Below are 57,496 nucleotides of genomic sequence, written 5' to 3' on the forward strand. Positions count from 1 at the left end.
GACTTCCTGTCCAACCGTGTGATGGAGGCGAATGTCTTCTTCACCGGGAGGCTTCTTGCGCCCGCCATGCCGCGCATCGAAGACAAATCCGTGCGCTTCGCCCTCATTCGCGACGAGAAGGGCGCCAGAAGCCGTATGCGCTTTCTGATGCCCTTTACCGTGGAAAAGCCGGGTTTTTCCATCGGTCCGTCCATCATTCGCGGCTGGGCCAATCCCTTCGGGCCGCTCGGCACGCCGCTGGTCGATACCGAAGGGGCGGCCGAGACCCTCGACAATCTTTTCGACGCCCTTTCCGACCCGAACATGCGTCTGCCCAATGTTCTTGTCCTGCCGGATGTGCGGCTGGAAGGGCCGTTTGCGCGCATGTTCAGGGCCATCGCGCTCAGCCGCAACCTGCCGGTGACGACCACGGGCAATTATCACCGGCCGATGCTGGAAAGCCTGCTTGATGGCAAGGCCTATCTGCGCAACGCCCTTGCTCCACACCATCTGCGCGAAATGCGCAGGCAGTGGCGCCAGCTCGAAAAACTCGGGGCCCTCTCCTACACCGTTACCCGGCAGCCAAAGGATGTGCGCTACCGCATGGAGGAATTTCTGGCGCTGGAGGCGAGTGGCTGGAAGGGTCGCAAACGCACCGCCCTGGTCAACGACCGCTATCGCGCCGCCTTCGCCCGTGAGGCGATCACCAACCTGGCCGAAGCGGATGCCGTTCGTATCCACACCATCGATCTCAATGGCAGCGCCATCGCATCCATGGTGGTCTTCATTACGGCCGGCGAAGCCTATACGTGGAAAACCGCCTTTGACGAGAACTATTCGCAATATTCACCCGGCAAACTGCTGGTACAGAAACTGACGGACTGGCATCTGGACGACGCCAATATTCTGCGCAGCGACAGCTGCGCCGTGCCCGATCATCCGATCATGAGCCGCTTCTGGCAGGAACGGCAGGAAATGGGCACGCTGGTCGTCGGCCTGACCCAGAACAGCGACCGCGACGTGCGGCAGGTTTCCACGCAAGTGGACATGTACCGTAATACCCGCAACCTCGCCCGCAGCCTGCGACAGAAGATCCTGTCCTTCGGACGCAAGGGAAACTGATCCGAAGGACGCCGGGGCGCCCTTCGGATATGTTCGGCAAATGAGACCCGCTTCAGCGCGAGGCTGTCCGGATCATCTTGCACAATTGCGTCAAGGCCGCATCGTATCCGCCACCCAGAATATCGACACAGCGGCGGGCGAGCTTGATCTGTTCGGTCCGCGACATGTCGTTATAGGCCTGTATGGCATTGCGCATGGCACCGGGCGTTACGTTACCGGGATTTTGCGGATTTCCTGGAGTGCCGGGATTACCGGGATTGCCAGGATTGCCCGGCGAACGTGAACCGCCAATGCCAAGTCCGACATCCACGCCCAGGCCGCGTGATCCGCCGACATTGGCTCCGACATTTGCGTTGACGCCGTTGGAGCCGCCCACGGAGGCATTCACGCCCGCATTGACCCCGCTGGAACCGCCGACGGATGCGTTGACATCCGCATTGACCCCATTGCTGCCACCAACCGAAGCGTTGACATCCGCGCCTAATCCGCCGCCGCTCCTGCCGCCAACATCCGCACTGGCGTTGACACCGCCGCTGCCGCCAACGGAAGCATCGACCCCGAGACCACCGCTACCATTGCTACCCACGCTAGCATTAACCCCGTTCTCTCCGCCGATCCCGATATCCAGCGCATGGGCGTTGACCGGCAAGATCAGGCAGGCAGACAGTAACAAATTGCGAGAAAGAGCCCTCATAATTTCCTCCCTATGAGTTGGCTACTCCCGCCCCGCGTGGAAATTCCACCGTGTCATCATATATTCAATTAGTAATTGCGTACATACCAATCTATTAGGGATATCTAAAATTATCAAAATAGTTCAATCATAGGTGTATCGTTTTGAAACAGGCGCGGCCGATTGAACCACCCGCGCCGTGGCAAGGCTGCCAAATGTTTTAGGTAACGGCCTCTGATTTTGCCCCGTTCCCCAGCACGCGGACATGCCGTTCCGCAAGGCAAATTTCCCGCTTTTGGGGTTGCACGCACGGTCTCGCCCGTGATAGACGCCGTGGCATTGCCTCAGTGACCTGAAACACAATCGGCAGCGAATGCGGGTGTGGTGGAATTGGTAGACGCGCCGGACTCAAAATCCGGTTCCGAAAGGAGTGTCGGTTCGAGCCCGACCACCCGCACCACCTCTTATGATTTGCACGACATCATCGGCATGAACGAGACCCTGTCCGGTCAAGGATCGTGCTATCTCGCCAGATAAAATCGTCTGGCATTGGCATGGCCGATCGATGCCCGCTCATCCGGGGAAAGCGTCGACAGAAACTCCCTCGTCATGGCGATCCATTCCGGTAGGCCAGAGCCGAGATCGACCACCGGCCAGTCGCCGCCCCAGACCATTCTTTGGGGGCCGAACAGGTTCAATACGGTTTCCACATAAGGCCTCACGCTTTCCTGCGTCGCTTGCCCCGGCGCACAATAGGCGGTGACACCGGAAAGCTTGACGGAGAGATTGGGCAAGCTGGCCAGATCGGCCATGCGCTCGCTCCAGACGGGGAAATCGTTTCCGGCAATGTCAGGCGTGCCGCAATGGTCGAGCATGAAGCGAACGTCGGGGCAGGCCCGGACAAGTTCGGCGGCAATGGCGAGCTGGCGGGAATGAAAGCAGAGATCGACCGGCCACCCGGCCTTGCCGATCTTGCGTACGTTCCGCCGGTAGTTCTCCGCACGGCTGGTATCGTCGGGCATGACCTGGAGGATACGCCGGAACCCGACCACGTTGAGACGTCGGCACTCCTCTAGCCAGGCGTCGAAACCCCGGTCCGTTTCCGGCCGGCAGCTGGCGATCTGGCCGAACATCGGCAAGGCGCCTTCCCCAACCATGCCGGCGATGAGCCGAGCCTCCGCCCGATAATCACCGTCATCGACCCCAGTTTCCATGAAGATCGTGCCGATAACACCGCTGCCCTCGACAAGAGCTGCATAATCTGCCCGGGTGAAGCTTCCCGCAAGGCTCGGCTCCCCGCGCGTCCAGGCATAACCCAGTTTGCCCCGCAAGATCAGATGCTGGTGGGTATCAATCAGGTCCATGACGTCCTCCTCCCTCTGGTGTCGGTCAATCTTCAAGCGCGAGCGTGTCGAAACCCGCCCAGGCGGCGTCCGGCACGGTCGTTTCGAAAATGGATAGATTGCGCCGGAGACTGTCCGGTTTCGCGGTGCCGATCAGCACGCTGGCGACATCGGCGTTTTGCAGCGGAAAATGCAAGGCGGCCGCCGCGAACGCGACGCCGTGGTCGGCGGCGTGGGCCTCCATGGCGCGCACCCGCTCCACGACTTGAGGTGCTGCCTCAGCGTAATTGAAGGTGGCGCCCGGTCTTGCCCCGGTCGCAAGAATGCCCGAGTTGAAGACACCGCCGATGATGAGCGAGGTGCCGGTTTCCGCACAACGCCCCAGCAGCCGTGCTGCAGCCGAACGATCGAGCAGCGTATAACGGCCCGCCAGCAGGATGCAGTCGATTTCGTCGATCTCCATCAGGTTCAGGCAGGCAGGAACCTCGTTCACGCCGAGGCCGAACGCGCCGATCTTGCCCTTCGCCTTCAATTCATGCAGCGCCTCGATGCCGCTTTCGGTGAATATCCCGAAATGATGGCGATAGGCTTCCTCTCCCAGAGTGTTCGCCTCCAGATCGTGGACATAGAGAATATCCACCGAACCGAGGCCAAGCCGGGCAAGGCTCTGCTCATGCGAGCGCATGATGCCATCATAGCTGTAATCGTATTCCACCACGAATGGCAGCGCATCGACAAAACCGTAGTCCGGTATGACACCCTCTTCAGCCGGTTTCAGGATTCGCCCGACCTTGGTGGACAGCACGAATGCACCGCGTGGTTTCATCTGGAGAAAATCCCCGATGCGGCGTTCGGAAAGGCCCTGCCCGTAATAGGGCGCGGTATCGAAATAGCGGATACCGGCATCCCATGCGGTTTGCAGCGTCGCCATAGCATCTTCGCGGCTGACACTGCGGTAGAGATTACCGATGCCGGCGGCACCGAAGGAAAGCTCGCTCAGCGACAGTGCCGTGCGTCCGAGTTTGCGGGTCCTCATGCGGCAGCCTCCTCGCGCCGGAGCTGGCGCTCGACGGTTCGGATGACACCACGGAGTTCGCCGAGACCCTTCATGCGGCCGATATAGGAATAGCCGGGGTTGGTCTTTTTGGTGATGTCGTCACCCAAGAGATGGCCGTGGTCCGGCCGCATCGGAATATCGGTCCTTCGACCGGCCCGGGCGGCGGTCCGCTCCTCGCGCAACAGCGCCTCGATGACGCCGATCATGTCGGTTCCGCCATCCAGATGATCGTCCTCGAAGAAAGAACCATCCGCCTCGACGGTGACATTGCGCAGATGGGCGAAATTGATGCGGGATGCGAATTCCTGCGCCATTGCCACGAGATCATTATCGCTGCGGGCACCGTAGGAGCCGGTGCAGAGGGTGATGCCGTTGTTCGGGCTTTCGATGGCCGAGAGGATGGCGCGAATATCTGAAGGCGTCGAAACCACGCGCGGCAGGCCAAACAGGGAGAATGGCGGATCATCCGGGTGGATGCCGAGATGCACGCCCACCTCTTCCGCCACCGGCACGACCTCCCGCAGAAATGCCAGCAAATTGCTCTGCATGGTCGCGCTGTCGATGCCATCGAACGAAGCAATCAGCGCGGCGATGGACTGGCGCGTCTGCACCAGCGCGCCGCCCGGCAGACCGGCGATGATGTTGCGCTCCAGAAGCGACTGCTCCTCTTCGCTCATCTTCGCGAAACGCGCTTCAGCCCGCGCCACCAGCGCGGGCTCATAATTTTCCGCCGCACGGGCACGCTTCAGGATGAAGACGTCATAGGCGACGAAATCCGCCATTTCGAAGCGCAGCGCCAATCCGGTGTTGCGCGCCTGCCAGCGCAGATTGGTGCGCGTCCAGTCCACGACAGGCATGAAATTGTAGCAGACGACGGGAACGCCAGCGCGGCCGAGACGGACGAGCGTATCCTTCCAGCGCGCAATCGCTTTTGGCGCATCGGCGTCGCCGCGCTTGACGGACTGTTCCATGGGAATGGATTCGCAGACACTCCATTCCAGGCCAGCCGCCTCGATCATTGCCTTGCGTTTGGCGATCTCTTCCGCCGGCCACGCGGTGCCGTCGGGAATCTGGTGCAGCGCCGTCACAACGCCGCTCGCACCCGTCTGCCGCACATGCTCAAGGGTGATCGGGTCCTGCTCTCCGAACCAGCGCCAGGTTTCCTTCATAGTCTACTCCTCCGAAAAATGCCGTTCGATGGCGCCGAGCGCGCCGTATTGGACGATGTCGCGGTGGGCGGCCTTCAGCGCCGTGACGAATGCTTCGTCAGCCTGCCATTCAGGGCCAAAGACGCGACGGAATGTTAAAAACCGGTCCACGACCGCATCCGGGTCCTCACCGGTGCTGGTTGGTGCACTCCATTCGGCAAAAGCCGGATCGGCCATGAGGATGGGCTCGCCGCGCTCGTTCAGTGCTGCGCAGGAGCGTATCCACATCGCGACGGCAAAAAGAGCCGCCGCATTCGTCGCGCCTGCGGCACGCAGTTCCGCCAGTGGCGCGAGAATGCGTTGCGGCACTTTCTGGGAAGCGTCCGAAGCTATCTGGGCGGCGCGGTGGCGAAGTGCGGGATTGGCAAAACGCTGGCGCAGACCGGCAACATAGTCTGGTCCACTGACAGAGGGGCTCAATGTCGAACCCACCTCCCGCCAGTAACGATCGATGTACCCGCGCACACGCGGATCGGCATAGATATCGGCGATCGTCTCAAGCCCGCTACACTGACCGATGGCCGCCATGGCAGTGTGAGCGCCATTCAGCATTCTGAGCTTCATATGCTCATAAGGCTCGACATCATCGACGAGCTCGGCGCCCGAAAGCTCGATACCGGGGCGACCGTGCGGAAAGCGATCCTCGATCACCCAACGGAAATAGGGTTCCGCAATCACCGGCCAGGCATCCTCGCAGCCGAGACGCGCCGTCACGCGCTCGCGGTCGGTGGCCGTGGTGGCGGGCACGATGCGGTCAACCATGACGCAGGGGCAGGAAAGGTTTTCCGTGATGAAGGCAGCGAGATCCTTATCGGTGAGACCAGCCATCTCCACCAGAAGCCGGTGCAGGATGCGGCCATTGGACGGGAGATTGTCGCAGGAGAGCAACGTCAGCGGCACGGCCCCGGCGGCACGCCTGCGCCTTGTCGCCTCCAGCAGAAAACCGAGCGCCGAACGGGGCCTTTGTGGATGTTCCAGATCATGGACGATATCGGGATGATCGCGGAGAAGCGTGCCCGCCGACAAATCCGCAAGGTAACCCTTTTCCGTCACCGTCAGTGTGACGACCCTGACCCGCGGATCGGCCATCGCCTGCAACAGCCGCTCCGGCTCTTCCGGGGCAACGATGGTTTCGAGGATGGAACCGACGATCCGCAGCGTCTCGTTTTCGCCGTCGCGCAGGCAGAAAGTGTAGAGATTGTCCTGCGGCGCGATGGCATCACGCGTATCGGGGCTGCGCAGCGAGGCCGCGATAATGCCCCAGCCGGTTTCGCCGCGCGCCAGGCAATCATCGATGAACACGGCCTGATGGGCGCGGTGAAAAGCACCGACGCCGAGATGCACGATGCCCGGTGTGACCGCTTCGCGGTCATAGGCCGGCACAGCCACGTCTTGCGGCAGATGCGAGAGCGCAAGGGAAGAAAGTCGATTGGTCACGTTTGTATCTCCGTATCTCAGCCGAATTGCAGGCCGCCATTCATGTCGACGACTGTGCCGGTCATGAAACCGGACAGCGGCGAGGCGAGGAAACGCACGGCATGCGCCACTTCTTCCGGCTGGCAGAAGCGCCCAACGGGAATGGCGGCAAGCTGGCGCTGACGGTCTTCCTCCGACAATTGCTCCATGATCATCGGCGAAACCACATAGGCCGGTGCCACCGCATTGGCGGTAACGCCGAAGGGGGCGAGTTCACGCGCCGAAGAATAGGTGAGGCCGACCATCGCCGATTTCGAAACCGAATAGGCCGTGCCCGCCGTCAGACCACCGGATTTCCAGGCATAAGAGGAGATGTTGATCAGTCGCCCCCAGCGGTTTTCCTTCATGGCGGGAACGACAGCCTGCGTCAGCAGCAGGGCGGCATCGAGATTGACGGCCATAAGCTTGTGCCACTCGTCAAGCGTGGTCGCGGCCAGTTTGTGCGGAGACAGCACACCGGCATTGTTGACGAGAATGTCGATGACCTCGAAACGACCGGCTATATCCTTCATGACGGCCTGCAGCGCCGCCGCATCACCGAGATCAACGGCGATGGGATCGCAGGCATCGCCAAAACCCTCCGCGAGCGCCTTTACAGCCTCAATATCGCGATCGAAGGCAAGCACCCTCGCCCCCTGCGCCACCAGCGCCGCAACCACGGCACGGCCGATGCCGCCGCACGCGCCCGTCACGAGCGCGGTCTTGTGTTTCAATTCCATTCTGTCTCCTCCACGTCCATTATCAAATGGACAAATGCTTGCGCTCTTCTTCGGGCAGCTGTTCGTAGATCACGAAAACCATATCCAGATGTGTCACCAGCGCCTGTTCCGCGCCGTCGGCATCGCCCCGGTCGAGGGCGTCGACGACCGCCAGGTGCTCTTCGATCACGGCGGGCAGGCGCTCCGGTTTCGCCCAGTAACGGTGGAACCGCGAAAGCGTCACCTTGGCAGCAAGGATTGCCTGCCAGACGCCTTCGCGGCCGGAAAACGTGCCGAGCAACCGGTGAAACGCCTCGTCGGCATGGAAAAAGCCGTTGGCGTCATTGGCGGCGATCACCCTTTCCTGCTCGGCGATGACATCCCGCATCGTCCGGCTCATCTCTTTCGTCCATCGCGGCGCGACCTCTCGCAGCAGGGCGACTTCGAGCGAACGACGGATAAAATGGCTGTCCTGAATTTCGCCGAGCCTGATCGGCGCGACGAAGCTGCCAAGCTGCGGATAGACATCCACAAGCCCCTCTTCCGACAGGCGCTGGATGGCGGCGCGCACCGGCGTGCGTGACACGGAAAACTGACGGCAGATGGAGTTCTCGCTGATCGGCGCTCCCGGCGCCAGCCGCACTTCGACAATGGCCTGGCGCAGGGCCGCGTGAACCTGATCGGCCACGGAGCCATAGCGATTGACCACAAGCTCCACGCTTTCGATTCCCGGGCCTGAGGCCTCCTGATGGCCGCCACGTCCGGCAAAGCCGGCACTGGTGTTTTTCGTCATGAACGTTTCCCTTTTGAAAGGCCGTCGTGAAAATCCGATTGCTACTTGGATACAAGTATACTAGGGTCCACAGTGCTTACGCAAGCCGGCTGTTGGGAGAAAGAGCGATTAACGGAGGTTTCCAGTCGCTTTTTGCAGAGGGCAGTCCGTTTCATGGAGGAGAAAAACATGACGCATTTCATGCGCAGCCTCGTCGCTGCCGCAATCATCGGCGCTGGAGCCTGCGGTGTTGCGCAGGCCGCCGATCCAAGCAAGGTCGCCCTCGTTCCGGGCGGTCCGCATCCCTATTTCGCCGCCTGGGAACAGGCCGGAAAGGACGCCGCCAAGGATTTCGGTCTGGCAGGCGCGGATTATAAAGTACCGCAGAAATGGGAACTGGCGCAGCAGAACCAGCTTCTCGAAAGCCTTCTGAGCCAGGGTTATAACGGCTTCCTGATTTTCCCCGGCGATCCCGTCGGCGCGGTCTCCACGGCCGAGGAACTGACCGGCAATGGCGCCAACGTGATTGCCGGCGCCGGCTGCTTCAAAGACCCTTCACCCGCCGCCTTCTGCCTCGGCACCGACACCGGCAATTCGGCCTATCTCGGCACCAAGGAGCTCATCAAGGCGATGGGAACAGGCAAAAAACGCATCGCCCATTTCACCGGCTTCCTTGTCGATCCCAACACCCAGCTCCGCATCGATGCCGTGAAGAAGGCGGCTGACGAAGCCGGCGCCGAGGTCGTCCAGGTCATCGCTGATATCGACGCGCCGGAACCGGCCGAAGAAAAGATCAACGCCTACCTCGCCGCTCATGCCTCGGAAGTGGATGGCATCGTCACCACGGCCTGGGTTCCGGCAGTTGTCGCCTCCAACGCGCTGCGCAAGATCGGCGACAAGCGCATCCACATGGTCGGCATCGACCACGACGAAGTGGTGCTGAAGGCGATCAAGGACGGTTTCGTTGACGGCACGATGCTGCAGAACCCCTATGGTCAGGGTTATGTCGGCTCCTTCGCTTTGAGCAAATTGCAGTCCGGCTGCAAGGTGAAGGCAGATGCGCCGTTCAAGTCCAACGCGCTGACGACCAAGTTCATCGATTCCGGCACCGCCTATGTCGATGCCACAAAGGTCGATAACTACGTTGACGCCATGCGCGCCGAGACCAAAAAGCTGCTCGCAAACTTCGATACGACGTATCTGAGCTGCAAATAAGCAAGCCTTTTGCGGTTGCCGGGCGGCTGACGACCACGCCCGGCAACCAGTTCCGTCGGAAAAACGTCTTCCGGCGGGAGTATAACGTCGAGGCCACCCGCGAAGGTGCCTCGGGCCGAACCAATACCGGGACAATTTCATGACCGTGAACGATAGTTTGCTCACAAAAGGCGCGCAGGAGGCAGACGAACGAATGGGTTCCGGCCTTTCGCACGGCCGCTTTTTTCTTACCAATGAATTCGGCCTCATTCTGCTGATTGTCGTCTTCGCCGTTATTTTCGGCGTGGCGGCCAGCGGCTTCCTTTCGCCTTTCAATCTGTTCACGCTCGGCCGCAGTGCAGCGATTAACATCATGATCGGCCTGTCGATGATGGCGGTGATCGTGACCGGCGGTCTCAATCTCGCCGTTGGAGCAATTGGCGTTTCGGCGGCCATGGCCTGCGGTTATCTGATCGAGGTTCTGGGCGTTCCTTGGCCGCTCGCCCTCGTCGGCGGCCTCGCCACAGGCGCAGCACTCGGTTTCATCAATGGCTGGACCGTCATCCGCACGGGATTGCACAGCTTCATCATCACACTCGCGACCATGAGCATCTTTTTCGGGGTGATGATCTTTCTGACGCGGGCCGAGGCCTATCGTGGCCTGCCCCCGATCTTCGCCGCCTTCGGAAAAATGAAGCTCGCGACCTATTTCTCGCCGCTGCTTCTCGTCACGCTCGCAACAGCCCTAGCGCTTTCCTTTCTCTACCGGCGCACCGTGCTCGGCCGTGAAATGCTGGCGGCAGGCGCACGCCCGGAGGCGGCCGAACTATCCGGTATCCGCGTCGACCGCATCTTCATTGCCTGTCACATGCTGTCGGGCCTGCTTGCCGCGCTCGCCGCTTTGATGCTGGTGACGCGCACGGGTGCCGCCATTCCATCCATGGCCGGCCAACTTGGGCAGGACTGGCTGTTGCCCGCGTTTCTGGGGCCCGTCCTCGGTGGCACGCTCTTGCAGGGTGGCAAGGTTTCGGTGCTCGGCACCTGCCTTGGCGCGCTGCTGGTCACCATGCTGACCAGCGGCCTGCTGCTGCTCCAGCTCGGCGAATTCTGGGTCCAGACATTTCTCGGCCTGCTGCTGTTACTGGCGGTTTTGATGGACAAGGCGCGGCGAAGCTATCTCGCCCGGCGCAATCTCGCTTGAGGACTGGACGATGACAACCGACAACACCCTTCTTCGCCTTGCCAGAACCGACTGGTTCGGGCCCCTGCTGGTTACGGTGCTGGCAATCGTGCTGATCCGTGGCTTCAGCCCCAACTTCCTGTCTTCCTTCAACATCCAGATCCTGCTTCTGGCCATTTCGGTCAATGCACTCATCGCCTTTTCGCAGATGATCATTATCGCCATCGGCCAGATGAACCTTTCCGTCGGCGCGATCGGCGGCCTTGCGGCAATCTCCTTTGCGGGGCTGATGCAGGTCTGGGGGCTTCCGGCGCCGGTGGCTGCCGTCGCAGCAGTGCTGATCGGCATTGTCTGCGGCATGCTCAACGGCCTGCTGATTGCCATCACCGGCATTTCCGCTTTCGTCATCACGCTCGCGACACTGTCGATCTACAAGGGCATCAACCTCGGCATCACGCGAGCGGAGCCTTTCTACGGCATACCCGAATCGGTGAAAGACTTCGGTTCGGCCCTCATTGCCGGGCCCATTCCATGGCTTGCTGTCCCGACGATCATCATCGCATTCGCCCTGTGGTTCATGCTGCGCCGCCAGCCGATAGGCCGCTTCATCCTTGCCATCGGCGGCAACAGCCACGCGGCGGAGCTTTCCGGCATTTCGGTGCGCACCACGGTGATCGTCGCGCACGGCATTTCCGGCTTTCTGGCATCTGTCGCGGGTATCCTGCTCGTCTCCCGCCTGCAGATCGGCCAGCCTTCCATTGGCGACGACTGGCTCATCCTGTCCTTTGCCGCCCCCGTCATCGGCGGCGCGGTACTGGCGGGCGGGCATGTCAGCGTCGGGGCAACCCTGCTCGGCGTCGTCATCGTCGCCATCATCACCCAAGCGCTGGTGTTGTTTTCCATCGATCCGTTCCTCGTGCAGGTGGTGCTGGGCGCGATGATCCTCGCCGCCGTCGGCATCAACCGCCTGCGCGAAACGCATCTCGGCAAAAAGACAGGGAAGGCCTGACATGGACAAACAACCCGTTTTTCAGGCGCGAAACGTCGAAAAACTGTTCCCCGGCGTTCGTGCGCTCAAGGGCGTCAATCTTTCGCTGCAACCCGGCTCGATCCACGCCCTGCTCGGGGAAAATGGCGCCGGCAAATCGACCCTGATCAAGGTCATCACCGGTGTCCATCATCAAAGCAGCGGCCAGATTCTCGTCGACGGGCAGGAAGTGCGCTTCGGCAATCCACGCGAAGCGATTGCGCGCGGCATCGGTGTCGTGCACCAGGAGCGCAATCTCATTCCGCGTTTCTCGATTGCCGAGAATATCCACATGGAAAAGCTCGGCGCCCATTATCTCAAACCCATCGACTACGCCGCACTGAATCGCGACGCGCGCCGCTGGCTTGAGGCACTCAATCTGGAAATCGATCCGGCAACGCCGGTATCGGAGCTTTCCGTCGCGCAGATGCAGCTTGTCGAAATCGCCAAGGCGCTTTCCCTGCAGAGCCGTGTGCTCCTGCTTGATGAGCCGACGACATCGCTGACGCCGAGCGAAACGGACAACCTCTTCCGCATTCTGCGCCGCCTGCGCGATGATGGCGCGAGCCTCGTCTTCGTCAGCCACAAGCTGGAGGAAGTTCTCGACATCTGCGACCGGGTGACGGTTCTGCGGGATGGCGAAAACGCCTGCGAAAGCCGCTCCATGGAAGGTCTCGGACGTCAGGATCTCGTGCGCCTGATGATCGGCCGCGCCGAAAGCGGCGGCGGCTGGCGCAAACGCGCGGTCGAACACAATCCGATGGTGCTGGAACTTGAGGACGTATCGACCGCGATCGGTCACCGCGATGTCAGCCTGTCCGTGCGTAAGGGCGAGATAGTCGGCCTTTACGGGCTGGTCGGCGCCGGTCGCACCGAACTTGCAAAATCGATCATGGGTAAGTTCGCAGTCACCTCCGGTAACGTGCGTATTTCGGGCCGGCCGGCGCGCATCCGCTCCGTAGCCGAAGCCATCCACGAATACGGCGTCGGTTATGTCAGCGAAGACCGCAAGGGCGATGGCCTCATTCTTCAGCACTCGGTTCTTGCCAATGCGAGCGTTCCCATCTGGCGCAAGCTCTCGAATACGTTCGGCGTGCTTTCGGATGGACGCATCCGGGCGGCGGTAACGCCTTTCCTGAAAAAGCTGGAGGTGAAGACGCCAAGCCTCAGCCAGACCGTCGGCAATCTATCCGGCGGCAATCAGCAGAAAATCAGTGTCGCCAAATGGCTGGCTGCCGATGTCAAACTGCTGATCGTCGACGAACCCTCCGTCGGCATCGACATCAAGACAAAGGCCTATCTGCATGACCTGCTGCGCGAGTTGGCGGATAACGGCACCGCCATTCTCGTCATTACCAGCGACATGCCGGAAATGGTGGCACTGGCCGATCGCATCGTCGTGATGGACCAATACAGGGTGAAAGGCATCGTGGAAAACAATGGCGTCTATGCCGATATGAGCCACGATATCATGACTTTCATCCATCACTCTGAAGAGAGCGGAGCCCGCCTCCACCCGGCATAGGTCTCACCACTCCGAGCTTGCGCCTACCCGAATGCTGATGGCATGTCTCATCATTGCAAGGTGAGACTGCCTTCCAGCGGCGACTGCGGTGCCGTAAAGGCGCATGTCTGGCCTGCAGTGCCATTTTGCCGTCGACGCACTCACGAAACTTTGCTTGCACATCCCGCCAACATTGCCGGGCTTTCATTTGCCAGACGCAGCGGACTGGATTAGACGAATCCCGTACCATCGTGGAAAACGGCGACTTAATTTCGCCATCACGCCCCGCCTTTTTGAAAGCCCGTCCGGGATATCTGCTTCTTTGCGAAGTTTGAGGAAAACAACATGGCCAATGCGACCACCGCCGACAACAGCCGCACGCTCGCCGCTCTCGGCGTCACGGCGGGAATGATCTTCACCGTCGGCTCCGCCCTCGGTTTCCAGCATATTGGCGGTTACACGCCCTGCGCGCTCTGCCTGTTGCAGCGCGATCCCTATTATTACGCCATTCCGCTGGGCATATTGGCCATTGTGACCAGCATCTTCAAACTGCCGACCCAGATCACACGGCTGCTTCTCGCGCTAATTGGCGTGGCGATGCTGATCGGCGCCGGGCTTGGCGTCTATCATGCCGGCGTGGAATGGGGTTTCTGGGCAGGCCCGATCACCTGCGCGACCGGCGCTCCTTCCATCACCACCAATGCCGGCGATCTCCTGGGCAATCTAAACGCCATCAAGGCACCCTCCTGCAACGACGCCGCATTGCGGGTGCTCGGCCTTTCCTTTGCAGGCTGGAACGTTATCGCAAGCGTTGCACTTGCGGCAGTCGCCTTTTTTGGCGCGAGCCGTAAAAGCCGGTAAGCGGAAAAACCGCGTTGCAGTCCTGAAGGATCAGGGCTGCAGTTCGGTATCCCAGTAAAGATAGTCCATCCAGCTTTCGTGCAGATAGTTGGGCGGGAACAACCGTCCGTTATTGTGCAGGTCCTGAACCGTCGGCTGGAAGGGCTTCTGCGCCGGGAACATGCCCGCCTGCTTGGGAAGCTTGCTGCCTTTTCTAAGGTTGCAGGGAGAGCACGCCGCCACGACATTGTGCCACGTCGTTTCACCGCCATGCGCGCGGGGAATGACGTGGTCGAAGGTCAATTCGTCCCGCGTGCCGCAATATTGGCATTCGAACTTGTCCCGAAGGAAAACGTTGAAGCGTGTGAAGGCGGGGTTGCGGGTGGGCTGCACGTAGGTCTTGAGGCTGACGACACTCGGCAGCCGCATGGAAAAGCTGGGGGACGACACCGCGTGATCATATTCTGCAATGATGTTCACACGGTCTAGAAAGACAGCCTTGATCGCGTCCTGCCAGGACCATAACGACAAGGGGTAATAACTCAGTGGCCTGTAGTCTGCGTTCAGAACGAGCGCCGGCAGGGCCTGTGGTGAAACTGCAATCGTCAAGGGCTTCTCCTGATCGATTCGGCATCTGCACCTGTATATTAGGTCCGTTGTTACAGGATTGTGAAGCCTATAAATGCAGCGGCAAAGAGCTTAATTTTTAAGCCCCGGAAAGGCCGTTTTCGCATTCCTGAAGACCGGCAATGCCATCGCCATGAGGCATCTTTGGCCGATGCGGCAGGACGGCGATTCGGCCAGACACAAATCCTTCTCACGGCGGACGCAATATCGGTGGTATAATGACCTTCAACGGAAAATCAATGCGCGCCTGCCATGGCAAATGTGCGGCGGTGGCGGCATCCATCATTCCTTCTTTGGAGGAAACGCTCATGATGTTACGCATGCAGCAAGCGGCGATATTACGGGGCAGCATGGCAGCGGGCGCGCTCGCCGTCATGATCGGCCTGGCAGCGGGTGCCCATGCCCAGCAATACCAGAATTTCGAAGTGACGCCGGATGGGCGCGGCGGCGCACAGGGAACCATCGGCGGGCGCAATTTCGAGGTTGAGCGAAATTACGACCGGCCGCCGGCGGGCGGCGCCTCATCCGAGACACGGCGCGAACTGAGGCGGGCCGTTCCGCAACAGACCTGTGTCGTCGATAGCGAGGGCCGAACGCGCTGCAAGTGAGCGCCGGCCCCTCCTTTCCGACCGATTTCAGCCAGCGTTGAGAAAATCGGATTTCGTTAAAATGCAATCCATCGACTTAAACGGCCTGCAAGAATGGGCCGCTATGGTGCCAGGCACAAGAGAAGGCAATTGTGCAGGGACAAGGACATGGCGAAGAAAAAAATCCGTCTGGCAAAGATTTTTGCCGTCGCTGCCGGCGTGGCGGCAAGCATTGCGACAACGGCATCGGCCGTGCCTCTCGGCCTCGCCCAGAAGCCGGGTGCCGCGCGTCCCGGCCAGTTCATGCCAACAAGCCGCCCGACCATCGCGCCGATTGCCTTTGCTAAATTCTGCGACAGCGCCGCCGACCAATGTGTCCGGATCGGCGATGGCGACATGGTGGAACTGACAAAACAGAAACGCATGGAACTCCAGCGCGTCAACGCCGAGATCAACACATCAATCATTTACGCCAGCGAGCAGGACGGCGAAGACGACTGGAAGCTGAACCCGGCAAGCGGCGACTGCGATGATTTCGCAGTGACCAAGCGGCAGCGCCTGCTGCGCGCCGGCTGGCCCTCGGGTGCGCTGCGCATCGCAACGGCGCGCACGACGGATGGTATCGGCCATGCCGTTCTAGTCGTCAGCACCAGCCAGGGCGATCTGGTTCTAGATAACCGCACCAATGTCGTCAAACCTTGGAAAGCGGTCGATCTGAAGTGGATCAAGATCCAGTCGCATGAGAACCCGCGCATCTGGCTAAAACTCTAGACTGCCGGATCCGTGCTTGCGGGCTTCATTCGAGGAGGCTCCAAGGGATAAGCGATTGCCGCGTCAACACGGCTTTGGCGCATGATGCGGCGGCCGTTTTCAACACTCTTGACCTTGTGCGGGAGAGACAGTATCGGCAGCTATGCCCAAGGTATTCAACTGGATTCGCGGTCGTAAGCAATCAGCCCCCCGCGACGACCGGAGGCGGCGCAGAATAGACCTTGGCGACAAGCCGGCCACCTTCCCCATCTACGCCATTGGCGACGTGCACGGCAGCCTCGACCTGCTCTTGCAGGCGGAGCGGAAAATCCTCGCCGATCTGGAGCCAGAACCCTCCCCCGCGCTGGTCGTCCTGCTGGGTGACTATGTCGATCGCGGGCGCGATTCCCGCGGCGTTCTCGAACATCTGCTGCAAGCGCCGCCCGCACCGCTTCGCCGTATCGCGCTTTGTGGCAACCATGAGCAGCTCTTCCACGACTTTCTCGAAAATCCGCAGGAGAATATGCACTGGCTCGACTTCGGCGGTCGCCAGACGCTTCTGTCTTACGGGGTCGATATCGACTATTTCGTGCACAAGGGCCGTCTCAGGCAGCAGCCATTCAGGGATGCGCTGCTCGGCGCGATCCCACAGCCCCATCGCCAGCTTTTGTCCAGCCTGCCCGTCTATGCCCGGATTGGCTCCTATATCTTCGTGCATGCGGGCTTCAGACCGGGATTGCCGCTGGAGGCGCAGACCGATGAGGACATGCTCTGGATCCGTGAGCCTTTCCTTTCACAGGGAGCCGGACTGGACCTCCTCGTCGTCCACGGGCACACGCCGGTGGAGCAACCGGAGACCGGCCCGCAACGCATCGGCATCGACACCGGCGCTTATACCACGGGCAGGCTCACCATTCTCAGGCTCTCGGATGCAGGCCTGCACCTGATCGTCTAAGCCTCGGTCAGATTTTCACCAGCGGCTCGCGCTCGTAGGCCTGGTGGAGCATTTTCACGAAAGAAGGCGCCAAGGGCACGCGATGCGGCCCCAGAGCTTCGACCGGAATACCGGGAGTCAGGGAATTCATCACGACCGCGCCTTTGATATCGCTGAGATCGGCGGGACGGATCAGTTGCTCGCGCTGAGCGATGCCGAGCGCGTCGAGCTGGCGGCGAATGATGCTCATCGTGATACCGGCAAGAATATCAGCCCTTGGCCAGACCACCGCTTCGCCATCCCAAAAGGCGAGATTCCAGATGGTTGCTTCGCTTAGATATCCGCGCGCGTCGACAAAGGCTGCATCGTCATATCCATCCTCGACGGCCTTGCGAAGGAAATAGGTTTTCGATGCTTCGCCGACATGTTTGATCGTTGCGAAGGGGCGTTCATGGTTTACGAGCGCCAGATGCAGGGATTGCTTTGGATCATCAAAGGCAGGCGCTGTGCGAACGAGAATGGCGGGGTCGTTCTCTGCTCCCGTCCGGGTGAATTCACCATTGCGCGAAAACAGGGTGGCCGTCAGGGACAGGGCCGGCGGGCCTGCATGGATCGCTGTCCGCAGCCGGTCGCGCACCAGATCATCCGGCAAGGTCTTGCCGAAAAATTCTTTCGATGCCGACCTCAGCCTTGCGAGGTGAAGATCGAGGCCGCGCACCGCGCCGTCCCGCACCTGCATGGCGGTGAAATGCGCGAAACCTGCGAAAGCCAGCGGTGATAAGTCTTCTGCGGTCGCTGCCCGGCCATCAAGTTCGGTGCGAAAGCGGGGTTTGTCAGTCATTTTCAAGCTCCTGAAGCGCGTTTACATCGTGGAGCACCTTCCCTACAGTCTGACAGCGCTGTCAGAGTCAAGGGCTGGAAATGAAGATCGGCGAACTCTCCCTGAAAACCGGCGTGAGCATCAGAATGCTCCGCTATTACGAGGCCGAAGGCCTTCTCGCCCCCGCCCGCACGGAGGCCGGATATCGGGACTACGATGTCGCCGACGTTGACACGGTCGAGCGCATCCTTCTGCTCGGCAATGCCGGCATGACCCTCGCCAATGTCAGGGAGTTCCTGCCCTGCTCCCTCGATCAGCGGCAAGCCTTCCAGCCATGCGACGAATTGAAATCGAAGTTGCGGATGCAGATCGGCAGGGTCGAAGAGCAGATGAAGAGCCTTTCCAAAAGCCAAAATCTGCTGACGGACCTTCTGGAAACCTTCGAGCGATCCACCCCGGCTTCAAGCCGCTCGTAAATCAACGTGGCATCCGCTGCATGGGACGGATGGCGGACGGGCATCTCCACCGCCACATCAGGGAACCGGGAGCAAGCCTATCCTCTGGCACCCTCGATAGCTTCTAGCCAGATGCCGACGGCGACCGCGCCGCCATCGGGATGCCCGACCGCCCGCTCACCGAGGTAACTCGCGCGCCCGAGCCGAGGCTTCATCGCGGCTGTCGCCTCGGCGCCCGCCAAGCCCGCCGCCACGGCGGATTGCCAGGCCTCTTCTGCCGAAGCGCCTTCCGCAAGCTTGTCCCTGAAAGTTTCCGCTGCCGGATGAAGCGCATCGATCATCGTCCGATCACCCGGCTTCGCCCCACCCAGTTCCGAGACCGCCGCAACGGCCGCCGTGAATGCTTCCGCCATCTGCTGTGCCGTTGGCTCATAAATCCCTGCCAGCTGGCGCGAAGCACGCATGAGACCCGTGGCATAGAACGGGCCCGAGCTTCCACCGATGGCCTTGCGCATCGCATTGGCCATCGCCATCAATCCATCGGAAACGTCGCCGAAGCTCTCTTTCGTCAGCGCAAGGATTGCCTCGCCGCCACGCACCATGCTGGCACCGAGGTCGCCGTCACCCGCGACGCTATCGAGCTGCGTCAGCCTGGGCTCTGCGGCGATCAGGGCTTTCGCGGCCCGTTCTGCCAGGGAATGCAGCCTTTCGCCGGCCGCCGTCACCCTGTTTGCCGCAACCGCGGCCTTTTCAGCGTTTGCCGAGGGCAAAACCCGCTTGCGGTTCACCGCACCGCCGCGCGGCCATGCGCCGGCCTCGGTTGGCGCATCGATGAGGCCGAGCGCGGCGTCGTCCACCTGCAGGACCGACAACGAAAACCCCGGCATATCGAGGGCCGAAAGGAAAGTGCCGGCCCAGGCTCGTTCCACGACGACGCCTTTCGCCTCCAGCAACGCGACCGCCGACCGTGCGACGATGGCGAGTTCCATCGGCGGCGTTGACCCCAGGCCGTTGACCAGCAGCGCGACGCGATCGCCGCCGGCGAGCTTGCCGTCGGCTTCGATCGTTTCGATCACCAGCTTCACGAGCGCGTCAGCCGAGGCGATGGGCATCCGCTGCACGCCCTGTTCACCGTGGATGCCGAGCCCGACTTCGATCTCGGCATCGCCCAGCACGAAGCCCGGCTTGCCCACGGCCGGCAGCGTGCAGGAGCCCAGCGAGACACCCATGGAAGACAAATTTGCGGCCGCCTCTCGGGCGATGCGGGCGACCTCATGGAGAGGAAGCCCCTTTTCCGCTGCGGCCCCGGCCAGTTTGTGCACAAGCACCGTACCCGCAATCCCGCGGCGGCGATCGGCGGGAACCGTATCCTTCAAGGCAACGTCGTCGGCGACGACAACGATCTCGACAGGGGTACCTTCGGCCCTCGCCAGTTCCGCCGCCAGTCCGAAATTCAGCCGGTCGCCCGTATAGTTCTTGACGATGACGAGCGCACCGGCAGGACCGGCCGCAGCCCTGATGCCGGCGAGAACCGCATCGGTGCTGGGCGAAGTGAAGACATCACCCGCCACCGCCACCGTCAGCATCCCCGCGCCGACATAACCGGCATGGGCCGGCTCATGTCCGCTGCCGCCCCCCGAAAGCACCGCCACCTTGCGCTTGTCCGCCTCAGGCAGGCCGGAGCGTATGACCACATTCTCATCCTGAAGCAGGATGGTTTCGGAGCTGAGTGCCACGACGCCCTCCAGCATATCCCGGACAACGGTGGATGGGTCATTGATGAGCTTCTTCATGCCTTACTCCTCGATGCAGTGCGTCAGCCGGCGGGCGGTACTGGCACCTGATCACGCTGGAGACGCGCAGGTGCCATTTGAACAGTGAACAAGCACGATCTCCCCGCCGATTGCAACCGCCGAACATGCACGCAGAAGCTTCGAGCGCGGAACAGTACAAGCCTTCCCGGCTGTGTAATTGTCGGCAGACTTCTGGCCAGCCCGCTTGCAACATTGTATAGGACGCCGGTGATCTCTCTTCTTCTCGACAGGCCGCCCCGTCGCGAAGAACAATACTGAAGTAACAAGACGCAACCCACCACCTGACCAACCTCAACAACCAGCATCAAGGAAACACATGAGCGCTGCTTATTATACGGCGGCCATTGCGGTCGCGACTGCGGCAGGCGTGGTGATCAGGCCTTTCCGATTGCCCGAGGCCATTTGGGCGGTCGCCGGAGCGCTGCTGATCCTCGCTCTCGGAATTTTGACGCCTGCGGAAGTCTGGTCGGGGGTGATCAAGGGTCTCGACGTCTACCTGTTCCTGACCGGCATGATGCTGCTGTCCGAGCTTGCCCGGCGCGAAGGCCTGTTCGACTGGGTCGCCGCCGTTGCTATCTCTTACGCCAGAGGCTCGGCGCGGCGCCTCTTCGTGCTGATCTACCTGATCGGCGTCATCGTCACCGCGCTTCTTTCCAACGACGCAACCGCCGTTGTCCTAACGCCTGCCGTTTATGCGGCCTGCCGCGCTGCCAGGGTCAAGGATCCGCTTCCTTACCTTTATATCTGCGCCTTCATTGCCAATGCGGCGAGTTTCGTGCTGCCGATCTCCAACCCGGCCAACCTCGTCATTTTTGCCGGCGGCGAAATGCCGCCGCTGTCCCGCTGGCTGGATACCTTCCTGCTTCCGTCGATTGCGGCAATCCTTGTCACTTTTCTCGCGCTCTACTGGTCGCAGCGCCGTGTTCTCGCCGAAGACACCGTCGCTAATCGGGTGGAACGCCCAACCCTCAGCCTGCCCGCGAAACTGGCGGGCGTCGGCCTTTTGGCAACCGCCGCCGTGCTGCTGTCGGCCTCGGCATTCCACATGGATCTCGGCCTTCCGACCTTCCTTGCCGGCGTGATCACGACTATCCTCGTACTTGCCATCGTGCGGCAGAACCCGGTGGAGATCATCAAGGATGTGAGCTGGGGGGTGCTGCCGCTCGTTGCGGGCCTGTTCGTCATCGTCGAAGCCGTCAGCCACACGGGCATCACCGCCGTCGTTGCCGAGCAGTTGAAGGCGCTGAGCCTGCACTCCGAGGCACAGGCCATCGGGATTGGCGGCGTGGCCGTCGCCCTTTTCTCCAACCTCGTCAACAACCTGCCGGCTGGTCTCTTCGCCGCTAGCGCCGTTCAGGCTGCACAGGTGCCCGACAATGTCACCGCCGCGGTGCTGATCGGCGTCGACCTGGGACCGAACCTGTCGGTCACGGGGTCGCTTGCAACCATCCTGTGGCTGTCAGCACTCCGGCGTGAAGGTCTGCATGTGAGCGCGCTGGATTTTCTCAAACTGGGCGTCGTCGTCATGACCCCGGCCCTGCTGGCGTCGCTTGCAACATTGCTTCTCTGATGCTCGCAGAGGACCTAGTCAGGGTGGCGTGAAGCGGCGCTGTTGCGCCGCTTCCGGTCGCGTCGATTATTCGTTGATCTTGTCGATCAGCTGCAGGACGATATCGGCGCATGCCTTCATCGGCTCGTCATCGGCACATTTGACATCGATCTTGATGTCGCCCTGCTGAAGGCGGAAATGCGCGCCTTTCGACGGCGGAGGCGGAGGCGGCATATGGCCGCGTGGTCCATCTTCACCGGGGCCGGCATCCTTCGGACCGGGATAGGGCGGTGATGGAGGCGGTGGCGGCGCATCTGGGCGGGCCATGCCATCCGCAGGACCGGGCGGCGGCGGTGGCGGCTGTTGCGCAAAGGCGGTTCCCGCTGCGAGAAGTATCGCAGCACCTGCAATGATCAGCTTTTTCATGAGGATGGGCCTCTTGGGTTGGACAACGCAGAGAAAACGGCCTCACGCCCCCTCAGTTGCCGACCACAAAAAATAATTCTTGATTATTGGGGGGCTGTGTCATCGGGCGCGACGGTCGGTTAGGATTTACGCGAAATACGCGCTGGTTTTCCCTTAACAGCGGCTTGCGAAGCAACTTTTGCGTGCTTAAAAGGCGCATAGTCTCATTGGCGTCACAGAGGACGAATTCTTGGAACAGACAACTACCCAGACCGGCAAGGGCCGGCGCAAGGCACTATGGGCGGCGGTTGCGATCATTGCGGTGGCCGCAGCAGGTGTCGTGGGAGGCAAGAGCTTCTACCAGACGAAGGTCAACGAACTCGTTGCCCGCAGCGGTGCGACGGCCGGTTCCGTGGAAGTCGATTTTCTCGGAAAAATCCATATTCGCGATCTGACATTGCCGCTTGAAGACGGCAAAAACATCAAGATTGCGGCCATCGACGGACGTCCGAAATTGCCGTTCCTCGACGGTGCGCTGGACATGAATGACATCAATATCGATATGCCCGCCGGGAAAGTCTCGATGGCGCAGGCGCGCGTCGAAAATGCCGCCTTTGAAAGGCCCGCGACAGCAGCCGATGGCAATGCCAATTCTCTTGTAAAGCGCATCGAGCGCTTCGGGGCATCGCGCATTTCCACGCCGGAACTGACCCTTACACAGTCCATCACGACCAGCGAGCAGAAGACCGTTTACAAGAACGTGGCTTTCTCTGATATCGCCGGCGGCCGGATCGCCCGTTATTCCATCGACAATGCCAATTTCGACATCCAGATGGATCTGCCGGACAATAGCGGCGCGATGGAAAAGAAGCATATGGTCGTCTCGACGGGCGCCATCGCCGGTCAGGATATCGACGTCGCTTATCTCGCCCGGCTCTATACGGAAAAAGCCGGTCCGGAAGACAAGGACGCAAAACCTGTCTACGGTCCGATGTCCGTCAGCGCGATTTCGTTCTCGGAAGGTGATGGCCGTTTCAGCTATAACGAAATCCGCAGCGACGGTTTTACCGCCCGCATGCCGGCTGAGCCGATTCTCGAAACCATGAAAGCCCTGGCGGCGGACAAGAAGCCCGAGGAGCTGTCCCCGGAGGAGCGCAAGGCCTATTTCAAGAAGGTCATCTCTATTCTCGATATCATCGGCAAGAGCAACATGCAGATGATCGGGTTCAAGATGGACGCGCCTGACGAAAGCGAGGCAGCAGCCGGCAAGAGGGTCAAGGCCACGATCGATCGTATCGATATGCAGATGGACGGCCGCAAGCTCGATTTCGGTCTGAATGGCATGTCGGTCGGAAATGGAGACGACACGATCAAATTCGATGAGGCAAGCCTCAAGGGTTTTGACTGGACTTCGACGATCGAGGCAATTTCTGAGCTCGCCGGGCTCGATGATACGGAGATCGAGACCTTCCCGTTCAACCGTCTGATACCGGAACTGGGGACGGTCCGCGTCGGCGGCATCAATGTTGATGTGGCTGCGCCCGAAAAGTCGGACGAAGAGACCGAAGAGGAAACGAAAGGTACGCCGGAGCGCATCAAGTTCACGCTCAAGAACTTCGAGATGGGACTGACGAAGCCCTTCAATGGCATCCCGACGGATATCAAAATCCGGCAGGACGATCTTTCCCTTCCCATCCCGGCGGATTCGTCGGAGGAGGTTTTCGTCGAGGCGCGCAAGCTGGGCATCGAATCGCTCGCCCTGTCATATGGCCTCTCCGCAGGCTGGGATCAGCCGAACAACAACCTGATGATCCGGGAAATCTCGTTCAGCGGCAAGGATATTGGCAGCGTCAATTTCTCCGGTCTGGCAAGCGGGTTTACGGAAGAGTTCTTCTCCTTCGACATTGGTCGGGCCCAGGCCGCGCTCTTCGGGCTGGCCGGTCGCGAGGTTAAACTCACAATCAAGGACGAAGGTTTGATGGCCAAGGCGGTCAAGCTCTATGCCCTGCAGAACGACATGACCGAGGCAGAGGTTCGCGCCACCCTGACATTGGTGGCAAGTGCCCTGCTGCAGCAGGTCGCGGCTGAACAGCCGAAGCTTCAAAATGCGGTGGAGGCGCTCGGCCGCTTCATCAGCACCCCGGGAACGCTGACGGTTACGGTCAAGTCAACAGGTGCAAACGGCCTCGGCCTTCTGGATCTCGTCGCCGCCTCCGACAATCCGATGCTTCTGCTCGACAAGGTCGACATTCAGGCAACGGCTGAATAAGCCGCTGCCGTTTGACAAGCCCCGGAAGGCCGCGAAGGCCTTCCGGTTTATGGAACGCAGGCTTTCGTGTCAGGCTGCCGGTTGCGGCCATCTCTGCAGGGCTTCCTGCCCCGCCGCCGTCAGGCCATAGATTCCCCGATCGAGCCGTTCGAACCAGCCATAGACATTCGCGAGCAGGATTTTGCCCGCGTCCGGTACGCTGGAGCTGATCTGACGCACGCGCAGGGGGCCGGACGCCAGCGCCACCGCGCAGCCGAGTGCCTGCTGGCGATAGGCGGTCATGATTGGTGCGCGTGTGCTGCCACCCACCGCCGGATCGCCGCGCCGCCTCTGGTGTTCACGCATGAGCCGGGAGCGCCTTTTCGGATTGGTGCGCGGCATGGGGGTCACGGAGCCGACGAGAACGCTGACATCGCCGATATCGGAAATACCGAGCATGCCGATACCGAGCCTGCGGCAGAGATCCCGATAGCGTTTGTCGGCCTCGCGGCCCCTGCCCCTGGCCGAAACCCGCGCCGCGATCCAGACCTCGTCTGCGATGGCCGCACGATCGACAGCCTGCAGGATAAGTTCCAGATTGAAGCTGAGTTTCAGCTCGCAGATCACGACAACAGCCGGGTCGTCGTCGCTGAGGCCAACGAGGTCACAACCACCAACTTCACCCTTGACGGTGTAACCGGCCTTTTCAAGAAACCCTTTGACGGGCAGATAAAGCGACGTTTCCATATACCAGCGGGTTCAAGTGACGATCCGGCCCCTGAATACATCGATCCGCCCACCGAGAACAACCCTCGGTGCGCCCGGCATTGAATTACCGATATCGGTCTGCTCGGCGAGGGACGACGTCCGACGGGAAAACTCGTACCTTATCCGGGCTTCCTGCCGGTCAGAATATCATCAAGGGCCGCCATCTGCCGACGATTCCACTCAATGGCATCCTCGAAGGCCTTGTTTCCCAGTTCCTGCCGCTGATCCCGGCTCGCGGCCAGCTGCAGGATTGCGTCGGCAAAAACCTGATGGTCGTTATCGTCAACAATGACCACGCCGCGCCGGTATCGGTCCGAAAGCCCCCTCGCGCCTGTCCGGGTGCTGATCGTCGGAACCCCCGCGGCGAGAGCATCGAGCAATTTTATGTTAATGCCCGTTCCAAGCGTGATGGGATTGATCGAAAGTGGCGCACGGGCGAAGGCCTCCTTCAGATTATCGACACGTCCAAGCTTGAGAATGCCCTCCCCATCCTCGATCTTGCCGCATATGCCGCCTGCAAGAACCAGACGAATGTCCGGTCTGGCCGCTCTCACCAGCGGCATGATGTTCTGGAGGAACGACTTCAGGGAAATGATGTTGGCGTCATTCCCCGAGCCCAGAAACAGAAAGTCGCTCGGGGTGAAATCCTCCACCCTTCCACCAAGATCGAGAATATGGCTGACGGTCGCGACGACCGGTGGCTCAGCCCCCAGCCGCTGCCGGAACGACTGCTCTTCCTCCTCCTGAATGGCGACAACCACGTCCGCACGGCGCAGAGCCTTGCGCTCCACGGCCGGCGGCACCGAGAACCAGTATCCATATTTGTTCGCGGTGTTGATGAAGGCCTTATGTCGGTCGGCGAAGGAATCATGGGTGTCAAGAATACGCAGTACATCATCCGGCAAGCCCAGAAATGCCCGCGAATGAAAGGCATATTCGACAATGACGGCATCGATGCCAAGCCGGCGCTGAATATCCCGAACCTGCCGGCCGATTTCCGGGTAATAGAACTCATCGAGATGATTATAAAAGCCACTCTCGCGGCCAAGCAGCCGGTGGACCTTTCGGACGGCGCGAAACGCCGTCAAGCCAAGGTCTAAACCGACATCACCGGCAAGCCTGCTCTTCAAGCCGCCTGCCTGCCGGGCAACAAGGTGCAGGTGATCCGGCCCGAATTCCGCCTCGTGCCCCGCCCGATCGAAATCGGCAGCAATCGTGCCATCGACATGGACAAAATGCACCTCGTGGCCGAGGCTGCGCACGGCACGCGTCAGCTGGAGAATCCTGCTCCGCGCACCCTCATTGGCAGGAACGACCGGAAATGCCGAGACAAAAGCGACCTTCATAAACGAACTCAGGCCCGTGCCGAGAAGGTCTCGAACACCTGAAAATTGCTCTTGGACATCGCAAGAATATCCGGCAGCTTTTTCCCGACACGTTCACGAATCTCGTCGGATTGATCGATAAACTCCACCAGCGCCTTCTTTATCCCATCCTGGGTCAGGAATGCGGCAGGTGAAAGCAGATTGGCTGCAGACAGGCCAAAATGCCGATACAGCCCTTCGAACTTGCCCTGATAGGCGACGCAGATTGCAGGAACACCCTTGCCGAGCGCAGCGATGGCAAGATGCATGCGACCGCTGACGAGGCCATCAAGCTGGCCTGCGATCCCCTTCAAAACGGGTGCCGACCGTTTGCCATCGAGATATCGGACCCTGTCTGCTCGCGCTCCCGGGACCAGTTCGGTTATGGCTTTCAGATAGGCCTGATCGCCAACATTGTCGCGGTAGTCATGCGGGATAAGCAGCCAGCACACGGGCCGCGCATCGGCTGCATATTGCAATGCCTCCGCCGCATGCCTGATGATGGCCTCGGTCTGCGCGCGATCCGCGTTCTTGAACAGCATGGGATGCAGGTTGAAACCCATGACCCTGTATCCCTCGGCCTTTTTTCGCGCGATCCAGGACCGCGTGTCCTCATCGGGCTCGGAAGGCACAAGGCTGAAGGCGGAATCGGCAACAAGCGCGGCATTGGTCTTTGCGAAGGATTGCAGGCGCTCGAGCGAGATAACGTCACGCACCTTCAGCGAGCATTCCGGGTGAAGCGACCGATAGAACATGGCCAGATCAGGATGCGGCGTTTCGTTGAAGCTGAAGCCGAGGATGACGTTCTTGATTCCGGCAGCCGCGGCCAGATCCGCACTTGCGAGAAGTTTCGCGCTGACCAGCGGGTGGTAATATCCATCCATGACATCCGCACCGACGACGACCACGCAATCATATTGCCGGGTCTGGAACTGCTGGGCCAGGGCCTTTATGAAATCGGGCTTGCTGAAGATATCGACGGGGACGAAGCCCCTTTGATAGGCGGCATCGGCATAAGCCATGCCATCGACAAGGATATCGATCTCGACATCGGGATTGCTGGCACGGGCATGTTGCAGCGTCGCGGTGATCATCGCATCATCGCCCAGCGACCCGAAAAGGGTGATGGGATCACCGGCCACGATCAAAAGCCGGCGCAATGGACCGCCGGCAGCGATGGGCTTGATGCCGGCCTTCAATGTCTGCAGATCGTCAAAGAGTTGCCGGAAGGCGATATCCCGGTTGCGCCGCTCGATATAGCTCACCACTCTCTGGCGCAGCGGGGCCGGCAGCATTTTCTTGATCAGCTTGCGCATTTGCTTTCCTTTCGGGACATGATTTTGCCCGTGACGAGCGCGATGGCGGACCGGGCCTCGCTCCTTGCCGTCAGGGCCAGAAGGAGGAGATATGCCACGCCGAAAATGGACCCGAGCAGGATGCCGGATATGAAATCACCGGCACCCAGCAGCTTGACCTCCGGACGTATCCACTGAACGAGCAGGAAGCAGAAGCCGCTGGAGGCAAAGCTCGGCAGAAGCAGCAGGAATATCCTCCACAGCGAGATGCCCAGTTCGCGCGCGACGAAGAAGAATGTGAAGGGTGTCGAGGTCAGCTGTCCGAAAGCATAAACGATGACGATCTGCCGGATGCTGTCTGTCGGCACCAGCAGGATCAGCAGGATCGTGCAAATCGCCTTGACGCTTCCGGCAATCAGCACCTTGTCAGGCTTGCCGCGCGCCGACAGAAACGGCGCGTTTTGAAACTGGACGCATTGCAGCGCGCCAAGCAGCAGCAGCGGTTGCGCCACCCCGTCGGCACCCTGCCACCTTGCACCGAACAATACGTTGCAGATTTCCGGCGCAAGCGCTGCCGAAAGCATGAAGATCGGTGTCGAGAAGATTGCCGACATGGTGATCGATTGTTTGTAGAGTGCCGCCATCCGCTCCCGCTCGTGCGATATGCGCGAAAGCACGGTCAGCGAAACATCGTAAAGCGCCGCCTGGAGCAATTGCATGAGAAGCTGATAGAGCCTGCTGCCGACGGTATAGAGACCGAACAGCGCGACCCCGTAGCGCCCGAGGATCATGAAATCGATCAGCCGGGTGGCCCCGAAATCCACGATGCGAAGGCCGAGGGCAGACGTGCCGAAGCGCAGCAGTTCGACGAAGCTGCGGAGATTGAGCGTGGTGCCCGGCAGCCAATGCGGTTTTCGCCAGAGCCAGATCAGCGTGACGATGGTTGCGACATATGTCTGGACCACCAGGCTCCAGACTCCGAGCCCCATGATTGCGAAAGCAATCGCCACGCCGCCACCGACGATGTTTGAAATGAAGGTTCGGATCGCCAGCGGCTTGAAGGCGAGTGCGCGGCGATAATTCACCTCCTGAAACAGCGAAGCCGTGTTTAGCGGCAGCAATATGCAGATCGCCACGATGATCGGCGCCAGCCCCTCGACCTCGAACCAGCGTTCCAGTTCCGATGAAAACACGCACACGGTTACGGCCAGCAGTGTTGCGACAGTGACGGAGGCGTAAAATGGCAGGTTGACGTCGCTTGGCTGCAGATCGCGCTTCTGCACGATTGCATCTCCGAAGCCGAATTCAGACACCATCTGAATCAGCATCAGCACCAGCCCGGCGGTCGCCACCATGCCGTAATCGGTGGGGCTGAGGAAACGGGCCAGCACGATGAAGAGGATGGAGGTGAAAAGCTTGCCGCCCCAGTTCTGAACGATGGACCAGAAAACGCCAGTTAGGGCAGCGCTGCCTATCGACTGTTGCTCCGCCATCAACCCACCGCCTGAAAGGCCGGTCGCGGCAGGACGACGACTTCAGCGGCAGGAACACGACCGAAGTCCGGCATGGGAAAACGGACGGCGCCGATATTGCCTTCTACCATGTGCTTTCTCCTTGGAAGAAACGCTTGCAACGGACCGGGTCCGTTGCCGGTCTAGGATGCGCGTAAGGTTCGGCTTTCCCTGCTTTTCGCCAGCACGTCCTCATAAAGTTTCACGTAATTTTCGCCGACGCGGCGCGAGGTGGATTCCTCGACGATGTTTCCGAAATCGGCCTCCGTCGGCAGCTCTTCGCGCGACAGCGTCAAAACCCGGCGGATGCGGTCCGCAAGCTCGGCAACATTGCCCGGCTCGAACAGCCAGTCATGGTTCGTCTCGCCGATCAGCTCCGGAATACCACCCGAGGCCGCGCCGATGACCGGGACGCCCATGGCATAGGCCTCGTAGATGGTGCGTGGCGAAGGCTCGGCCCAGAAGGAAGGGACGATGAGCACATCGATCTCTTCGAAGAACTCCTTCGGCTTTGCCCAGCCGACGAATTCGATCGGCAGATCGCCGGCCTGCGCCGTGAAACGCTCGATGGAATCATCCATGGCATGGCCGGCGACCAGACAGCGCCAGTTGCCGTGGCCGATTTCCTTGAAGGCATCGACCATGTTGCCGACGCCCTTTTCGGTATTGATGCGGCCGATATAACCGAAGGTCAGCGGCCGGCCCGTCCGGTCGATCTGCCGGCGTGCGACAGGGTCGCCGCCCGGCACCGTGCAGGAATAAAAGATGACGCGGCGCAGGCTTTCCGGAATGTGGTGGAAAAGCCCGTGATTGACATGTGTCTTGAGGATTTCAGTGCCGACACTTGCCACCGCGCTGATGTAACGTTGCGTGAATTTCTTGGAGAAATTCACCACCTGACAGCCGAGATGGATATGTTCGCAGGGCTTGCCGCCCTTGAACATGGCGGCGTTGCCGCAGAGAAGATCATATTCGCAGATCGTATGGACGATCGGAATGCCGCGCTTTTGCGCCGCCCGCCACACCAGCGTCGTCACATCCAGCAGCGAATGGGTATTGAGAACATCAGGCTTGAAATCGTCGAGAACGGCCTCGAACTGCTTTTCGACGTCGAAATTCCACTGCTGCTTGAGCTTTTGCATACGCCGCTGCTGCGGCGAATATTGCGGCCAGTCCTCAAGCCAGAAGTCGTTGTTATGGAACATGCGGTAAACGGTGACACCGTTGCGCACCGTTTTCGGTTCGGCCTGCCGCTCGATACAGGCAGCGCCGACCGTGTGGCCCATGGAAACGAGTTCCTCGGCGAGATGTTCGACCGAGCGTTCGCATCCACCAACGATATGCGGCGGATAAAGGCTGCTAAGATGGAGAATTCTCATGCGGATACGCTCTATTTTCCTTCATCGAAAATGTATGGCGTCCATCCCGGCTCGTTTGTCTCCCCGTAGTGCTGGAGACCAGTGAGATATCTGTAAAAAATACAGGAACCGGAGCGGATCTAATGTTTGAAAATATGAATTACCAAAATCTACTTTTCAAAAAGCACGGGAACCGGCGGCATTTCAAGTGATTTTTTTCGCGGCGCGGTAAAAGTCATGCGGTGTTGCGAAAAGAACCTTTCCCGTGTTACCGTTTTAAACAGTTTTAAATGACGGCGAAGGGAAGCAATAGGCTTCATTCTCGCCGATAATGCTATTCTGATCGATAATATTTATTTTATTTCAAAGACATGGATTTTGGAGCGTCTGCAGATGCCAGAAACATCAAGCACATTCTGACCTCGACATGTTGGGTGGCGTCATTGCCATTGAGACGGCGACGTCGATCGGATGATGCCTGCCCCGTATTTTTCTCCGCACCAGCCGGGAGACGCCTATGAATGGAAAACAGCCGATCGCCCTGGGCAGCCTGACACGGCGCAGCCTGCTTTCAGCAGCCCCCCTTGCATTGGTCGCCGCCTCGGGTCTGCGGCCCGTTTCCGTAAGGGCCCAAACGATTGCCTCCACCACGACCGACGCCTTTCTGGACAGCATTGGCGTGTGTGGTCATTTCACCCGCCCCAACGGCATCTATACGGAACAATTCGACCGGATCATGCCGGAATTCGAAGCACTCGGCGTGCGACATCTGCGGGATGACGGCCTCATCACGCCGAAAGACAGTCGCGACAGCCCCGTTTTCCAGAGGCTGCGCCGGATCGTGGCATCGGATATTCGCCTCACCATCATCTGTTACGACAATCTCAACCCCTATGTATCCACACCGCTCGACAGGCTCGCGGATTTTTACGCGTGGTGTGACGGGGGGATCGATATTTTCGAAGGCAGCAATGAACCGAACCTGACGAAGGATCCGCAAAATGCCCCACGCATTTCGGCGGAGCATCAGGCGGCCCTTTACAACGCCGTCCATTCGAATCCGCAACTGAGCGCGGTGCCCGTCGCGGCGCCAAGCTATGTCCTGACGCACAGGGCACTGGCATTGGACCTGAAGGATGTGTGCGACTATGGCAATATTCATCCCTATGCGGGGATGGAACATCCCGAAACCACCGGTCCGGGTGCGCTCTCGAAATCCGTCGCGGCTTCAGCGCATATAGCGGCCGGCAGGGCGGTGCTCGCCACGGAAATGGGCTACCATACCTCGCTGCAGACGAAGACTTTCCATTTTCCCGTCACCGAAGGCATCAAGGCGCGATACATGCCGCGCATGCTGCTCTGGAGTTTCATCAGCGGCATCCGCCGGTCTTATATTTATGAACTGGTTTCAAGCTTCGCCGCCGATGCGACGAACCCAGAATCCTCCTTCGGCCTCCTGCGTCACGATCTGAGCCGTACACCCGCTTATGAGGCCGTCCGTGGCCTTCTTTCGCTCTGCAAGGCAGGCCGCCAGACGACATCTGTGGAACGAGAGGTCACCTTCCTCGATAGCGACGCCCAAAGGTTGGCCATGCCTCTAAGAAGGCAGGATGGCGCTTTGCTCGTGCCGGTCTGGCTTGCCCTTTCGGGCTGGCAATGGCCCGCCCGGATCGAAAATCCGCCCGTGGAACGGGTCGCGGCATTTTCGGTGGCCGGCCAGCATAACCGCGTCGTGGCGCATCGTTTCCTCGATGACGGTGCGGTGAGCCAGCAGACGATCGCACAGGAAGGCGGACAATACCGGCTTTCGGTCAGCGACCAGCTCACGGTTCTGGAAATTTTCTGAATGGTGCGGAGGAAATGCCGCATCGCAAAATTGTGTGTATCGCGCCCGCCTGCGGCGTGTTAGCTTGACTGCATAATGAACTTCGGCTCCGCGAAAGCGGATGCAATATATTACCAAATATTTCTTTATTTTATAGATTGACGATGATGAAAAACTTTACGAAAGCGCCCGCAACCGGGGCGCAACGTCTCGATATTCTTCAGGTGATGCGCGCCGTGGCGGCGGTGATGATTGTCGCGTTGCACGCCGATGTGAACTGGGAATTTACGCTTTTCCCGCTCCGCGCGTTGCGGTTGGGTGGCGGCGTCGATCTGTTTTTCGTCATTTCCGGCTTCGTCATCGTTTATGCCTCCCGGCCTTATTTCGCGACTGCGGGAGGCCGCTCCGCCTTTCTGCTGCGCCGCTTTCTCCGCATCGTTCCGCTTTACTGGTTTGTGTTGACCGTGCGGCTTGCCATGGCCGCCATCGCGATGGTTATCGGCGCGAAGGCCTTTCCGCCGCTGCAGTCGATCGTGACCTCCTATCTTTTCATTCCTTATGACAGCATGGGTTATGGCGACGCCTATCCGTTTCCACTGATCGATCTGGGCTGGACCCTGAATTACGAGATGTTTTTTTATCTCGTTTTCGCCGTGTTCATATTCCTGCCGCTGGAGCGCGCCGTCCTCACGACGGCCGGCGTGCTGCTGGTCGCCGTGCTGATCGGCGCGAGCGTCGATCTCGCCCTGCCCTTCAGCTTCTGGTTTCAGCCGATCATTCTCGAATTCGTCGGGGGAATGTTGATCGCCACGCTTTTCCTGCGGGGCGTGCGCCTGCCGCCCCTGCTCGGCATTGCCACGGCCCTGATCGGCCTCGCGATCTGGATGCTGACGGATCTGAGCAGTATCGGCTTCCAGTGCAATCCGGGATGTTACTCCTTTTCGCGGCTGCTCGTCTTCGGCGGCGGCGCCATCCTGCTGATGGCGGCAGCGACCCTGACGCGAAACATCTCCCTGCCCCGTTTCGCACAGCCACTGGCAAAGCTCGGCGATTCGTCCTACGCGCTTTATCTGCTGCACCCGTTTATTTTCCGGGGCTTCAAGACCATGCTCGGCGGCGTCACGTTTCCACCGGAATGGAGCAACCTCGTTTATCTCGTCATCGTCATCAGCACTGTCGCCATCGCGCATGCATTCCACGTCTTCGTCGAAACACCGGCCAATCTCTGGCTTCGTGACAGACTGATAACATCACCACGAAAAGTCGCCGTGTCCTGAAGAACGCGCGACAGGCGCGGGGCGGGCCGTTAACAATAGCTGAGGGTTTCCGCCACGGTCTTATTTTAGCGCTTGATCCTTTGCTTGCGCTGTGCGATTTAAAAAGAAATTTTAGATGTTGGATAACCATATCCAGCATTGGATGTATTTAAAGTCGTATTTTAAAAATTTGGAGAGTTGGATGCCCCGCATTCATAACGGCTCGATGCTCGTTGGTGCGATGTTCGTCGCCAGCCTTGGTGTTTTTTCCTCAGTCGCCAACGCACAGACCGTGGAAACCCTTCCGCCCGCCGCCCCGCAGCAGACACCCGCAGTGGAGAGCGCTGCTACAGGCGCACCCGTCAAGGCCGCGGATGAATCAACCGCTGCATTTCTGGCCCGCGTCAACGCCACCAATCCGGACAGCGTTTCCATCACCGCTGCGGAACTGTTCAAACAGTCTCCGACGCCGGCAATCATCAAGGATCTCGTCACGATCGCGTCCAGCACGGATGCGGCCACGGCAGACGTCACCGGAAAAGTGACGAGCGGTTTTCCGATCATCGCCGTCTCCACCAGCGCGGCACAATTCTCCGAACAGCTCTCCGCCCTGATCCTCAGCGATTCTGGCCAGTTGCCCACTGTCGTCGCACTGGCCCAGAAGGTCGGCAACAAGGACTTCTCCGAAGTTGTCGGCGAAGGCCTGGCGCTCGCCCATGCCACCGCGATGCGCAACGGCAACACGATCCTTGCAGCCGCCATCCAGATGCAGACAAAAGGCCCTGGCGTGCCCTCCGATCTCCTGATTGCCTTCAGCGAGAATATCCAGGGAACGGCAGCCGGCCCGGCGGCAGCGGCGGCAGCGCCTGCCGCGGCATCGCCGATCGGCGGCGCCGGTTCCTCACCGGCCAGCGCCAACAGCATCGGCGGTTCGGGAACCGCGGGCACCACAGGCGGCACGGCCCAGGCGGGTGGTGGCAGCGCCCCCACCGGCGGCGGCGGTAGCGTTGGCGGAACGACCGGTGGTGGCGGCACGTCGTTCACCACGATCAATAACTTCTTCTCGACCGGCAACACCACCACGCCGGTCAGCACAAGTCCCGTTTGAGTTTGGCTTAGTTGCCTTTCCGAAAAGGAAAGGCTGCCACCGTTCTGTGATGCAACCGTGACTTGGTGGGCCCTGCGCCCGCCGAAATGAGCGAGGCTGACAGTTGTTGCAAAGGCACGATCCCCTGACAATGTCCGATTACGATAAAAGCGGACTGACGGCCGAGTTTATCGACATCGATGCCGCGCTTGCGATTATCCGCCGGCAATGGCGCGTTGTGCTCGCCGCAATCGCCGTTGCCGGGGCAATCGGCCTCGCCTTTGCCGCGACGGCCGTTCCGATCTATTCGGCCACGGCCACTCTGTTGATCGACCGCAACAACAGCCAGATTGTCGAACAGCTTTCGACGATCGGCGGCGTTGTGGAGGACGAGGCCTCCATTCTCAGCCAGGTCGAGGTGCTGCAATCGGAAACCATCGGGCTTGCCGTCGTCGATAGTCTCAAACTCACGGAAAACCAGGAATTCAGGGCAACACGCGCATCGCTTCTGAGCTCGATTTTCGGCACGATCCGCTCGCTCGTCAACGTATCGCAATGGTTCTCGCCGACGAAAAAAGAAGCTGTCATCGACGATGGAACCCTGAAGCGATCCCTGTCGGATCGCCTGCTCAACGACCTCAGTGTCAAGCGCATCGGCCGCACCTACGCACTGGAACTCACCTACAACTCGACATCGCCGGTTCTTGCCGCGCAGATCGTCAATGCCGTGGCCTCGGCCTATCTGCTGGACAAGCTGAACTCCAAATATGAAGCGACGCGGCGGGCCAGCGACTGGCTGTCCGATCGGATTGCGGAATTGCGCCAGCGGGCGCTCGATACCGACCTTGCCGTGCAGAAATTCCGGGCCGAACATAACCTGATCACCACCGGCAATAACGGCCTGCTTTCCGATCAGCAGCTGGCCGAATCCAACAGCGCCCTTATTCTGGCCCAGTCGGAAACGGCAAAGGCGCGGGCGCGGGTGCAGCGTATCGAGCACATTCTCGCCACCGACGATGTCGACGCTGTCGTCACCGATATTCTCGACAGCTCCGTCGCAAACGACCTGCGCAAGAAATATCTTGAGTCCTCGAAGATCGAGGCAGAAATTACCAGACGACTCGGCAGCAACCACATACAAGCCGTGCGTCTGCGCAATGAAATGCAGGAATACCGGCGGTTGATGTTCCAGGAAATCAGCCGCATCGCACAGAGTTACAAAAGTGATCTCGAGGTTTCGGAGGCGAAGGAAAAATCGCTTGCCGAGAGCGTTGCCAAAGCAACCGATATCAGCAATTCCGCCAGCGAAACACAGGTTCAGATGCGCGAATTGCAGCGCGAAGCTGAAACCTACAAGAACATGTATCAGACCTTCCTGCAGCGTTATCAGGAAGCGATGCAGCAGCAATCCTTCCCCGTGACGGAAGCGCGTGTTATTTCCAAGGCGATGCCGCCCTACATGCCAAGCAAACCGAACAAGCCCATCATTTTGGTGCTGTTCATGATCATGGGCGCGGCAGCCGGCGGCGGTATCGCCATGTTCCGCGAATTCCGCGACCGGTTTTTCCGCACCGGCGACCAGGTTCGCGATGTGCTGGGGCTGGAATTCCTCGGCAACACCCCGCTCATCCCGAACCAGCCGACGACAGAGGCACAGGAAAACGGCCATCCCGGCCTGACGCGCCCCACCAGCGTCGCCCGATATGCGGTCGATCATCCGCTCTCCTCCTTTGCCGAAACGCTGCGCAGCACCAGACTGGCCATTGATCTCGGCATTCCCGCCAAGAGCGGTGCACGGATTGTCGGCGTTGTCTCGTCCCTGCCGAGCGAGGGAAAATCGACGATCTCGATCAATCTCGCGCAGTTGCTTGCCGGACAGGGCGCGCGGGTCCTGTTGCTGGATGCGGATATCCGCAATCCTGGCGCGACGCGCGCCATGGCGCGTCACGCCGGCGAAGGCCTGCTCGAAGTCTTGCTGGAAGGTCGCAGCCTACAGGATGTGCTGCTTCGCGACGAAAAGACCCGCCTTGCTTTCCTGCCCACGGTAGTCAAACAGCGGGTGCCCCATTCCTCCGAACTCTTGACCTCGGCGCAGATGCACAAGCTGCTGGCCGAAGCCAGCAGCGCTTTCGACTACATCATCGTCGACCTGCCGCCGCTCGGGCCGGTGGTGGATGCTCGTGCGATGGCGGGACGGATAGACGGCTTCATCTTCGTCACGGAATGGGGCAAAACCGCACGCAGGGCGGTGCGCAACACCGTGGAGAACGAAGTCCACATCCGCAAGAAATGTCTCGGCGTCATCCTCAACAAGGTGGATACCGAAAAGCTGAAGCTCTATCGCGCCTATGGTTCCAGCGAATATTATCATTCGCGCTACACGCGATATTACCATGACTAGGCGTGACGGCGTGACGCGCCTGCGGAAAGTCCTCGCGGTCGTGCCAGTCCTCGTCATTTCCGTTTTTGTGCTGTCCGTCGCGGCTGAGGCATTTTCGCAAAGCCGACGCTTTTCCGACATTGTCGCAATGGCGAAAATCGCCGACGACAATAACGGTCTGGCGCCGGCTCTCCTTGCCGCAACGGTCCCTGAACTCAGCCCCATCGTCACAGAAAAAATCTGCCGGTCGGATATCGTCAAGGCCGGGCTGCGGCTCGTCCTGGCCGATCTCGATGCCAATGGCGCCGATCCAGCATCTGCTTCCGGCATGGCGCGGCTCGATTTTGCCGAGACCTTTATTCGCCATTCGCTCTTTTGCCTGCCCGCAAATGGCGATGTCTGGCTGCGTCTTGCCATGGTCCGTTCCCTTCGTGACGCCTCCCCCATGGAAATCGCCGTGCTGATGAATTTTTCACAGCTCTATGGACCCGCCGATGCCAATCTGATCCGCGGACGTTTCGTGATGTGGCAGAAATTTCAAAGGGATGCATTGCCTCAGGCCATAGCGGCGCGCGACGCGGACACGGCCGTCGTCTGCGGCATGGAAGGGGAAATCCTTCGGTGGACCCTGGCGGCAGTCTGCCCGAAACCACCGCTGGTCGGCACAAAACACCCGACGACGCTGCCATGATTGAGAATGACAAAAGGGCAAAACCTCGCCCTTCATTGAGATTCAGCCACCACCAAACCTACCGATAAAGCCGCCAGAATGTCGCTTACCGAAGCCCGATCAGAACAAGTCTCCTCGCAGCCTCAACCGATGGCATTTCAAAACTATGCCCGGCCGGTGGCGATCGTCGTGTTCTGGGCCGTTTTTCTGCTGGCACTGCTCAATCAAGGTGCCACGGATATCGAAAGCCGCATCGTTGTCACGGCTGCCATCTATCTGCTGCTGGTGCCGGCGATCCTTCTGTTCGGACCACCCAGGGCCGGTGCGGGCAAGGTGCTTCTTGCCGCCTGCTTTCTATTGGGCGCGCTCATCGTGCAGATGCTGCTGCAAACATCGGCCATGCCGGCAATGGCGCGCCCCAACCCGGCCTGGTCCACCGCCGCCATGTTCACGCAGATTGCGCCGACCGCAACCGTCTCGCTCACACCCGCGGATGACTGGCTCGGCCTCATGAGCGCCGCCCTGCCCTTCGGCGCCTTCATGACCGGACTCGTGATTTTCGACACCGATGAACGCGCGGCAAGAACCCTGCGATGGTTCGCAATCGCCGGCGGCTGGCTGGCGCTGTTTTCAATCGTGCAATTCGCGCTTTTTCCCGACGCACTCGGCTTCATCCAGAAACGCTTCTATCTCGGCAGCCTGACCGGTCTTTTCGTCAACCGCAATACCGCCGCGACCTTCTTCGGCCTCATCCTTCTTACCCTCGCCATGCTGCTGCACAAAAGCCTTCTGGCACCTGACTGGGCAATGGTGAAAGCACTCGTCGCCAATCGCCTGACCGTGCCGGCCGATCAGAAAAAACTGATACGCAAGTCTGTCTTTATCGGCGTACTCGCCGGCTTCTCCTTCATCGCTTTGATGCTGACGGGATCGCGTGCGGGAATAGCCTCCAGCCTTGCAGCATTGATTTTCCTGATCCTTCTGACAGTTTTCAATTCTGCTACGAAAGGCGGTCGCAACGGCGCCTCCAGCCGGCGCAAGCAGCGCGGGTCGAGACGTCGCGCCGCGCTCGTGATCGCTGTCGCCATCGCCCTGTTTGCGCTTTTCGCCAATCGAGTAGCAATACGCATGGAAACGCGTTTGGAAGACGACATGCGCTTCTGCTACATGCCCGGCATCGCACGCGCCATTACCGACAATTGGCCGCTGGGATCAGGTCTTTCGAGCTTCGCCGAAATCTATGCCCCCTATCACGCAGCGCGATGTGGCGTGGACGCCGTCGTCACCCATGCCCACAATGTCTATGCCGAGGGCTTTTTGACACTTGGCGTGGTTTTCCCATTCTACGTGGCTTTTTTCGTGCTGATCCAACTGACAATTTTCATTCGCGGGGCCCGCAAGCGCAGGAATTATCGTTATGCATCTCATCTCGGCCTTGCGGCGCTGCTACTTGTCCTGCTGCATTCAATCCTTGATTTTTCGCTGCAAATCCCCGGCTTCGCCATGGCTTATGCGGTTTTTCTCGCCCCCGTCGTCACACTTTGCCTGAACCCGCCCGGGGTGGAGCGCGACGCGCGCAAAAGGCAGAGGCAATCTTCAGCCGTCGTGATTTCAGAACCATAAGGGCAGGAATTTGAGCATGCGGATATTGCAGATAACCTCGCTGTTTTCCCCGGACCGAGTGGGCGGTGCGGAAATATTCGTAGAAGACCTTGCGCGTGGACTCACCGATAAAGGTCACACCGTCGGGGTGGCCGCCATCTCCCGTGAACGACAGGTGCCGGAACAACGCGACGGTTTCGCCATTCATCGCCTTGGGCATACCACGCCGTTCTTCATAGGCGATTGGGGGCAACAGCCGGAATGGAAGCGGAAATATTACAAAATCGCTGTGCAACTTGATCCACGCCTCGTTCGTCGGCTCGCGCACGTCATCGATGAGTTCAAGCCGGACGTGGTCAATACCCATTCGCTGTCGGAACTGACACCGTTGATCTGGCCGATGATCCGAAAACGCGGCATTCCCCTCGTTCATTCACTGCATGATTTTACCAGCATGTGTACCAATGGCTCCCTGTTTCATGACGGGCACATCTGTGATGGCAGCAGCAAAAAATGCCGTGCCTTTTCCTATCTCCACCGGCGTTGCCAATGTGCGGTCGATGCCGTCGCCGGTGTCGGTCGCGATATCGTTGAGCGCCACGTGCGGGCCGGGTTTTTCACCCACGTGCCTGAGAGCCGTCGCACCGTGATCTGGAATGCCATTTCACCGCCGGATTCACCAAAACCGCGCATTGCCCGGCCTCCCGGAGCGCCGCTGGTCTTCGGGTATCTGGGACGTATCGAAGCCGCGAAAGGCGCGGATTTGCTGATCGACGCCTTGCGATTCCTTCCTTCACAAGGCTGGCGACTGGTCATGGCGGGTCGTGCACCCGATGGTATCGAAGCCTATCAGCAAAAAGCAGCGGGCCTTCCGGTCGAATTTCCGGGTTATGTCGAGGCCGATCAATTTTTCGCCGGCATCGACTGCCTCATTGTCCCGCCTCTGTGGCCGGAGGCCTTCGGGCGCACCGTCGCCGAAGCCATTCTGCGCGGCGTGCCCGTCATCGGCGCCAACCTCGCCGGTGTTGCCGAACAGATCGGCCCGGAAAGGCAGGAGCGTCTTTTTGCGCCGGGCAATGCCGCCGAACTCGCGGCACGCATGGCGGAAGCAATGCGCGATCCCGCCATGCTCACGGAAACGCCTGAAACGCAGGAACGGATTCGTCAGGGTGTCGCCCCCGAAGGGGTCGTCGCGGCTTATGAAAAGCTCTATTCGGACGTGCGCGGTGGCGCTAAAGCATAGGTCGGGTGCTGGGCTAAAAAACCGCCTCTTCCTCAGAGTGTATCACCCCGATCGTCAGGCCTTAGCGTGAAAAAGCCGCGCATAACTCTCAGCGGCTTTCTGCCACGAATATAATTTGCGGTTTTCATAACCCGCCTGACGAAGCTTCCCTGCTAGTTCGGGATTTCCCAAAAGTCGCTCGAGGGCCGCAACAAGGCTTTGGGCATCGGCTGGATCAAACGTCAGCGCCCCCTCGCCCGCGATTTCCGGCGTGGCGGAGCGATTGGAGCACACGACCGGGCATCCAAGCTGCTGCGCCTCCAGCACGGGCAGGCAGAACCCTTCATAGGTGGAAGGGACACAAAGGCAGGCGGCGTGGCGGTAAAGTTCGGCCAGTTGGCGGTCATCTATGCCCGAAAGCCGGATCAGCCGGGCCTTCAGCTCCGGATCATCCAGCGCGCCGGTAATTTCCTCCGCCTCGTCACGACCCACATGCACAATCCGCAGGTCGGGCCATTTTCTACCGATTATCGCGAAGGCTTTGCCGAGGAGCGCAAAATTCTTGTTCGACGTCGCGTTTCCGACCGCCAGGATGTAACGGCCGGCGACAGGAGAGGTCGCATTGACAGCATCGGGATCGACACTCAGAGTGCTGTCGGAATAAATGGTCAGGCTTTTGCCGGCGGCGGCGGGATAAAAGTGCGCCAGGTCCTTCCGGGTCGCCTCGGATACACAGATGACCTTGTCCGAGCCGGCCACCATCAGCCTGAAGATGAAATCCGTCGTCAGGGTCGCCCGCCGACCGATCTGCTCGGGAATGGTCTTGAAATAAAGATCATGAACGAGGGTGAGGCGCCGTTTGCCGCCAAGAGGGCTTCCAAATGGATCGACATTAAACAGCACATCGATACCGTGCCGGCGGCACAGCACAGGCAGCATGGCGGCCTGACGCACCACGTCAAAAACCATGATACGCGGCCGCGGCGTCTCTAAGAGCTCCAGCCGGCTGTCACGCAAGCTTTCCGGCAGCTGCTCCCTCGTCCATGGCGAGCGCAGAATATAGTCGTCACCCGTCTGCTCCAGCAGCCGCTCCAGCAGGCTGAAGGTCACACGCGCCACACCGGAGGCCTTGCCGCCATATTGACTGGGCATGTTTACAAGAATGCGCATTCGGGCCCTTCCGCCTGCCGGCATTGGCTATTTCTGTCAATCACGGGGCGAGACTACGCGGCCTCTGTCAGCAATGCGGAGACGGATCGGCATGTCTTTTCCAGCGAAAAACGGTCGCTCACATCCTCCCGCCCGCTCTGTCCCAGCCTTTGCGCCAGAGCCGGATCAGACAGGATCGCACCAAGCGCCGCCGCCAGCGCCGACGCATCCCCCGGCGGCACGAGAAGGCCCGTTTCTCCATCACGAATGATTTCAGTAACCCCGCCACCACGCGTGGCGACGACCGGCCGCCCGCACATCATCGCCTCCACAACCACCCGGCCAAAGGGTTCGGCAACGATCGAGGTATGGGCAACCACATCCATCGACGCCATCAGTTCCGGCACATCCGAACGGAAACCAAGGAAGCGGACGCGGCCATCCAGCCCCAGACGCGACGCCTGTTCGCGAATGCGCGCCTCATAGGCTTCCTGTCCGAAAAGGGCGCCCCCGACGATGACGGCCTGCACGCCTTCCATGGTGGCAAGAGCATCAAGAAACACATGCTGCCCTTTCCATTCGCTCAAGCGGCCAAACAGGCCGACAAGCGCTTGCGGGCCAAGACCAAGCTCCGCCCGCAGCCGCGCAGCCATGCCAGCGTCATGAAGTTTTGCTTTTGCGGGATCGAAGCCGTTGTAAACGATGCGAACCTTATCCGCTTCGCCGCCGGCCTCGACGAACGCCCGGCCCGTTTCCTCAGAATTGACCGCCACCAGCCTGGCGAAAAGGCGTGCAAAAGCCAGCGAAGCACGGCGGTTGGTGGCGCTGAAAGCCGGATCGGTGACGATGTCATGTAATATCCAGACGAGCGGCCGCCGGCTGAGCTTTGCTGCAAGTGCACAGACAAAAAGCGCCTTCTGCGAATTGGCGCAGATCACATCAAAATGTCTCGCCTCGCGGCTCAACTGCCAGGCAACCGCCATCACGTCGGCCGCTCCGCGCGCCAGCGCGCCGAATGACGAATTACGACGGATCGACAGCATTTTCTCTCCAGCCGATAACATCACCGGCGGTCGCCCGGCCTCGGCCAGATCTTCTGCGTTAGCACCGCCACTGAGAAAACAGGCGCGCCAGGAATGCGGCCCAGCCTTGACGAGGTCCGCCAGGAAAAGCTCGGCGCCACCCTTCTCTCCGGTATGGCTGACAAACAGAGCTGAGGTCATCGCATCCCCCCTTTCGGATGAAGCGAAGAGTGGCGACTCTGGCCGTGATTGCGGGAATGAGCGGCAGCTCCGCGACAAGAAATCACCTGTCGGAGCGCGAAGAAATTATTTTCAACGGAAATCGCACATAATGGCGCGTCGCTAGATAAAAATACCAGCATTCAGACCTTTATTCATAAAAAAAATCAACAGCAGAAAATATAAAGTCAAATATTCTATTTCTATATTCAGGCCAAAACCCAAAAACACTTTGTTGCGATCAGTTTTTTCACTGCTCGCGGTCTTGCTGCCCGTATCTTTTTCCCCGCCCTTCGAGACCGGATTATCCTGAGGCCAGACCAGGAGAACGAACGATGACACCGTGCAAAGACAACTTATGCATATATATGGCGAGAACGGAAGAGGTGGCGGCATGATCGGTGTAACGCTCGGTATCCGCCCGCAGAAACTCGGCGTCACCAGCCTCTCGGTATCCGTACTTTCCCCCTTGCGCGCCCTGCTGACGGCCGGCCGGAATGCCACGATCTTTGTGAACGGCGACAGCACCGCCCACGCCGAAGCTGGACCGTTTCAGCAATTTGCCATGATGCTCGGCGATCTGCACGATGCGAAGGTGATACTATACCGCTGGGCGGAATGGGAGACGAGCGCCGCCACCGGGCCGAAGGCCTATGCGGATCCCGTGACCCTGCGCACCGGCAAGGGAGCAACGCTCACACTCTATCTCGCAACGCTGCCGGGTGGCATGGCGGGGTATATGCTGGCAGAGCAGCGCGCCGCGGCGCTGAAAATTCCCCGGCCCGATCTGTGTATCATGCATCATGGCCATAATATGCAGACCTTCGAAATGCCGGGTGGCATCCTTAGTTCAGGGCGGGCCAGTCTGCTCGGTCCTCTGGGCATGACCGAATGGCAATGGCCAGCCACGCCACAGCTCATCACCACGCAGAACCCCTGGCGGGACGGGACGGGTTACGACAAGGTCTATCAGGCAACCCTCGAGCTGGCCCGAGCACACCCGAACCTCACGCTGGTGGATACGCACGCCACATTTCTGGCGAAGGGAAAGGACACCGCTCTTTACAAGGACAATATCCATCCAAACGATACAGGATCCCGGCTTGTTGCCCGAACCCTCTTCGAGGCCTATCTGGCTTCGGCACTCGACAGCAATTTTCAGACGCCTTCTTGGCCAAAACTTGCTGCCGCCAATCTCATCGGCAATGGCGATTTCACCGACTGGTCGGGCTCCATTCCCACGGGTTGGGGCCTGACCGCGCCGGGCTCCGCCATCAAAACCACAGAGGTCATCTTTTCCTCATCGTTCGCCAGCAGCCTTGCCCTCTACGCAAATGGCAACCAAACGGCCGGAATCACGCGCTACTTCCGCAATTCGGAGGCTGCAGCGATGATCGGCAGGACGATTTCTTTTGCCGTGCTTTACAAAAACAACGAAAAACAACGTCTCCCCTACATGACTTTGGTCGTCAAAAGTGGCGGCGCAACCAGAACGATCTCATGCTCCGCCCTGCAATTCGGGGGCGCAAACATGTTCGGCAACAGCGGCTGGATGTGGGCCACCGCCAACGGAATAGCCGTCGACGCCGATATCAGCCCGTCCGGATATAATTTCTACATGAGGATCCTTCCGGCGTTCGGCACCAGTGTTCCCGCCTCAAATGAACCCGTTCACATTCAACGGGTCATTGCCGTGGAAGGAGACTTGCCGAGAGGCGGTCTGAGATAAAATATCTTGCGTGACGACGTCATCAAGCCCACTAATGGTCGCCATATTATATTTATTGCCGCGCGGTAGCGCTCTCCTTACGAGACCGATTACAACCGCCCATAAGAGATGAAGGCAGCGAATGAAACGACAAGCCAATCTTGCGGCGTCAAACCGTCCTGCTCTACCAGGTTTCGTTTTGGCAATGCCGCTTTATCCCTCAAAGACATTCAATATTCCCGCTATCTTTCTCGCAGTATTCGTTTTCTCCATCGGCTTCTTCATTCAATGTAATGTGCTGACCAGCAATATTGGCCTGCGTTTCCTCAACATTACTGACATGCTGGTGCTGATGACCCTGCCTGTCATTGCGCTGCCCTACATTCGCTGCCTGACGCCTTCCATCGTCCTGTTCTATCTGCTGCCGCTTACTGTTTTTTTCGTCCTCACTGCCCTCTTCGCCGACGCGCGTGGTGACGGCGAATTTTATACGACGGCGATGACCTATTTTTATGCGGTCTATTTTCTGTTCTTTGCCTATATGCTGTTCAAGGAAAACCTCCTTGAACTGTTCTGCTGGGGCATATTTGCCGGCTTCATAGCGGTGACGGCTCTGCTTTTCCTCGACACAGTCATCCATGATCAGCTCGCATCAGTCGGATTATCCTTCATGTTCGATGAGGCAGGCGTCTTGGAGCTGGCGGCAAAAGGTGAAATAACCCCGCTGCTTTTACGCGTCGAAAAGGCAGGCGGCATCTGGCCCGTGGGCAACACGGCGGGACCAGTCTTCGCGCTGGCCGGAGCCGCGGCCGCATATGTCGCCGAACGGCAAAGGCGACCTACGCTGTTTGCCGTGTTTCTGCTCATATATCTGGCGAGCTTCACGCTCACGCTCAACCGTTCTGGCGTGTTTGCCGTTCTCGCCATCGGACTTTATTTCTACGTCCGGAATTTTTCGATCAAGATGCTGCTCAGCACCTATTTCGGCTTTGCTTTATGTGCCCTCGTCATCGCCGCCATTCTGCCGCTCGGCGCTTTCGATTTTGCGGGAGAGGTTTTTTCAAAACGATTTCTCGAGGACAGCAATAGCAGCAATAACCTGCATGAGCGGTGGGAGACGATCACCGGCGGTTTCCAGGTCATGTTCCAGCATCCTCTGGGCATAGGATTTACCGCGCGATATGAAGAGCTCGCCCGTATCGCGAAAATCGGTACGCCCCATAACGGCTTCATGGCCACCGCTTACGCTTCCGGCCTGGGATTTTGCGTGATGAGCGCCTTTGCGCTGTTTTATGCAATTTTCCGGAAACGCAAGGTCGGCTTTTTTGTCTATTCGGCAATCGGGATCATTATCGGATATCAGTTCGAAGAGCTGAATTTCAATCCCGTCTTCATGGCTCATGTGGGGCTCGCCCTCGCCTACGCCGCCATAGATCTGGACTTCAGGCTTTTCCTGAAAAACACGATGATGCGGATGCTGGGGACGGCGGATGACGCGCACCACCGAGAAGAAGCACGCGTCATGGGCAATCCGGGTCTGAGCCCGTTATTGTCTGACAGCAGATAGCGATAAAGAGGCTCCCAGGTTGAGGGCCTCCTATGTCCGTTCCGGCACAGGCGTCAGGCGACGTCGATAATTTCGATCTCCCTGCCGGCCAGGCTGACCAGATCACCGGCCGTTTTTCCCATCAGTACCCTTGCAACTGGGGAGACATAGGACATCGTCCCCGCTGCAGGATCAGCCTCATCCTCACCGACGATCCGGAACCGTTGCGTTCGACCGTCATCACGACTGAAGGTCACCAGGCTGCCGAAGGCGACGACGCCATCCGCCTGCGGATCAGGCATCAGTTGTGCCGTGCGCACCCGCTCCGCAAAATATCGCATATCCCGCAGGGGACTGGCCGAGAGGCGCCGTCTTTCATTGATGTCTTCGATGGCATTGGCCGCCTCGCAAGCTTGCCGCGCCAGCTGCAACTGCTGTTCCAGCGCCTTCAGCCCGGCCTGCGTCACCAGATTGAGATGAGGCGAAATCACCCGATCCGGCAGAACGGTTTCGGCTGCGGTTTCCGCACTGTCTTCCTTGGTGAAGGCTACGCTCAATCCTGACACTCCACTGCCGAGATGCCACGCTCGGCATCTTCAATCCGATCCAATCTTGCCATCGCCCACGGGGGCACGGCAAGACCACGCCGCGCTAGTTCAAAAACGGACATGTAGCAGGCGGAACCGGCTGATGACAACGCGGCCGTTCAGCTGCGCGATGCAACCAAAAGGAAACATACCCCTCATAATTCGGCCTAACGAGAGACTTTTTGCCCTGTTAGGGTGTGCAGCAGGGAGGAGTGAGGACACCAACGCGAACGGACAGGAGACGGTTCATGGCCCGCACAGTAGTGAATGCGCTTGGAGACACACTCTATTACAGCGGCAGTTCCACCGGATTTTTCTCCGCCACGGGTTCCGGCCCCCTGCTCGGCGGCACGGCCGGCAATGATTCCATGTGGGGCGACAGTTCCGTCAACGTAACGATGGCGGGCGGCACGGGTGACGATATTTATTATCTCTATTCCAGCATCAATCGCGCCGTCGAAAATGCCGGCGAAGGCATCGATACCATCGATACCTGGATGAGCTATACCCTGCCCGAGAATTTCGAAAACCTGCGGGTAACGGGCGACGGGCGTTATGCCTTCGGCAATTCGCTCGACAATATCATCACCGGCGGATCGGGCAGCCAGACGATCGACGGCGGGGCTGGCAACGACGTGCTGATCGGCGGCGGCGGTGCAGACACCTTCGTTTTCACCAGCGGCAACGGCACGGATCTCATCATGGATTTCAGCGCCAATGACACGATCCGCCTCAATGGCTACGGCATCACGTCTTTCGATCAGCTTGTCGGCAATGCCACACAGCAGGGCAACGACCTCTGGCTCAATTTTTCGAATGGCGAAGCCGTCGTTCTTGCAGGAACGACCGTGGACGATCTTCGGGCCGACCAGTTCGAACTCAGCCTCGACAGATCGTCCTTTACCCAGACCTTTGCCGATGAATTCGACGCGCTGTCGCTGCGCAGTGGCGGTCAAGGTATCTGGGATGCCAAATATTGGTGGGCGCCGGAAAAGGGAAGCTCGCTGACGACCAATGGCGAGGCGCAATGGTACGTCAACCCTGCTTATGCCGGCACGACGGAGGTCAATCCGTTCAGCGTTCAAAACGGCGTCCTGACCATCACCGCCGCGGAAACCACGCAGTCGATCGCCGATGAAGTCGAGGGTTACGACTATACGTCCGGCATGCTGAACACCTATTCCTCCTTCAGCCAGACCTATGGTTATTTTGAAATCCGGGCGGATATGCCGACCGACCGGGGCGCATGGCCGGCCTTCTGGCTGCTGCCGGAAAACGGCTCCTGGCCGCCGGAACTCGATGTCATCGAAATGCGCGGTCAGAATCCCAACACGCTCATCATGTCCACCCATTCCAATGCCACCGGCGAGCAGACATCGGTCATAAACAATGTCAGCGTGCCGAGCACGGAGGGGTTTCACACTTACGGCGTCTTGTGGGATGCCGAACACATCACCTGGTATTTCGACGACGTCGCCGTTGCCCAGACGGACACGCCTGACGATATGCATGACCCCATGTATATGGTCGTCAACCTTGCCGTTGGCGGAATGGCGGGAACACCATCGGCCAGCGATTTCGGCGACGGCTCACAGATGATGATCGATTACATCAGGGCCTATTCGCTCTCCGACTGGGCGGCATGACTTAAAACACCGGCAATCGTGTTTGACTGCCGGTGTTTCACATATCAGTCCGTCGCGACTAGGCCTTGTTGAGGCGCATCATTCAGCCGCCAGCTGGGTGCGTGCGGCATTCAGCGACATCAGATGCCGCGCCGTTTCGAGGCTTGCCGGCTGCTCTGCACGGTAACGGCGGCCGATTTCCATCATCAGCACGGTATCCGGCAGGAAGGTGAGCTCCGAGAAGATGTCCTGCCAGTCGATATCGCCCCAGCCGAGCGGCATATGCAGGTCGCCGATGCCCAACGCCGTGCTCTCCTGCGGGAAGTAGGGCTCATAAAAGCCCTGAGGGCGGCCGAAGGAATCGTGCACATGCAGGTGACCGGCAACCGGCGCCATGGCGCGAAGCTCGGCGCGGAAGTCGAGGCCACGATAGGTGGATTCGAGATAGGCATGGCTGAAATCGATCAGCGCCACGACATTGTCGTGACCGAGAGCCTTCACCGTCGCAGCCACCTCGGTGGGCGTCTGGCGATATTGGCCGGGCTCGGTGGAGAAGATGTTTTCAAGCGCGATACGCACGCCATAGGGCTTGCAGAATTCCGCCAGTTCGAAAAGCGCTTCCCGCTCGCGGGCGTCGGCATCGGCCCGTTCGGCAATCTGATCGGCACGCAGCGCGCCGCTATGCTGAACGAGGATACCCGCGCCGATACGATCGCAGAGAACGGCGAGCGCCTTGGCGGCGTCAATCTGGTAACGGCAGGTCACCGGATCCATGAAATTGGACGATACCAGACCATGCACGGTGTAGCGGAAGCCGAACTGCTTTGCGAGCGCCACGAAACGCCCGGCGCGTTCCTCGATGATGCGGCCGCCGGCGATCAGGTCCAGGCTTGTCACCGCAATCTCGACGGTGTCGCAGCCGATATCGGCAAGCGCGCGCAGATCGCTTTCGAGTGTGGCCAGTTCGCCATCGTCCGAGCCGGCATTAAAGCCGGTACCTATAAGATTGCTCACGTCGTCATCTCCAGAGCTAAAAAGGTCATACGGGGCCGTGCGACACCGCAACGTCGTGCCGCATGAAAACAGGTCCGGTCGGTCGATTTTGACGTCGTCTATGCCGACCGACGCGATGTCGTCAGAAAAGTCCACGGTCGCCGCCGCTCGGTGGAAAGCGACGGTAACATGGTGATCGGTTTGTGTTGAAACCGATCATTCAATTAAGTTTCTTCATTTACAGCTTTATGACATTTCCGGGCGTGATGAGCGGAAAGCCAAGGTCCCTGGATAGACACTCGTCGTCATGAGGAAAGAGCGTGCAAGGGCCGTTGGTAAAGGCTGAAACTCGCACCCGGTTCAGCAGATGGCGCCCTATGGTAGCGAACTCTGTAAATCTGGGGTCGCCGGGTGCCCGCGACGTGCGGTGGCGATTGTCTGAGCGATCAGCGGACCGAAGACAGCGGTCTTCGGGCGAGAGATATCAACCGAGATTATTGACCATGAAATAGATCAGCCAGCAATGTGCGATGGCCAATATCGCCCACGCCCATTTTGCGATCCTGATATCGGTATCGACAACCCTATTGCGAATCTCGGCCCTAGCCGGTGCGCACGCCGCAGCCAGATCATCCTGGACGAAAGATGGCGATGGTGTCGGGGAGATCTGCTCACCGACAACGTAAAGCCTTTCGCTGCGCAGAAGCGGACGCGGCGCGTTATCAGCCCTTTCCGCATCGGAAAGCGCACTGTCGCCGGAAGCACAGCCCACCGTCACAAGTTGCGGTGATATCCCCCTGTTACGCACATTACCTCTATTGGGCATCATAATGTTCCACACAATAAAAATAAAAATATTCCGGTGACATCAGGTAAAGCCGCGCTTTACCGGGCATGCTGCGATATGCACGACCCCCGCCGCGTCAATCGCCCCTCTTTCTCCACGCCTTGCGCCCTCTTGAGGCAAAGCGTCCCCACGATTAGGGAGCCGGGTTTCCCGGCAGACCCCGCCCACCTGCGTAAGGTTTTGTCTCGCGCTGGATCAGGAACACGGACTTTTCCACCGGCAGCGGCTCAATCGTCCGATAACGGTGAAATCGCCTGGAATATTCAAACCGGATGAGCCTGTCATCGAACTTCCCCGCCAGAACGCGGTAGCCGTTGACGAATTCATTCAGGATTTCCAGCTCTTCTCCCCACACCCAGCCGCCGTAAGACGTCCCTTCATTCGACCGCAGCACGATCTCGAAAAAATGCCCGCCTGCCACCATCGGCATGCGAAAGAGAATATCGAGATTATCCTCGTCTTCCTCGTCGCCTTTTTCCACCGACAGCCTGGCATGGGCGACCTTCGCATGAACAAGCGCCGAAACCGGATAAAAAGGCCGGCCCTTGAACCACATGAATTCGCTGACCGCATAACCGACATCATCGGCACGCTGGTAAGGTTCGATACGCGGCTCGAACGCCATGTAGCTTCCGTTAAACGCGATCACTGTCTAAAATTCCCGATGCCTGCCCGCCGCATATCCGCTGTTTTCCGCCCGTCATTCATTCTTCTGTTTCCGACAATAGGCAGGCCGCGTCACACCAGCGTCAAATGGAACGCTATGATGACTTTCAATTTCCCGAGCACATTGTTAGATGATGTTTCATGAGGGGATGAACGTGGCTGGGAACGCTGAACTGATACCGATCCGGCTATTTGGCACCCCGCGCTGTGAAGCGGTGCGGGACGCATTTTTTCCGTCCAAGGGCTTTGCCCTCACCGCTGCCCTCATCCTTGCGCCGAACCAGTCGCTTTCCCGCCAGTACGCCGCGTCGTTGTTATGGGAAAATGTCGAGCAGAAACGGGCGCTTGGCAATTTACGGCAGCTCATCCTGCGCCTGCAGAAACTTCCCTATGAGGATGATGCCATCCTTCTGACAGAAGGGAACGATCTGAAGGCCGGAGCACTGGCGCAGCGCACCGATCTTGCCATTTTCCTGGCCGGTGCAAGAGCCGAAGACCCGATGCGGCGGCTCAATGCCCTGCTTGAATTCGGCGGCGATCTGCTAGAGGGGCTGGAGGCCGGGCAGGATCATCTCTACCTCTGGCTGCTTTCGGAGCGCCGACGCCTCAAGGATCTGTTCTTTTCGAGCTATACCCAGCTTCTCGAGGAATTGACGCGGTTTGGGCGGGCGAGTTCCAACGACATCGCCAGGCTGGCCGAATGCGCCTGCAAGATCGAACCGGAGCGCGAGGAAACCTACCGCGCCGCCATGGCAGCCTATGCACGCGTGGGCAATATCAGCGCCTGCGAAGGCATGTATCAGCTCCTGCTGGAACAGCTTCGCCAGGAGGACCGCTCGCCTGAAGCGGAAACCGTGGCCCTGAAACGGCGGATACAGAGCCTCGCCGCGACGATAACGGGCCCGGCGGAGCCCGAAGAAGGCAGCCGCCGAAAAGCATTGGCAAAACCGCGTGTCGCATTCGTTCGCCCGGCCCGGGTCGACGGGCAGCCGGTCCCAACGGTCATGCATGCCTTTGTTGAGGATGTCGCCAACAGCCTCGTCCGATACCGCACCTTCACCGTGCTTTCGCCGCACAGCACTTTTGCGCTGGCCCATGACCGGGTGGACGACAGCTACGCCATGCTGCGGGCGGATTACCGCATCATCTCCACCGTCTTCGACGACGCGCGCATGTCCGTTGCGCTGATCGAGGATGCGAGTGGCGAAATCGTCTGGTCGCTGGAGGCAGTCCTGACCGAGCGGCATATCCATGCCGCCTTCCGGCTGCTCTCCAAACAGGTGGCGGCGGCACTTGCCCGTGAAATCGAGCGGCTGCAGGTGGAGCCTGACCGCAACCACAGCGGCGAAGCCTACCGGCAATTGCTGGAGGGACAACAGCTTCTGCGCGGCAAATGCGACCTGCCGCTTCTCAGGAGAGCCCGCTCGATGTTCCGCAAGGCGGTCGATCTCGACCACAGCCTGGCGGTCGCCCGCGCCCGGGTGGCGCAGAGCCTGCAGCTGGAATGGCTGATGCTGGGCGGCAATGACCCCCACCTGCTGCATCGCGCCAAGGCGGAGGCCGATGCCTCCGTCGAGATCGATCCCGCACTTGGCGTCGGGCACTGGATGTGCGCCGTCGTGGCGCTCTATCAGCGGGATTTCGACATATCCGCCGAAAAATTCTTCGAGGCGGAGGCGCTCGCGCCCAACTCCGCCGATTTGCTGCTCCAGCATGCCGATGCGCTTGCGCATTTTGGCGAGGCGGAAATCGCCTGGGACAAGTTTCAGCAGGCCATCGACCTCAACCCGCTGGCCCCTGATATCTATTGGTGGGCCGGCGCCAGCATCGCCTTCAAACGTCAGGATTACGGCACGGCGGTGGAACTGTGCGGGCGGATGGAAAATGACGAACCGGCGCTGCGCGTTCTGACCGCAAGCCACGCGCTGCATGGCGATTTGGCCGCCGCCCGCGAAAGTGGCGGCAGGCTTCAGGAAAACTATCCGGGCATGACCGCAAGGGAGATCAGTAGCCTGTCTCCGGACCGAGACCCGATAGCGAATGAACTATTCTATAACGCACTTCGATTAGCCGGGATCAAATAGGAGATATTATGTCCTCGCATTTCTTCATTGTTGGAAAAAAGGGTTTTGGCGTTCTTTTCATTCGCACGGCGCCGCTTCGGGTTGCATCCGTATCGCATGAGACGATTGCCGCTTATGAAGCCAGCCATCCGGGCGTGGATGGCTATGCCCGCGTGGCGGCCGCCGCAAAGTCCATGCTCGTTCGTCAGGACGGCGCGCCGGAAACGGAACTGGATCAGGTGCAGATTCAGGGCATCGAAGCCCTCGTCGCCGGTGGCGCCGTGGTTTCCGAAGCCGATTTCGCCTTCATCGGCGAAGTGGTCGATGCCGGCTGGGACTTCAACCGCATGGTGCAGGCACCGATCGAAGCGGCCCTGAAGGCTGTTGGCCCGGCGGGTTCCGTCACCGGCGAGCTGTTCGACGCCATCCTTGCCGACGACAGCAACACGACGCGCTGATGACGGCCCTCTTGCCTTGACTGGCGCCGATACTCCCATGTCAGCGACCGCGGCTTCAGGGCATGCAGACGCTTCATTCTTCGATCCCGGACTGCTTCGGCGGTTCGGGGTCACCCGCGTCGGCGATGTGACCGGCCTCGATATTATCGGCATCCCCGTCTGGTTTGCGGCCCGGCCCAATTCGCGGGGCCTCTCCGTCTCGCAGGGCAAGGGACTTTTAGCCGAACAGGCTCGGCTATCGGCGATCATGGAGGCGACCGAAGGCGCAGTTGCCGAAGAAACCCGCAGACACGTTACCGCTTTCGGCTCCATCGAGGAGATGCGGAACAAAAGCGTTCCCCTCATACCCTTCGAAACGGTCGGCCGGGTCGATCCGGACGCTCTCGATCCGCGCAAGGAACGCGCCTGGGTGAAAGGAATTTCCATTCGCCGGCAGCAGGAGGTCTTTGCCCCTTATGAACTCATCGGCATGGATTTCCGTGTGGACTTCCCATGGGACCGGCGGGCCTTCCGCATGAGCTCGCAAGGGCTCGCGGCCGGGTTCGACCATGACCATGCGGTTTACCATGCCCTGCTCGAACTCATCGAAAACGACGCCAGCTTTCTCGTCGATACGTTCGAAACGCGCGCTATCGCACCACAACCGTTTCTCCTTTCGGCAGGAATGGACCCGTCCCTGGACGATCTCGTCCGACATCTTTCTGATATCGGCCTGCCGCCCTCCTTCTTCGATCTGACGAATGCGCTTGGCGTGCCGGTGGTAATGGCGAGCTTGCCCCGCTCGCTTCAGGCTGAGGACGGGCCGGCCACCCGCAGCGCCGCCGGTGCGGCCTGCCGCCCGAGTGCCCATGCCGCCGCCATGGCCGCGCTGCTGGAGGCGATCCAGTCGCGGCTGACCGATATCAGCGGCGCAAGGGACGATCTCTCCCCGCTACGCTACCAGCGCGACCTGTCGATGTCAGACACGACGACATCAGGCGCGCGACCGCTCCGGCGGATGCCAGCCGATCTCAATTTTCCAGAAGGCGATGTCTCCCTACCGCCATGGCGCCGGCTGGCGGAGCACCTCTTCATCAGCGGGATCGAGGATATCCATGTCTTTCCGCTGGAAACGGAGGTCTCCGGCCTGCATGTCGTCAGGGTTCTGGCAAGCGGCCTCGCCCCGGCCGGCGGCGGCCTGCAACACATCTCGCCGCGCACGCTCGATCACCTGTTAAATCTCGGAGGTCTCTGATGAAGCCGGTGGTTTTTGCAGGCCCGTCTATCCAAGGCATTGCAGATGAACATCTCTCCGGCCTCGAGCGTCGCGGACCGGCAGCCTGCGGTGATATTTTCGAAGCGGTGCGGCAAGGTGCGCGGGCAATCGGGCTGATCGACGGTCTCTACGGCGATTGCGCGGCGGTGTGGCACAAGGAAATCCTGTTTGCGCTGTCGAGCGGTGTCACCGTTTTTGGCGCCGCCAGCATGGGGGCCCTGAGGGCGGCGGAATGTGCTGCCTTCGGCATGATCGGCATTGGCGACATATTCGAAGCCTATCGCGACGGGCACCGTGTTTCCGATGCTGACGTGGCGGTGAGCCACGCACCCGCTGAACTCGGCTACCGCCCGCTGACGATCGCTCTGGTCGATGCCGAAGCCACGCTCGCCGCCTGCTGTGACGCGATCACCCCCGAGGAACACGACGCGCTGGCCTCTGCCGCCCGCACCCTGCATTTTACCTGCAGGACCTGGCGCGCCATCACCACTGAAGCGGGTCTCGGCTCCGCAACGGCAAATCTGCTCGCCGCCCGTGCGATATCCGCGAAACGCAACGATGCAGCGAGACTTGTGACGGTGCTTAAGGAGGAGCCACTGCCATCCCCGCCGCCGCCAGCATGGAAACTGCAGAATACCCTGTTTTTCCAGCAATTGGCTGCGCGACAGGTGGCGGGAGACGAAGCGTCTTGACCGCCGCCAATCCCCTGCCGCTGGTGCCCGATTGCGGCGGTTTGATCCGCACGGTCGCGCTGGCGTTGCCGGCTGCTTTTTTTGCTAAAAGCGGAGTAGACGACCCCGTTTCACCGCTCACCCCAATCGGAAACCTGCTCTCAGCCCTGCCCTCCGATATCATCGCCGTTATAGTCATCGACAACATCACTCTTGCACCGGCACGAAATTGGCTTGCCAGCCTGCCAATCCGCTGCATCTGCGAACTTGTGCCCCTTTCTGGAAACGGCAACATCCCGCATCCGTGGATACAGGACATGTTCCATGTGCGGGCAAGCGATCGCGGACGAGGAGCGGCACCGGAACTTGTCCTGGTGACGGAGAATAGTATCGGCCCTGGTCTGGCCGAGCATCTCGGAGTAGCAGTCACGCATTCGGACATAACACTGGAGGGCGGCAACCAGCTTGTCGGCCCGGACTTTCGGCTGGTAGGCCATGCCGGCCTCGTTGATGACAGCGGGTTCGGACGGCAGGTGGCCGCCACCGCACATCGGCGGCGGAAAATTGAGGCGCTCGACGGCAGAAGCGTGCACAGTTTCGGATACCGGCCGCAAGACCTCGGTAATATCCCCTTCGATCTTTTGGCCGTACAAATCGACCCGACACTAATCGAGGGAAAGATGCACCAATGCGGTTTCCACGTCGATCAGTTCGTTTCCGTCACCGGTCTCGAACGCAATGGCCGTCCGCTCCTGCTCATCGCCGATCCTGTCGCGCAGGGCGGATGTAATCTCCGCGCCGCAACCGAGCTGAAACGGAAACTGGACGCTTCGGCCCTCTCGCTTGCACGGCAGGGTTTTGCGATTGAGCGCAACCCCATTCCGGTTGTGCCTACTATCGACACCAATAAATGCCTGCCCAGACTTTACAACAATGTCGTTCTTGAAAATGTCACACGGTCCGGTCAGAAACGGCCATTCGTCTGGATTCCGCATTTCGGCGATACTGAAACGCTTGAGGAGTTTGACGCGGTGAATCGGAAAATCTGGGACGGGCTGGGCTTTCAGCCAATCGGCGTGGCCGGATGGAGCCACCTTTCGAGCCGCAACGGCGCGTTGCGCTGCGCAATAAAGACTATAGATCGTGATCAGGACACAAGATTATGAATGGAAAACCATGCCGTTTCGTCAATAAAGCTTCACAATACCCGTGGAAATTGTATTGAATATATACCTTCAACAATATTAATTGACGATCATCGAATTTAAGAACCTCACACAGGAGGAATTTGTAATGCAAGCCAAACTACCCAGCCCTATTGATGTCCATGTGGGCACACAGATCAGAATGCGCCGCAAGTCGCTCGGTATGAGCCAGAGCGCGCTGGCCGGGCGATTGGGCATCACCTTCCAGCAGGTCCAGAAGTATGAAAAGGGCGCCAACCGCGTCGGCGCGTCCCGTCTGCAGGCCATTGCGTCGATCCTTGGCGTCGAGGTCAGCTCTCTGTTCGCCAATGCCACGCCCGATGGCGGAGCCGCCAACCCGGCGCTTGGCACGATCAATGCCATGCAGACCTTCGTGGCCTCGAATGAAGGGTTTTCGCTCAATCAGGCCTTTTCGCGGATCAAGAGCACGGCCGTTCGCAGAAGCATCGTTGCCCTCGTGACGTCGCTAGCAGCGAGCGAAACGGCTGAAAATGTCGCCGCGCCGACGGACAAAAGCGACGATTGACGCAGGTGTGACGCTCGCGTGACGCTCGATATGGTCGAAAATGAACAACGCGGGATCAACGCGTTTCATACTGTCGACTGTCGAGAGGGAATCATGGTGGCGTCTACCACAGCAATAGTTGAACAGGACAATGCGGACGAGATTCTGGCGCTCGGGCGGATGGTGTCCTATCTCTGCCAGCGCTCCAAATCTCTGGAACTCGGCATGTCGACCTATTTCCTGGAAATGGCATTGTTGTCGCTGGCCCAGGACATCAATCAGCATGGCTTGCCACAGGCAGGCGCAGAGATGAACGGCAGCGGTTTCGCACACGCCGAACTACATTAAACAACCAAATTAAAGAGACCGCGTCTGCA

51 protein-coding genes and 1 tRNA gene (1 of these 52 running past the window's edge) are annotated in these 57,496 nt (G+C 59.7%); 30 read left to right on the forward strand and 22 right to left on the reverse strand.

The features are described from left to right. Window positions 1-1,101, forward strand: partial view of a GNAT family N-acetyltransferase gene (locus tag O8B93_RS21220; RefSeq protein ID WP_269711857.1) — the 3' portion only. It extends 171 nt beyond the left edge of the window; 1,101 of the gene's 1,272 nt are visible here — the last part of the coding sequence; the start codon falls outside the window, past its left edge; the stop codon is at window positions 1,099-1,101. 52 nt (window positions 1,102-1,153) lie between these two features. Here O8B93_RS21220 and uppQ read toward each other — a convergent pair whose 3' ends face one another. Further along, window positions 1,154-1,795 (reverse strand): polysaccharide biosynthesis GNAT family N-acetyltransferase UppQ, encoded by a 642-nt coding sequence (gene uppQ / locus O8B93_RS21225; protein ID WP_269711859.1) that lies wholly within the window; start codon window positions 1,793-1,795, stop codon window positions 1,154-1,156. 354 nt (window positions 1,796-2,149) lie between these two features. Here uppQ and O8B93_RS21230 point away from each other — a divergent pair. Further along, window positions 2,150-2,234: transfer RNA gene (locus tag O8B93_RS21230), tRNA-Leu, on the forward strand. Window positions 2,235-2,295: 61 nt separating this feature from the next. Here the strand turns inward: O8B93_RS21230 and O8B93_RS21235 are convergent. The 6 genes from O8B93_RS21235 to O8B93_RS21260 are packed head-to-tail and all read right to left on the reverse strand — an operon-like array spanning window position 2,296 to window position 8,349. Further along, window positions 2,296-3,138, reverse strand: coding sequence for an amidohydrolase family protein (locus O8B93_RS21235; RefSeq protein ID WP_269711861.1), 843 nt, complete (start codon window positions 3,136-3,138; stop codon window positions 2,296-2,298). A gap of 25 nt (window positions 3,139-3,163) precedes the next feature. Then, window positions 3,164-4,153 carry an aldo/keto reductase gene (locus O8B93_RS21240; protein ID WP_269711862.1) on the reverse strand — a complete coding sequence of 330 codons (990 nt, stop codon included), beginning with the start codon at window positions 4,151-4,153 and terminating at the stop codon, window positions 3,164-3,166. Next, the gene (uxuA, locus tag O8B93_RS21245; protein ID WP_269711863.1) at window positions 4,150-5,343 is read right to left on the reverse strand and encodes a mannonate dehydratase; all 1,194 of its coding nucleotides are present in this window, start codon (window positions 5,341-5,343) and stop codon (window positions 4,150-4,152) included. The genes O8B93_RS21240 and uxuA overlap by 4 nt, the downstream gene beginning before the upstream one ends. Before the next feature lie 3 nt (window positions 5,344-5,346). After that, window positions 5,347-6,819: a mannitol dehydrogenase family protein gene (locus O8B93_RS21250; protein ID WP_269711864.1), complete on the reverse strand. Its 1,473-nt coding sequence runs from the start codon at window positions 6,817-6,819 to the stop codon at window positions 5,347-5,349. 17 nt (window positions 6,820-6,836) lie between these two features. Next, on the reverse strand, window positions 6,837-7,577 hold the full coding sequence (locus tag O8B93_RS21255; RefSeq protein ID WP_269711866.1) for an SDR family NAD(P)-dependent oxidoreductase: 741 nt from the start codon (window positions 7,575-7,577) through the stop codon (window positions 6,837-6,839). A gap of 22 nt (window positions 7,578-7,599) precedes the next feature. After that, window positions 7,600-8,349, reverse strand: a complete 750-nt coding sequence (locus O8B93_RS21260) for a GntR family transcriptional regulator (RefSeq protein ID WP_269711867.1) — start codon at window positions 8,347-8,349, stop codon at window positions 7,600-7,602. Window positions 8,350-8,502: 153 nt separating this feature from the next. Between O8B93_RS21260 and O8B93_RS21265 the strand changes: the two genes are divergently transcribed. The 5 genes from O8B93_RS21265 to O8B93_RS21285 all read left to right on the forward strand — a co-directional run bounded on the left by O8B93_RS21265 (window position 8,503) and on the right by O8B93_RS21285 (window position 14,094). Then, a complete protein-coding gene (locus tag O8B93_RS21265) occupies window positions 8,503-9,543 on the forward strand; it encodes a sugar ABC transporter substrate-binding protein (protein WP_309568514.1) in 1,041 nt (346 codons plus the stop codon). Between the two features lie 139 nt (window positions 9,544-9,682). Beyond that, a complete protein-coding gene (locus tag O8B93_RS21270) occupies window positions 9,683-10,723 on the forward strand; it encodes an ABC transporter permease (RefSeq protein ID WP_269711869.1) in 1,041 nt (346 codons plus the stop codon). Between the two features lie 10 nt (window positions 10,724-10,733). After that, the gene (locus O8B93_RS21275) at window positions 10,734-11,711 is read left to right on the forward strand and encodes an ABC transporter permease (protein WP_269711870.1); all 978 of its coding nucleotides are present in this window, start codon (window positions 10,734-10,736) and stop codon (window positions 11,709-11,711) included. A 1-nt stretch (window position 11,712) separates the two neighbouring features. Beyond that, window positions 11,713-13,254 (forward strand): sugar ABC transporter ATP-binding protein, encoded by a 1,542-nt coding sequence (locus tag O8B93_RS21280; RefSeq protein ID WP_269711871.1) that lies wholly within the window; start codon window positions 11,713-11,715, stop codon window positions 13,252-13,254. A gap of 324 nt (window positions 13,255-13,578) precedes the next feature. After that, window positions 13,579-14,094: a disulfide bond formation protein B gene (locus tag O8B93_RS21285; protein WP_269711872.1), complete on the forward strand. Its 516-nt coding sequence runs from the start codon at window positions 13,579-13,581 to the stop codon at window positions 14,092-14,094. Between the two features lie 30 nt (window positions 14,095-14,124). On the opposite strand, the gene O8B93_RS21290 is transcribed toward O8B93_RS21285, so the two are convergent. Then, window positions 14,125-14,682, reverse strand: coding sequence for an HNH endonuclease (locus O8B93_RS21290; RefSeq protein ID WP_080813864.1), 558 nt, complete (start codon window positions 14,680-14,682; stop codon window positions 14,125-14,127). Between the two features lie 326 nt (window positions 14,683-15,008). Between O8B93_RS21290 and O8B93_RS21295 the strand changes: the two genes are divergently transcribed. The 3 genes from O8B93_RS21295 to O8B93_RS21305 all read left to right on the forward strand — a co-directional run bounded on the left by O8B93_RS21295 (window position 15,009) and on the right by O8B93_RS21305 (window position 16,992). Next, window positions 15,009-15,308 carry a hypothetical protein gene (locus tag O8B93_RS21295; protein WP_269711873.1) on the forward strand — a complete coding sequence of 100 codons (300 nt, stop codon included), beginning with the start codon at window positions 15,009-15,011 and terminating at the stop codon, window positions 15,306-15,308. A 147-nt stretch (window positions 15,309-15,455) separates the two neighbouring features. Then, window positions 15,456-16,058: a transglutaminase-like cysteine peptidase gene (locus O8B93_RS21300; RefSeq protein ID WP_269711874.1), complete on the forward strand. Its 603-nt coding sequence runs from the start codon at window positions 15,456-15,458 to the stop codon at window positions 16,056-16,058. 142 nt (window positions 16,059-16,200) lie between these two features. Beyond that, complete coding sequence (locus O8B93_RS21305) at window positions 16,201-16,992, forward strand: metallophosphoesterase family protein (protein ID WP_269711875.1); 792 nt, start codon at window positions 16,201-16,203, stop codon at window positions 16,990-16,992. A gap of 7 nt (window positions 16,993-16,999) precedes the next feature. Here O8B93_RS21305 and O8B93_RS21310 read toward each other — a convergent pair whose 3' ends face one another. Further along, on the reverse strand, window positions 17,000-17,812 hold the full coding sequence (locus O8B93_RS21310; protein ID WP_269711876.1) for an aminotransferase class IV family protein: 813 nt from the start codon (window positions 17,810-17,812) through the stop codon (window positions 17,000-17,002). 80 nt (window positions 17,813-17,892) lie between these two features. On the opposite strand from O8B93_RS21310, the gene O8B93_RS21315 reads away from it, so the two are divergent. Further along, on the forward strand, window positions 17,893-18,267 hold the full coding sequence (locus O8B93_RS21315; protein WP_269711877.1) for a MerR family transcriptional regulator: 375 nt from the start codon (window positions 17,893-17,895) through the stop codon (window positions 18,265-18,267). A gap of 77 nt (window positions 18,268-18,344) precedes the next feature. On the opposite strand, the gene O8B93_RS21320 is transcribed toward O8B93_RS21315, so the two are convergent. After that, on the reverse strand, window positions 18,345-20,039 hold the full coding sequence (locus tag O8B93_RS21320; protein ID WP_269711878.1) for a dihydroxyacetone kinase family protein: 1,695 nt from the start codon (window positions 20,037-20,039) through the stop codon (window positions 18,345-18,347). Between the two features lie 337 nt (window positions 20,040-20,376). Here O8B93_RS21320 and O8B93_RS21325 point away from each other — a divergent pair, with 337 nt between their 5' ends. Continuing rightward, on the forward strand, window positions 20,377-21,630 hold the full coding sequence (locus O8B93_RS21325) for an arsenic transporter (protein WP_269711879.1): 1,254 nt from the start codon (window positions 20,377-20,379) through the stop codon (window positions 21,628-21,630). 66 nt (window positions 21,631-21,696) lie between these two features. Here O8B93_RS21325 and O8B93_RS21330 read toward each other — a convergent pair whose 3' ends face one another. Further along, window positions 21,697-22,035: a hypothetical protein gene (locus O8B93_RS21330; RefSeq protein WP_269711880.1), complete on the reverse strand. Its 339-nt coding sequence runs from the start codon at window positions 22,033-22,035 to the stop codon at window positions 21,697-21,699. Window positions 22,036-22,264: 229 nt separating this feature from the next. Here O8B93_RS21330 and O8B93_RS21335 point away from each other — a divergent pair, with 229 nt between their 5' ends. Beyond that, window positions 22,265-24,283, forward strand: a complete 2,019-nt coding sequence (locus tag O8B93_RS21335) for a hypothetical protein (protein WP_269711881.1) — start codon at window positions 22,265-22,267, stop codon at window positions 24,281-24,283. Window positions 24,284-24,352: 69 nt separating this feature from the next. Here O8B93_RS21335 and O8B93_RS21340 read toward each other — a convergent pair whose 3' ends face one another. From O8B93_RS21340 to O8B93_RS21360, 5 genes are all read right to left on the reverse strand, one after another. Beyond that, window positions 24,353-25,009 carry a DUF2161 domain-containing phosphodiesterase gene (locus tag O8B93_RS21340; RefSeq protein WP_269711882.1) on the reverse strand — a complete coding sequence of 219 codons (657 nt, stop codon included), beginning with the start codon at window positions 25,007-25,009 and terminating at the stop codon, window positions 24,353-24,355. A gap of 140 nt (window positions 25,010-25,149) precedes the next feature. After that, on the reverse strand, window positions 25,150-26,376 hold the full coding sequence (locus tag O8B93_RS21345; RefSeq protein ID WP_269711883.1) for a glycosyltransferase family 4 protein: 1,227 nt from the start codon (window positions 26,374-26,376) through the stop codon (window positions 25,150-25,152). An 8-nt stretch (window positions 26,377-26,384) separates the two neighbouring features. Continuing rightward, complete coding sequence (locus tag O8B93_RS21350; protein ID WP_269711884.1) at window positions 26,385-27,710, reverse strand: polysaccharide pyruvyl transferase family protein; 1,326 nt, start codon at window positions 27,708-27,710, stop codon at window positions 26,385-26,387. Next, window positions 27,698-29,182, reverse strand: a complete 1,485-nt coding sequence (locus tag O8B93_RS21355) for a lipopolysaccharide biosynthesis protein (protein ID WP_269711885.1) — start codon at window positions 29,180-29,182, stop codon at window positions 27,698-27,700. The genes O8B93_RS21350 and O8B93_RS21355 overlap by 13 nt, the downstream gene beginning before the upstream one ends. A 161-nt stretch (window positions 29,183-29,343) precedes the next feature. After that, entirely contained in the window at window positions 29,344-30,579 is a 1,236-nt protein-coding gene (locus O8B93_RS21360; RefSeq protein WP_269711886.1) for a glycosyltransferase family 4 protein, read from the reverse strand. 496 nt (window positions 30,580-31,075) lie between these two features. Between O8B93_RS21360 and O8B93_RS21365 the strand changes: the two genes are divergently transcribed. From O8B93_RS21365 to O8B93_RS21395, 7 genes are all read left to right on the forward strand, one after another. Continuing rightward, window positions 31,076-32,404 carry a hypothetical protein gene (locus O8B93_RS21365; protein WP_269711887.1) on the forward strand — a complete coding sequence of 443 codons (1,329 nt, stop codon included), beginning with the start codon at window positions 31,076-31,078 and terminating at the stop codon, window positions 32,402-32,404. 143 nt (window positions 32,405-32,547) lie between these two features. Beyond that, complete coding sequence (locus tag O8B93_RS21370) at window positions 32,548-33,660, forward strand: acyltransferase family protein (RefSeq protein ID WP_269711888.1); 1,113 nt, start codon at window positions 32,548-32,550, stop codon at window positions 33,658-33,660. Between the two features lie 181 nt (window positions 33,661-33,841). Continuing rightward, window positions 33,842-34,747: a hypothetical protein gene (locus O8B93_RS21375; protein ID WP_269711889.1), complete on the forward strand. Its 906-nt coding sequence runs from the start codon at window positions 33,842-33,844 to the stop codon at window positions 34,745-34,747. Between the two features lie 130 nt (window positions 34,748-34,877). Then, on the forward strand, window positions 34,878-37,127 hold the full coding sequence (locus tag O8B93_RS21380; RefSeq protein WP_269711890.1) for a polysaccharide biosynthesis tyrosine autokinase: 2,250 nt from the start codon (window positions 34,878-34,880) through the stop codon (window positions 37,125-37,127). Beyond that, window positions 37,120-37,797, forward strand: a complete 678-nt coding sequence (locus O8B93_RS21385) for a hypothetical protein (RefSeq protein ID WP_269711891.1) — start codon at window positions 37,120-37,122, stop codon at window positions 37,795-37,797. The genes O8B93_RS21380 and O8B93_RS21385 overlap by 8 nt, the downstream gene beginning before the upstream one ends. A gap of 78 nt (window positions 37,798-37,875) precedes the next feature. Further along, window positions 37,876-39,399, forward strand: coding sequence for an O-antigen ligase family protein (locus O8B93_RS21390; RefSeq protein ID WP_269711892.1), 1,524 nt, complete (start codon window positions 37,876-37,878; stop codon window positions 39,397-39,399). 16 nt (window positions 39,400-39,415) lie between these two features. Further along, window positions 39,416-40,621, forward strand: coding sequence for a glycosyltransferase family 4 protein (locus O8B93_RS21395; protein ID WP_269711893.1), 1,206 nt, complete (start codon window positions 39,416-39,418; stop codon window positions 40,619-40,621). A 54-nt stretch (window positions 40,622-40,675) separates the two neighbouring features. Here O8B93_RS21395 and O8B93_RS21400 read toward each other — a convergent pair whose 3' ends face one another. Both O8B93_RS21400 and O8B93_RS21405 read right to left on the reverse strand, forming a co-directional pair. After that, window positions 40,676-41,770, reverse strand: coding sequence for a glycosyltransferase family 4 protein (locus O8B93_RS21400; RefSeq protein WP_269711894.1), 1,095 nt, complete (start codon window positions 41,768-41,770; stop codon window positions 40,676-40,678). A gap of 53 nt (window positions 41,771-41,823) precedes the next feature. After that, complete coding sequence (locus tag O8B93_RS21405) at window positions 41,824-42,972, reverse strand: glycosyltransferase family 4 protein (RefSeq protein WP_269711896.1); 1,149 nt, start codon at window positions 42,970-42,972, stop codon at window positions 41,824-41,826. Window positions 42,973-43,384: 412 nt separating this feature from the next. On the opposite strand from O8B93_RS21405, the gene O8B93_RS21410 reads away from it, so the two are divergent. Next, entirely contained in the window at window positions 43,385-44,719 is a 1,335-nt protein-coding gene (locus tag O8B93_RS21410; RefSeq protein ID WP_269711897.1) for an SGNH/GDSL hydrolase family protein, read from the forward strand. 121 nt (window positions 44,720-44,840) lie between these two features. Then, a complete protein-coding gene (locus O8B93_RS21415; protein ID WP_269711898.1) occupies window positions 44,841-46,265 on the forward strand; it encodes an O-antigen ligase family protein in 1,425 nt (474 codons plus the stop codon). 53 nt (window positions 46,266-46,318) lie between these two features. On the opposite strand, the gene greA is transcribed toward O8B93_RS21415, so the two are convergent. After that, a complete protein-coding gene (gene greA / locus O8B93_RS21420; protein ID WP_269711899.1) occupies window positions 46,319-46,801 on the reverse strand; it encodes a transcription elongation factor GreA in 483 nt (160 codons plus the stop codon). 278 nt (window positions 46,802-47,079) lie between these two features. Between greA and eglC the strand changes: the two genes are divergently transcribed. Continuing rightward, window positions 47,080-48,477, forward strand: coding sequence for an endo-1,3-1,4-beta-glycanase EglC (gene eglC / locus O8B93_RS21425; protein WP_269711900.1), 1,398 nt, complete (start codon window positions 47,080-47,082; stop codon window positions 48,475-48,477). A gap of 78 nt (window positions 48,478-48,555) precedes the next feature. Here the strand turns inward: eglC and O8B93_RS21430 are convergent, their stop codons facing one another. The 3 genes from O8B93_RS21430 to O8B93_RS21440 form a co-directional block, all read right to left on the reverse strand. Then, window positions 48,556-49,470: a TIM barrel protein gene (locus O8B93_RS21430; protein WP_174010037.1), complete on the reverse strand. Its 915-nt coding sequence runs from the start codon at window positions 49,468-49,470 to the stop codon at window positions 48,556-48,558. Between the two features lie 463 nt (window positions 49,471-49,933). Next, on the reverse strand, window positions 49,934-50,275 hold the full coding sequence (locus O8B93_RS21435; protein ID WP_269711901.1) for a hypothetical protein: 342 nt from the start codon (window positions 50,273-50,275) through the stop codon (window positions 49,934-49,936). A 154-nt stretch (window positions 50,276-50,429) separates the two neighbouring features. After that, complete coding sequence (locus tag O8B93_RS21440) at window positions 50,430-50,921, reverse strand: hypothetical protein (RefSeq protein ID WP_269711942.1); 492 nt, start codon at window positions 50,919-50,921, stop codon at window positions 50,430-50,432. A gap of 172 nt (window positions 50,922-51,093) precedes the next feature. Here O8B93_RS21440 and O8B93_RS21445 point away from each other — a divergent pair, with 172 nt between their 5' ends. From O8B93_RS21445 to O8B93_RS21475, 7 genes are all read left to right on the forward strand, one after another. After that, window positions 51,094-53,046 carry a BTAD domain-containing putative transcriptional regulator gene (locus tag O8B93_RS21445; protein ID WP_269711902.1) on the forward strand — a complete coding sequence of 651 codons (1,953 nt, stop codon included), beginning with the start codon at window positions 51,094-51,096 and terminating at the stop codon, window positions 53,044-53,046. 8 nt (window positions 53,047-53,054) lie between these two features. Further along, window positions 53,055-53,483, forward strand: a complete 429-nt coding sequence (locus O8B93_RS21450) for a hypothetical protein (RefSeq protein ID WP_269711903.1) — start codon at window positions 53,055-53,057, stop codon at window positions 53,481-53,483. A gap of 37 nt (window positions 53,484-53,520) precedes the next feature. Next, complete coding sequence (locus O8B93_RS21455) at window positions 53,521-54,717, forward strand: YcaO-like family protein (RefSeq protein WP_269711905.1); 1,197 nt, start codon at window positions 53,521-53,523, stop codon at window positions 54,715-54,717. Further along, entirely contained in the window at window positions 54,717-55,430 is a 714-nt protein-coding gene (locus O8B93_RS21460) for a TfuA-like protein (RefSeq protein ID WP_269711906.1), read from the forward strand. Before O8B93_RS21455 ends, O8B93_RS21460 begins: the two co-directional genes overlap by 1 nt. After that, complete coding sequence (locus O8B93_RS21465; RefSeq protein ID WP_269711907.1) at window positions 55,427-56,575, forward strand: hypothetical protein; 1,149 nt, start codon at window positions 55,427-55,429, stop codon at window positions 56,573-56,575. Before O8B93_RS21460 ends, O8B93_RS21465 begins: the two co-directional genes overlap by 4 nt. Before the next feature lie 127 nt (window positions 56,576-56,702). After that, window positions 56,703-57,140, forward strand: a complete 438-nt coding sequence (locus O8B93_RS21470; protein ID WP_269711908.1) for a helix-turn-helix domain-containing protein — start codon at window positions 56,703-56,705, stop codon at window positions 57,138-57,140. Window positions 57,141-57,233: 93 nt separating this feature from the next. Further along, window positions 57,234-57,467 carry a hypothetical protein gene (locus tag O8B93_RS21475; RefSeq protein ID WP_080829454.1) on the forward strand — a complete coding sequence of 78 codons (234 nt, stop codon included), beginning with the start codon at window positions 57,234-57,236 and terminating at the stop codon, window positions 57,465-57,467. Window positions 57,468-57,496 lie beyond the last annotated feature (29 nt).

Source organism: Martinezella rhizogenes (assembly GCF_027460065.1).
GTDB lineage: Bacteria > Pseudomonadota > Alphaproteobacteria > Rhizobiales > Rhizobiaceae > Agrobacterium > Agrobacterium rhizogenes_C.

Excerpts from the sequence above, each read along its gene's own strand:
- uppQ (WP_269711859.1), bottom strand. The coding sequence starts at position 1,795 with ATGAGGGCTCTTTCTCGCAATTTGTTACTGTCTGCCTGCCTGATCTTG.
- O8B93_RS21235 (WP_269711861.1), bottom strand. The coding sequence starts at position 3,138 with ATGGACCTGATTGATACCCACCAGCATCTGATCTTGCGGGGCAAACTG.
- O8B93_RS21240 (WP_269711862.1), bottom strand. The coding sequence starts at position 4,153 with ATGAGGACCCGCAAACTCGGACGCACGGCACTGTCGCTGAGCGAGCTT.
- uxuA (WP_269711863.1), bottom strand. The coding sequence starts at position 5,343 with ATGAAGGAAACCTGGCGCTGGTTCGGAGAGCAGGACCCGATCACCCTT.
- O8B93_RS21255 (WP_269711866.1), bottom strand. The coding sequence starts at position 7,577 with ATGGAATTGAAACACAAGACCGCGCTCGTGACGGGCGCGTGCGGCGGC.
- O8B93_RS21260 (WP_269711867.1), bottom strand. The coding sequence starts at position 8,349 with ATGACGAAAAACACCAGTGCCGGCTTTGCCGGACGTGGCGGCCATCAG.
- O8B93_RS21265 (WP_309568514.1), top strand. The coding sequence starts at position 8,503 with ATGGAGGAGAAAAACATGACGCATTTCATGCGCAGCCTCGTCGCTGCC.
- O8B93_RS21270 (WP_269711869.1), top strand. The coding sequence starts at position 9,683 with ATGACCGTGAACGATAGTTTGCTCACAAAAGGCGCGCAGGAGGCAGAC.
- O8B93_RS21275 (WP_269711870.1), top strand. The coding sequence starts at position 10,734 with ATGACAACCGACAACACCCTTCTTCGCCTTGCCAGAACCGACTGGTTC.
- O8B93_RS21280 (WP_269711871.1), top strand. The coding sequence starts at position 11,713 with ATGGACAAACAACCCGTTTTTCAGGCGCGAAACGTCGAAAAACTGTTC.
- O8B93_RS21285 (WP_269711872.1), top strand. The coding sequence starts at position 13,579 with ATGGCCAATGCGACCACCGCCGACAACAGCCGCACGCTCGCCGCTCTC.
- O8B93_RS21295 (WP_269711873.1), top strand. The coding sequence starts at position 15,009 with ATGATGTTACGCATGCAGCAAGCGGCGATATTACGGGGCAGCATGGCA.
- O8B93_RS21300 (WP_269711874.1), top strand. The coding sequence starts at position 15,456 with ATGGCGAAGAAAAAAATCCGTCTGGCAAAGATTTTTGCCGTCGCTGCC.
- O8B93_RS21305 (WP_269711875.1), top strand. The coding sequence starts at position 16,201 with ATGCCCAAGGTATTCAACTGGATTCGCGGTCGTAAGCAATCAGCCCCC.
- O8B93_RS21310 (WP_269711876.1), bottom strand. The coding sequence starts at position 17,812 with ATGACTGACAAACCCCGCTTTCGCACCGAACTTGATGGCCGGGCAGCG.
- O8B93_RS21315 (WP_269711877.1), top strand. The coding sequence starts at position 17,893 with ATGAAGATCGGCGAACTCTCCCTGAAAACCGGCGTGAGCATCAGAATG.
- O8B93_RS21320 (WP_269711878.1), bottom strand. The coding sequence starts at position 20,039 with ATGAAGAAGCTCATCAATGACCCATCCACCGTTGTCCGGGATATGCTG.
- O8B93_RS21325 (WP_269711879.1), top strand. The coding sequence starts at position 20,377 with ATGAGCGCTGCTTATTATACGGCGGCCATTGCGGTCGCGACTGCGGCA.
- O8B93_RS21330 (WP_269711880.1), bottom strand. The coding sequence starts at position 22,035 with ATGAAAAAGCTGATCATTGCAGGTGCTGCGATACTTCTCGCAGCGGGA.
- O8B93_RS21340 (WP_269711882.1), bottom strand. The coding sequence starts at position 25,009 with ATGGAAACGTCGCTTTATCTGCCCGTCAAAGGGTTTCTTGAAAAGGCC.
- O8B93_RS21345 (WP_269711883.1), bottom strand. The coding sequence starts at position 26,376 with ATGAAGGTCGCTTTTGTCTCGGCATTTCCGGTCGTTCCTGCCAATGAG.
- O8B93_RS21350 (WP_269711884.1), bottom strand. The coding sequence starts at position 27,710 with ATGCGCAAGCTGATCAAGAAAATGCTGCCGGCCCCGCTGCGCCAGAGA.
- O8B93_RS21355 (WP_269711885.1), bottom strand. The coding sequence starts at position 29,182 with ATGGCGGAGCAACAGTCGATAGGCAGCGCTGCCCTAACTGGCGTTTTC.
- O8B93_RS21360 (WP_269711886.1), bottom strand. The coding sequence starts at position 30,579 with ATGAGAATTCTCCATCTTAGCAGCCTTTATCCGCCGCATATCGTTGGT.
- O8B93_RS21365 (WP_269711887.1), top strand. The coding sequence starts at position 31,076 with ATGAATGGAAAACAGCCGATCGCCCTGGGCAGCCTGACACGGCGCAGC.
- O8B93_RS21370 (WP_269711888.1), top strand. The coding sequence starts at position 32,548 with ATGATGAAAAACTTTACGAAAGCGCCCGCAACCGGGGCGCAACGTCTC.
- O8B93_RS21375 (WP_269711889.1), top strand. The coding sequence starts at position 33,842 with ATGCCCCGCATTCATAACGGCTCGATGCTCGTTGGTGCGATGTTCGTC.
- O8B93_RS21380 (WP_269711890.1), top strand. The coding sequence starts at position 34,878 with ATGTCCGATTACGATAAAAGCGGACTGACGGCCGAGTTTATCGACATC.
- O8B93_RS21385 (WP_269711891.1), top strand. The coding sequence starts at position 37,120 with ATGACTAGGCGTGACGGCGTGACGCGCCTGCGGAAAGTCCTCGCGGTC.
- O8B93_RS21390 (WP_269711892.1), top strand. The coding sequence starts at position 37,876 with ATGTCGCTTACCGAAGCCCGATCAGAACAAGTCTCCTCGCAGCCTCAA.
- O8B93_RS21395 (WP_269711893.1), top strand. The coding sequence starts at position 39,416 with ATGCGGATATTGCAGATAACCTCGCTGTTTTCCCCGGACCGAGTGGGC.
- O8B93_RS21400 (WP_269711894.1), bottom strand. The coding sequence starts at position 41,770 with ATGCGCATTCTTGTAAACATGCCCAGTCAATATGGCGGCAAGGCCTCC.
- O8B93_RS21405 (WP_269711896.1), bottom strand. The coding sequence starts at position 42,972 with ATGACCTCAGCTCTGTTTGTCAGCCATACCGGAGAGAAGGGTGGCGCC.
- O8B93_RS21410 (WP_269711897.1), top strand. The coding sequence starts at position 43,385 with ATGATCGGTGTAACGCTCGGTATCCGCCCGCAGAAACTCGGCGTCACC.
- O8B93_RS21415 (WP_269711898.1), top strand. The coding sequence starts at position 44,841 with ATGAAACGACAAGCCAATCTTGCGGCGTCAAACCGTCCTGCTCTACCA.
- eglC (WP_269711900.1), top strand. The coding sequence starts at position 47,080 with ATGGCCCGCACAGTAGTGAATGCGCTTGGAGACACACTCTATTACAGC.
- O8B93_RS21435 (WP_269711901.1), bottom strand. The coding sequence starts at position 50,275 with ATGCCCAATAGAGGTAATGTGCGTAACAGGGGGATATCACCGCAACTT.
- O8B93_RS21440 (WP_269711942.1), bottom strand. The coding sequence starts at position 50,921 with ATGGCGTTCGAGCCGCGTATCGAACCTTACCAGCGTGCCGATGATGTC.
- O8B93_RS21445 (WP_269711902.1), top strand. The coding sequence starts at position 51,094 with ATGATGTTTCATGAGGGGATGAACGTGGCTGGGAACGCTGAACTGATA.
- O8B93_RS21450 (WP_269711903.1), top strand. The coding sequence starts at position 53,055 with ATGTCCTCGCATTTCTTCATTGTTGGAAAAAAGGGTTTTGGCGTTCTT.
- O8B93_RS21455 (WP_269711905.1), top strand. The coding sequence starts at position 53,521 with ATGTCAGCGACCGCGGCTTCAGGGCATGCAGACGCTTCATTCTTCGAT.
- O8B93_RS21460 (WP_269711906.1), top strand. The coding sequence starts at position 54,717 with ATGAAGCCGGTGGTTTTTGCAGGCCCGTCTATCCAAGGCATTGCAGAT.
- O8B93_RS21470 (WP_269711908.1), top strand. The coding sequence starts at position 56,703 with ATGCAAGCCAAACTACCCAGCCCTATTGATGTCCATGTGGGCACACAG.
- O8B93_RS21475 (WP_080829454.1), top strand. The coding sequence starts at position 57,234 with ATGGTGGCGTCTACCACAGCAATAGTTGAACAGGACAATGCGGACGAG.